The 55,863-nt window shown below is 70.5% G+C and carries 55 protein-coding genes and 3 pseudogenes (1 of these 58 only partly in view); 29 read left to right on the top strand and 29 right to left on the bottom strand.

All coding sequences use genetic code 11. The features are described from left to right. The 5 genes from ACBJ32_RS55195 to ACBJ32_RS55175 all read right to left on the bottom strand — a co-directional run. On the bottom strand, nt 1-931 hold the 5' portion of the coding sequence (locus ACBJ32_RS55195; RefSeq protein WP_357875255.1) for an NAD-dependent epimerase/dehydratase family protein. 65 nt of this gene lie to the left of the window's left edge; the window shows 931 of its 996 coding nt (coding positions 1-931); the start codon lies at nt 929-931; the stop codon falls past the left edge of the window. A 22-nt stretch (nt 932-953) separates the two neighbouring features. Next, nucleotides 954-1,052 (bottom strand): 30S ribosomal protein bS22, encoded by a 99-nt coding sequence (locus ACBJ32_RS55190; protein ID WP_018654693.1) that lies wholly within the window; start codon nt 1,050-1,052, stop codon nt 954-956. Nucleotides 1,053-1,226: 174 nt separating this feature from the next. Further along, complete coding sequence (locus ACBJ32_RS55185; protein WP_026214222.1) at nt 1,227-1,430, bottom strand: helix-turn-helix domain-containing protein; 204 nt, start codon at nt 1,428-1,430, stop codon at nt 1,227-1,229. Between the two features lie 312 nt (nt 1,431-1,742). Then, entirely contained in the window at nt 1,743-2,525 is a 783-nt protein-coding gene (locus ACBJ32_RS55180; protein ID WP_375133661.1) for a phosphatase, read from the bottom strand. 45 nt (nt 2,526-2,570) lie between these two features. Continuing rightward, on the bottom strand, nt 2,571-3,734 hold the full coding sequence (locus ACBJ32_RS55175; protein ID WP_375133660.1) for an acetoin utilization protein AcuC: 1,164 nt from the start codon (nt 3,732-3,734) through the stop codon (nt 2,571-2,573). Between the two features lie 148 nt (nt 3,735-3,882). On the opposite strand from ACBJ32_RS55175, the gene ACBJ32_RS55170 reads away from it, so the two are divergent. The 4 genes from ACBJ32_RS55170 (at nt 3,883) to ACBJ32_RS55155 (ending at nt 7,347) form a co-directional block, all read left to right on the top strand. Then, on the top strand, nt 3,883-4,989 hold the full coding sequence (locus ACBJ32_RS55170; RefSeq protein ID WP_375133659.1) for a sensor histidine kinase: 1,107 nt from the start codon (nt 3,883-3,885) through the stop codon (nt 4,987-4,989). Next, a complete protein-coding gene (locus ACBJ32_RS55165) occupies nt 4,986-5,639 on the top strand; it encodes a response regulator (RefSeq protein WP_375133658.1) in 654 nt (217 codons plus the stop codon). Before ACBJ32_RS55170 ends, ACBJ32_RS55165 begins: the two co-directional genes overlap by 4 nt. An 80-nt stretch (nt 5,640-5,719) precedes the next feature. After that, nucleotides 5,720-6,610 carry an ABC transporter ATP-binding protein gene (locus tag ACBJ32_RS55160; RefSeq protein WP_357875245.1) on the top strand — a complete coding sequence of 297 codons (891 nt, stop codon included), beginning with the start codon at nt 5,720-5,722 and terminating at the stop codon, nt 6,608-6,610. Beyond that, nucleotides 6,607-7,347 carry an ABC transporter permease gene (locus tag ACBJ32_RS55155; protein WP_375133657.1) on the top strand — a complete coding sequence of 247 codons (741 nt, stop codon included), beginning with the start codon at nt 6,607-6,609 and terminating at the stop codon, nt 7,345-7,347. Before ACBJ32_RS55160 ends, ACBJ32_RS55155 begins: the two co-directional genes overlap by 4 nt. 48 nt (nt 7,348-7,395) lie before the next feature. On the opposite strand, the gene ACBJ32_RS55150 is transcribed toward ACBJ32_RS55155, so the two are convergent. The 5 genes and pseudogenes from ACBJ32_RS55150 to ACBJ32_RS55130 all read right to left on the bottom strand — a co-directional run bounded on the left by ACBJ32_RS55150 (nt 7,396) and on the right by ACBJ32_RS55130 (nt 12,723). Continuing rightward, nucleotides 7,396-8,580 (bottom strand): ABC transporter permease, encoded by a 1,185-nt coding sequence (locus tag ACBJ32_RS55150; protein ID WP_357875241.1) that lies wholly within the window; start codon nt 8,578-8,580, stop codon nt 7,396-7,398. A gap of 186 nt (nt 8,581-8,766) precedes the next feature. After that, nucleotides 8,767-9,354, bottom strand: a pseudogene (locus ACBJ32_RS55145) (ABC transporter ATP-binding protein); the annotation flags it as partial. Beyond that, nucleotides 9,351-10,703: an efflux RND transporter periplasmic adaptor subunit gene (locus tag ACBJ32_RS55140; RefSeq protein WP_375133656.1), complete on the bottom strand. Its 1,353-nt coding sequence runs from the start codon at nt 10,701-10,703 to the stop codon at nt 9,351-9,353. The gene ACBJ32_RS55140 and the pseudogene ACBJ32_RS55145, both read right to left, overlap by 4 nt. 243 nt (nt 10,704-10,946) lie before the next feature. Then, complete coding sequence (gene proC, locus ACBJ32_RS55135; protein ID WP_225270901.1) at nt 10,947-11,741, bottom strand: pyrroline-5-carboxylate reductase; 795 nt, start codon at nt 11,739-11,741, stop codon at nt 10,947-10,949. 100 nt (nt 11,742-11,841) lie between these two features. Further along, a complete protein-coding gene (locus ACBJ32_RS55130) occupies nt 11,842-12,723 on the bottom strand; it encodes a proline dehydrogenase family protein (protein ID WP_375133655.1) in 882 nt (293 codons plus the stop codon). Nucleotides 12,724-12,785: 62 nt separating this feature from the next. Between ACBJ32_RS55130 and ACBJ32_RS55125 the strand changes: the two genes are divergently transcribed. After that, the gene (locus ACBJ32_RS55125; protein ID WP_375133654.1) at nt 12,786-13,250 is read left to right on the top strand and encodes a hypothetical protein; all 465 of its coding nucleotides are present in this window, start codon (nt 12,786-12,788) and stop codon (nt 13,248-13,250) included. A gap of 481 nt (nt 13,251-13,731) precedes the next feature. On the opposite strand, the pseudogene ACBJ32_RS55120 reads toward ACBJ32_RS55125, so the two are convergent. Next, nucleotides 13,732-14,040, bottom strand: a pseudogene (locus ACBJ32_RS55120) (hypothetical protein); the annotation flags it as partial. 48 nt (nt 14,041-14,088) lie between these two features. Here ACBJ32_RS55120 and dnaK point away from each other — a divergent pair. The 6 genes and pseudogenes from dnaK to ACBJ32_RS55090 all read left to right on the top strand — a co-directional run bounded on the left by dnaK (nt 14,089) and on the right by ACBJ32_RS55090 (nt 21,591). After that, nucleotides 14,089-15,963: a molecular chaperone DnaK gene (gene dnaK / locus ACBJ32_RS55115; protein WP_357875228.1), complete on the top strand. Its 1,875-nt coding sequence runs from the start codon at nt 14,089-14,091 to the stop codon at nt 15,961-15,963. Further along, nucleotides 15,963-16,559 carry a nucleotide exchange factor GrpE gene (gene grpE / locus ACBJ32_RS55110; protein ID WP_357875226.1) on the top strand — a complete coding sequence of 199 codons (597 nt, stop codon included), beginning with the start codon at nt 15,963-15,965 and terminating at the stop codon, nt 16,557-16,559. Before dnaK ends, grpE begins: the two co-directional genes overlap by 1 nt. A 23-nt stretch (nt 16,560-16,582) precedes the next feature. Beyond that, complete coding sequence (dnaJ, locus tag ACBJ32_RS55105) at nt 16,583-17,764, top strand: molecular chaperone DnaJ (protein ID WP_375133653.1); 1,182 nt, start codon at nt 16,583-16,585, stop codon at nt 17,762-17,764. Nucleotides 17,765-17,768: 4 nt separating this feature from the next. Continuing rightward, a pseudogene (locus tag ACBJ32_RS55100) lies at nt 17,769-18,092 on the top strand (heat shock protein transcriptional repressor HspR); the annotation flags it as partial. Nucleotides 18,093-18,125: 33 nt separating this feature from the next. Beyond that, on the top strand, nt 18,126-20,699 hold the full coding sequence (gene clpB, locus ACBJ32_RS55095; RefSeq protein WP_375133652.1) for an ATP-dependent chaperone ClpB: 2,574 nt from the start codon (nt 18,126-18,128) through the stop codon (nt 20,697-20,699). Between the two features lie 184 nt (nt 20,700-20,883). Next, nucleotides 20,884-21,591, top strand: coding sequence for a hypothetical protein (locus tag ACBJ32_RS55090; RefSeq protein WP_375133651.1), 708 nt, complete (start codon nt 20,884-20,886; stop codon nt 21,589-21,591). A 207-nt stretch (nt 21,592-21,798) separates the two neighbouring features. Here ACBJ32_RS55090 and ACBJ32_RS55085 read toward each other — a convergent pair whose 3' ends face one another. Further along, entirely contained in the window at nt 21,799-22,329 is a 531-nt protein-coding gene (locus ACBJ32_RS55085) for a tetratricopeptide repeat protein (protein WP_253753840.1), read from the bottom strand. A gap of 173 nt (nt 22,330-22,502) precedes the next feature. Between ACBJ32_RS55085 and ACBJ32_RS55080 the strand changes: the two genes are divergently transcribed. The 3 genes from ACBJ32_RS55080 (at nt 22,503) to ACBJ32_RS55070 (ending at nt 24,434) form a co-directional block, all read left to right on the top strand. Beyond that, nucleotides 22,503-22,814 (top strand): hypothetical protein, encoded by a 312-nt coding sequence (locus ACBJ32_RS55080; RefSeq protein ID WP_375133650.1) that lies wholly within the window; start codon nt 22,503-22,505, stop codon nt 22,812-22,814. A gap of 68 nt (nt 22,815-22,882) precedes the next feature. After that, on the top strand, nt 22,883-23,386 hold the full coding sequence (locus ACBJ32_RS55075; protein WP_375133649.1) for a SigE family RNA polymerase sigma factor: 504 nt from the start codon (nt 22,883-22,885) through the stop codon (nt 23,384-23,386). Nucleotides 23,387-23,390: 4 nt separating this feature from the next. Further along, nucleotides 23,391-24,434, top strand: a complete 1,044-nt coding sequence (locus ACBJ32_RS55070; protein ID WP_375133648.1) for a hypothetical protein — start codon at nt 23,391-23,393, stop codon at nt 24,432-24,434. On the opposite strand, the gene ACBJ32_RS55065 is transcribed toward ACBJ32_RS55070, so the two are convergent. From ACBJ32_RS55065 to ACBJ32_RS55050, 4 genes are read right to left on the bottom strand one after another with little or no spacing between them, the layout of a single operon-like run. After that, nucleotides 24,431-25,072, bottom strand: a complete 642-nt coding sequence (locus ACBJ32_RS55065; protein WP_357875329.1) for a TetR family transcriptional regulator — start codon at nt 25,070-25,072, stop codon at nt 24,431-24,433. The genes ACBJ32_RS55070 and ACBJ32_RS55065 overlap by 4 nt on opposite strands. Nucleotides 25,073-25,091: 19 nt before the next feature. Further along, complete coding sequence (locus ACBJ32_RS55060; RefSeq protein WP_375133647.1) at nt 25,092-26,801, bottom strand: SDR family oxidoreductase; 1,710 nt, start codon at nt 26,799-26,801, stop codon at nt 25,092-25,094. Nucleotides 26,802-26,843: 42 nt separating this feature from the next. Continuing rightward, nucleotides 26,844-27,923, bottom strand: coding sequence for a CapA family protein (locus ACBJ32_RS55055; protein WP_375133646.1), 1,080 nt, complete (start codon nt 27,921-27,923; stop codon nt 26,844-26,846). Nucleotides 27,924-27,983: 60 nt separating this feature from the next. Then, nucleotides 27,984-28,820 (bottom strand): helix-turn-helix transcriptional regulator, encoded by an 837-nt coding sequence (locus ACBJ32_RS55050; protein WP_357875208.1) that lies wholly within the window; start codon nt 28,818-28,820, stop codon nt 27,984-27,986. Between the two features lie 102 nt (nt 28,821-28,922). Here ACBJ32_RS55050 and ACBJ32_RS55045 point away from each other — a divergent pair, with 102 nt between their 5' ends. The 3 genes from ACBJ32_RS55045 to ACBJ32_RS55035 are packed head-to-tail and all read left to right on the top strand — an operon-like array spanning nt 28,923 to nt 32,266. Beyond that, nucleotides 28,923-30,344, top strand: coding sequence for an MFS transporter (locus ACBJ32_RS55045; protein ID WP_375133645.1), 1,422 nt, complete (start codon nt 28,923-28,925; stop codon nt 30,342-30,344). Between the two features lie 55 nt (nt 30,345-30,399). After that, nucleotides 30,400-30,807: a Fur family transcriptional regulator gene (locus tag ACBJ32_RS55040; protein ID WP_357875204.1), complete on the top strand. Its 408-nt coding sequence runs from the start codon at nt 30,400-30,402 to the stop codon at nt 30,805-30,807. 19 nt (nt 30,808-30,826) lie between these two features. Further along, on the top strand, nt 30,827-32,266 hold the full coding sequence (locus ACBJ32_RS55035; protein WP_375133644.1) for a catalase: 1,440 nt from the start codon (nt 30,827-30,829) through the stop codon (nt 32,264-32,266). Between the two features lie 10 nt (nt 32,267-32,276). On the opposite strand, the gene ACBJ32_RS55030 is transcribed toward ACBJ32_RS55035, so the two are convergent. From ACBJ32_RS55030 to ACBJ32_RS55020, 3 genes are all read right to left on the bottom strand, one after another. After that, nucleotides 32,277-32,642, bottom strand: coding sequence for a hypothetical protein (locus tag ACBJ32_RS55030; protein ID WP_375133643.1), 366 nt, complete (start codon nt 32,640-32,642; stop codon nt 32,277-32,279). A 308-nt stretch (nt 32,643-32,950) separates the two neighbouring features. Then, a complete protein-coding gene (locus ACBJ32_RS55025; protein WP_357875198.1) occupies nt 32,951-33,175 on the bottom strand; it encodes a DUF397 domain-containing protein in 225 nt (74 codons plus the stop codon). A gap of 46 nt (nt 33,176-33,221) precedes the next feature. Beyond that, entirely contained in the window at nt 33,222-34,085 is an 864-nt protein-coding gene (locus tag ACBJ32_RS55020) for a helix-turn-helix domain-containing protein (protein ID WP_375133642.1), read from the bottom strand. A gap of 648 nt (nt 34,086-34,733) precedes the next feature. Between ACBJ32_RS55020 and ACBJ32_RS55015 the strand changes: the two genes are divergently transcribed. From ACBJ32_RS55015 to ACBJ32_RS54990, 6 genes are all read left to right on the top strand, one after another. Continuing rightward, the gene (locus ACBJ32_RS55015) at nt 34,734-34,949 is read left to right on the top strand and encodes a hypothetical protein (protein ID WP_375133641.1); all 216 of its coding nucleotides are present in this window, start codon (nt 34,734-34,736) and stop codon (nt 34,947-34,949) included. Nucleotide 34,950: 1 nt separating this feature from the next. Continuing rightward, on the top strand, nt 34,951-35,589 hold the full coding sequence (locus ACBJ32_RS55010) for a hypothetical protein (RefSeq protein WP_375133640.1): 639 nt from the start codon (nt 34,951-34,953) through the stop codon (nt 35,587-35,589). Between the two features lie 121 nt (nt 35,590-35,710). Further along, on the top strand, nt 35,711-37,891 hold the full coding sequence (locus tag ACBJ32_RS55005) for a molybdopterin-dependent oxidoreductase (RefSeq protein ID WP_375133639.1): 2,181 nt from the start codon (nt 35,711-35,713) through the stop codon (nt 37,889-37,891). 1 nt (nt 37,892) lies between these two features. After that, nucleotides 37,893-38,504, top strand: coding sequence for an HD domain-containing protein (locus tag ACBJ32_RS55000; protein ID WP_357875189.1), 612 nt, complete (start codon nt 37,893-37,895; stop codon nt 38,502-38,504). A gap of 120 nt (nt 38,505-38,624) precedes the next feature. Continuing rightward, nucleotides 38,625-39,446, top strand: coding sequence for a Rieske 2Fe-2S domain-containing protein (locus ACBJ32_RS54995; RefSeq protein WP_357875187.1), 822 nt, complete (start codon nt 38,625-38,627; stop codon nt 39,444-39,446). 28 nt (nt 39,447-39,474) lie between these two features. Beyond that, the gene (locus ACBJ32_RS54990; RefSeq protein WP_375133638.1) at nt 39,475-40,299 is read left to right on the top strand and encodes an NAD(P)H-binding protein; all 825 of its coding nucleotides are present in this window, start codon (nt 39,475-39,477) and stop codon (nt 40,297-40,299) included. Between the two features lie 34 nt (nt 40,300-40,333). Here ACBJ32_RS54990 and ACBJ32_RS54985 read toward each other — a convergent pair whose 3' ends face one another. The 4 genes from ACBJ32_RS54985 to ACBJ32_RS54970 all read right to left on the bottom strand — a co-directional run bounded on the left by ACBJ32_RS54985 (nt 40,334) and on the right by ACBJ32_RS54970 (nt 43,218). Next, nucleotides 40,334-40,585, bottom strand: coding sequence for a hypothetical protein (locus ACBJ32_RS54985; RefSeq protein ID WP_357875183.1), 252 nt, complete (start codon nt 40,583-40,585; stop codon nt 40,334-40,336). Nucleotides 40,586-40,608: 23 nt separating this feature from the next. Next, complete coding sequence (locus ACBJ32_RS54980) at nt 40,609-41,364, bottom strand: sulfite exporter TauE/SafE family protein (protein WP_357875181.1); 756 nt, start codon at nt 41,362-41,364, stop codon at nt 40,609-40,611. A gap of 56 nt (nt 41,365-41,420) precedes the next feature. After that, entirely contained in the window at nt 41,421-42,344 is a 924-nt protein-coding gene (locus ACBJ32_RS54975) for an SPFH domain-containing protein (protein WP_357875179.1), read from the bottom strand. Nucleotides 42,345-42,429: 85 nt separating this feature from the next. Continuing rightward, the gene (locus ACBJ32_RS54970; protein ID WP_357875177.1) at nt 42,430-43,218 is read right to left on the bottom strand and encodes an ABC transporter ATP-binding protein; all 789 of its coding nucleotides are present in this window, start codon (nt 43,216-43,218) and stop codon (nt 42,430-42,432) included. 68 nt (nt 43,219-43,286) lie between these two features. Between ACBJ32_RS54970 and ACBJ32_RS54965 the strand changes: the two genes are divergently transcribed. Next, nucleotides 43,287-44,003, top strand: coding sequence for a hypothetical protein (locus ACBJ32_RS54965; RefSeq protein WP_375133637.1), 717 nt, complete (start codon nt 43,287-43,289; stop codon nt 44,001-44,003). A 105-nt stretch (nt 44,004-44,108) separates the two neighbouring features. Here ACBJ32_RS54965 and ACBJ32_RS54960 read toward each other — a convergent pair whose 3' ends face one another. After that, on the bottom strand, nt 44,109-44,729 hold the full coding sequence (locus ACBJ32_RS54960) for a response regulator (RefSeq protein WP_375133636.1): 621 nt from the start codon (nt 44,727-44,729) through the stop codon (nt 44,109-44,111). Beyond that, nucleotides 44,726-45,841 carry a GAF domain-containing sensor histidine kinase gene (locus tag ACBJ32_RS54955; protein WP_357875169.1) on the bottom strand — a complete coding sequence of 372 codons (1,116 nt, stop codon included), beginning with the start codon at nt 45,839-45,841 and terminating at the stop codon, nt 44,726-44,728. The genes ACBJ32_RS54960 and ACBJ32_RS54955 overlap by 4 nt, the downstream gene beginning before the upstream one ends. A gap of 94 nt (nt 45,842-45,935) precedes the next feature. On the opposite strand from ACBJ32_RS54955, the gene ACBJ32_RS54950 reads away from it, so the two are divergent. From ACBJ32_RS54950 to serB, 4 genes are all read left to right on the top strand, one after another. Beyond that, on the top strand, nt 45,936-46,592 hold the full coding sequence (locus tag ACBJ32_RS54950; RefSeq protein ID WP_375133635.1) for an SDR family oxidoreductase: 657 nt from the start codon (nt 45,936-45,938) through the stop codon (nt 46,590-46,592). Further along, the gene (locus ACBJ32_RS54945) at nt 46,589-47,596 is read left to right on the top strand and encodes an S-adenosylmethionine:tRNA ribosyltransferase-isomerase (RefSeq protein ID WP_375133634.1); all 1,008 of its coding nucleotides are present in this window, start codon (nt 46,589-46,591) and stop codon (nt 47,594-47,596) included. Before ACBJ32_RS54950 ends, ACBJ32_RS54945 begins: the two co-directional genes overlap by 4 nt. A gap of 99 nt (nt 47,597-47,695) precedes the next feature. Continuing rightward, nucleotides 47,696-48,247 (top strand): hypothetical protein, encoded by a 552-nt coding sequence (locus ACBJ32_RS54940; protein ID WP_375133633.1) that lies wholly within the window; start codon nt 47,696-47,698, stop codon nt 48,245-48,247. A gap of 79 nt (nt 48,248-48,326) precedes the next feature. Beyond that, on the top strand, nt 48,327-49,547 hold the full coding sequence (gene serB, locus ACBJ32_RS54935; RefSeq protein ID WP_357875161.1) for a phosphoserine phosphatase SerB: 1,221 nt from the start codon (nt 48,327-48,329) through the stop codon (nt 49,545-49,547). Between the two features lie 25 nt (nt 49,548-49,572). On the opposite strand, the gene ACBJ32_RS54930 is transcribed toward serB, so the two are convergent. The 4 genes from ACBJ32_RS54930 to ACBJ32_RS54915 all read right to left on the bottom strand — a co-directional run bounded on the left by ACBJ32_RS54930 (nt 49,573) and on the right by ACBJ32_RS54915 (nt 54,587). Further along, nucleotides 49,573-50,043 carry a histidine phosphatase family protein gene (locus ACBJ32_RS54930; RefSeq protein ID WP_357875159.1) on the bottom strand — a complete coding sequence of 157 codons (471 nt, stop codon included), beginning with the start codon at nt 50,041-50,043 and terminating at the stop codon, nt 49,573-49,575. Nucleotides 50,044-50,352: 309 nt separating this feature from the next. Continuing rightward, nucleotides 50,353-52,692 (bottom strand): sodium-translocating pyrophosphatase, encoded by a 2,340-nt coding sequence (locus ACBJ32_RS54925; protein WP_375133632.1) that lies wholly within the window; start codon nt 52,690-52,692, stop codon nt 50,353-50,355. A 1,123-nt stretch (nt 52,693-53,815) separates the two neighbouring features. After that, entirely contained in the window at nt 53,816-54,235 is a 420-nt protein-coding gene (locus tag ACBJ32_RS54920) for an ATP-binding protein (protein ID WP_103956794.1), read from the bottom strand. Nucleotide 54,236: 1 nt separating this feature from the next. After that, nucleotides 54,237-54,587 (bottom strand): STAS domain-containing protein, encoded by a 351-nt coding sequence (locus ACBJ32_RS54915; RefSeq protein ID WP_043629845.1) that lies wholly within the window; start codon nt 54,585-54,587, stop codon nt 54,237-54,239. Between the two features lie 409 nt (nt 54,588-54,996). Here ACBJ32_RS54915 and ACBJ32_RS54910 point away from each other — a divergent pair. Then, on the top strand, nt 54,997-55,863 hold an 867-nt coding region (locus ACBJ32_RS54910), incomplete at its 3' end, for a DEAD/DEAH box helicase (protein ID WP_375133631.1).

Below are 55,863 nucleotides of genomic sequence, written 5' to 3'. Positions count from 1 at the left end.
CGGTGGTGAACTTGGGCCTCCAGCCCAGCTCGGCCTCCAGCCGAGAGATGTCGACCGCGCGGCCGTGGCACATCAGGCGGACCTGCTCGGGCGAGTACTCGACCAGCCCGATCTGGCGCACGGCGCCGCCCAGCACCTTGAACGCGGGCGAGAACAGCGGCAGCTTCGGCCGCCCCGCCCGCCTGGCGCACTGGGACAGGAGCAACACGCCCGCCCCGGCCACGTTGAACGTGCCGGGGTGATCTTCGGTCGCCATCCGGCGCAGCACCTCGACCGCGTCGTCCTCGTGGACGAACTGCAGCCGCGGGTCGAAGCCGAACACGGTCGGCAGCACCGGCTGGGTGAAGTAACGAGTCAGCGGCGAGTCGACGCCAGGACCCATGAAGTTGGCGAAGCGCAGCAGCGAGACGACCACGTCGGGGCGGCGCCGGGCGAAGCCCCGCACGTAACCCTCGACCTCGGCCGCGTCCTTGGCGTATCCGTGGATCGGGCCGTCGTGCGGCTCCAGATCCTCGGTGAACACCGCCGGATCCCGGGGCGACGAGCCGTAGACGGCGGTGGTGGAGCGCACCACCACACGTCGCACGGTCGCCGACCGCTGGCAGGCACCGAGCAACTGCATGGTGCCGATGACGTTGTGCTCCTTCATGGCCGCCCTGCCGCCGTTTCGCGACGGAGCGCTGACCAGGCTCATGTGCACAACGGTGTCGATGTCCGCGGCCGCGATCACCTGAGCGATGTCAGGGCTGCGCAGATCGACCCGGACGAACTCCGTCCGGCCGAGAGAGATGCCGCCGTCTCGCGTCAGCGAGGGGGGCGGCACGGTGTCCACTCCTATGACGCGGCTGATGTCCGGGTCCGCCGCCAGAGCACTCGCCACCCGGGCGCCGATGTGGCGCGAGACCCCGGTGACAAGCACGGTGTGGGTCATCAGCGCCTCGCAGCTGCGTCGGTTACTTCTTGTTACGCCGCTGGATGCGCGTCTTCTTGAGCAGCTTGCGGTGCTTCTTCTTAGCCATCCGCTTGCGGCGCTTCTTGATCACAGAGCCCACGGGACCCCCAGGTACTGATAGCACGTCTGAACCGGAGTGCGAGCGCACACCGGCTCACAGACTACCGGCGATCCACGGTAGATCGCCCCTCGGGGGGTGAGAGCCCGGCCGCACCAGCGGCGGCCGGGCCTCTCCCGCGAGAGCACTCACGACACGACTCGGCGTGTCGCTACGTCAACCTGCCTCGATGTAGGCCTCCCGCAGATAGTCGTGTACCGCCTGCTCAGGCACCCTGAACGATCGGCCGACTCTGATGGCCGGCAGCTCGCCCGAGTGAACGAGCCGGTACACCGTCATCTTGGACACCCTCATGACCGTCGCCACTTCTGCGACGGTCAGGAACTTCACCTCGCTGAGAGGTCTTTCGCCTGCACCCATCGGACGCCTCTTCCGCACGTGTTTCCGGGTTATCCCCACTGGTGCCATTGCTCACGCACGTGTACTGCCGTCAGCGTAAGTCGGGACTCCGGGTGCGCAAACCCCCTAGTTTCTCAACTGCCGGAGTCGTCTGTCAGCCGAACCAGCGAAATCGCTGGCCAGCAGCCTGCCCGAGCACCACTTTTGGACGTTGGAACTGTCCAAGTTGCCACACATAAGAGTCGCCGGAGCCCCGTCAAAAGTTGGCAAAGGGACAGCGAGCCTCTTGGAATGCAGGCGCGAAAAGACGGTATGCGGATGACCGAATTAGACTCAAAGGGCGCGTGAGACTCCTGTGACCAACCTCTCGGTCAACGGAGCGTAGTAGCGGGGTAGCACGTTGTCGTCGAGTGGCACGACCACGTCAAGCTTGCCTTCCGCCTCACCGACGAAGAGCCCGGGGTCGTTGCAGTCGGCGAACGCCACTGTGGGCACACCCGCCTCCCCTGCCGCTCCGGCCCAGCCGTGGTCGGCGATCACCAGGTCGGGGTGGTCGCCGTCCAGCTCGTCCAGCATGTGCCGCATCGGGGCCGCGTCGTGGGTGTGCACCAGCGCGCCGCGGTCGTCGAGCATGGCGATGTCCTGGAGATAACGGATCCTTCTGGGACGACCGAAACCCGACCCCGCGTACGTCCAGCCCTCGGCCGGCGACAGCAGCCGCGCGCCCTTCGCCGCGCAGAAGGCGGCCAGAGTCAGGTGGATGGCCAGGATGCCGGTGGGGTGCCCGGTGGCGAACAGGATGCGCGGCTCCGGCCGCGACAGCACCGAGGCGATGCGCTCGGCCATGGCGTCGATCGCGTCGATCGTCAGGTCGGGGTCGATGGTGTCCTGGCCCCAGCGGTGGTCGGGGTCGGAGACCACGCCCGCGGACTTGGCCATCAGGGCGAGGATGTCGCGGTACGACCACGGCTGGTCGAAGGTCAGGCCCAGCGCGTAGTAGGGGTCGCCGTTGGCCAGCGAGCTGTAGTGGTCCAGGTTGTTCTCGCGGGGGGTCGCGACATCGCCGGCTATGCGGCTGTATACAAGATGATCTCTGAGTTCGTCGCGGCTCAGCACTGGTTCTTCCTCGTCAGGGCTACGGAGCGAGGCCGTGCGCCTCGGTCAGGGCATCGGATCGAGGCCGTGCAGGGGGAACACCGCGTTTCGGGTCGCCATGACCGCACGGTCAATGGGGTCCGCTGGATCATAACCACCGGACAAGTCGCGAAATTCCGGGTTTCGGCCGTCCGTCATGGTCAGCGGCGGTGTCTCGCCCGTACGCTCCCGTACGAACTGCCGCCAGCCCTGACCCGTCGGCGTGGCCGGATCGACCGGATGCCCCGACAACTCGGCGATGAGGTGCGTCCAGGCCCGCGGCACCACCTGCACCAGCTCGTAGCCGCCCCCGCCGGTGGCGATCCACCGGCCGCCCGCCGTCTCGTGGGCCAGGCGGTGCAGCGCCGCGTACGCGGCCCGCTGGCCGTCGACGCTGAGCATGAGGTTGGCCAGGGGGTCGAGCGCGTGGCTGTCGCAGCCGTGCTGGGTCACCAGGATCTCGGGCCGGAACTCGTGCAGCAGCGGCGGCACCACCGCGTGGAAGGCCCGCAACCAGCCGGAGTCGCCCGTGCCGGCCGGGAGCGCGACGTTGACGGCCGTGCCCGCGGCCCCGGTCTCCTCCGGGAAGCCCGTGCCGGGGAACAGCGTGCGCGGGCTCTCGTGCAGGCTGATCGTCAGCACCCTGGGGTCGTCGTAGAACACCGCCTGCACGCCGTCGCCGTGGTGCACGTCCACGTCCACGTACGCGACGCGGCTCGCGCCCTGCCGCAGCAGCCACGCGATGGCCAGCGCCGGATCGTTGTAGACGCAGAACCCGCTCGCCGCGGCGGGCATCGCGTGGTGCAGCCCGCCCGCGACGTTGACCGCGTGCTCGGCCGTGCCCTCCCACACCGAGCGGGCGGCGGCCAGCGAGGCCCCGGCGATCAGCGCGGACGCCTCGTGCACGCCCGCGAACGCCGGATTGTCGCTCGTGCCGAGCCCCACGCTCAGATCGGGCCTGCCGGTGGCGGACACGCGCTTGACGGCCTCGATGTAGGCGCGGTCGTGCACCATGGCCAGCTCGTCGTCGCTCGCGGGGCCGCAACCGGCCATCTCGACCTTGTCGAGCACGCCGAGCTCGCGGGCGAGCGCCATGGTGAGCTCCACCCGCACGGGGGCGAGTGGATGGCTCGGGCCGAAGTTGTAGGAGGTGAGAGCGTCGTCCCAGATCACCCGTGCCGACCGGCTCATGCCAACCCCTCCGCGTGTCCCTCGCCTTGCGCCGACGTTACCGCAGGGCAGACGCCCGGTTGTAGCCCGGGCTCGGCGCGGTAGAACGTCCCGGCAACGCCGACATGTCCTGAACTAGGGTTTGATCGTGCGCGCGGTGCGGACCCTCATGAAGATCGTGCGATTCTTCCAGCGTCCCAAGGTCTCCGACCGGACGCTGGTGATCGTGCTCACCATCCCGTCGATCCTGGGCGCCGCCGCCGTGCTGGCCCTGGGCGACACCCGGCTCGCCCTCGGCAACGTGCACTACCTGCTGACCGTGCTGCCCCTGCTCATGCGCCGCAACCGGCCGATCACGACCGTGGCCCTGGTGGCTGCCGTGGACGCGGTGAGCATCCTGACAGGTCTCGTCGACTCCCCCAACGTCGCCACGACCGTCGCCCTCTACAGCATGAGCCGCTTCACCACCGGCCGCACCACCGCCATCGTCTCGGCGGTGACCTGGCTGTTCTACACCGTCGTGATGGAGCTGGGCACCCCGGTCCAGGCCGCCTGGGCGACGGCCCTGTTCATGGTCGCCATCCCCGCGGGCCTCGGCCAGCTCGTCCGGCTCAGGACCGAGCTCAACGAGCGCGGCAGGCGCGAGGCCGCCGACGCGGCGGTGCGCGCCGAGCGGCGGCGCATCGCCAGGGAGCTGCACGACGTGGTCGCGCACCACATCACCGTGATCAACGCGCTGGTCGGCGGCGCGCGTGCCACGCTGCCGCCCGAGCAGGAGGTCACCAGGGAAGCCCTGGAGAGCGCCGAGCAGACCGCCCGCCAGGCGATGTCGGAGATGCGCCGCCTGCTCGACGTGCTGCGGGCCGACGGCAACGAGGGGCCGGACGCCGCCACCGGGGTGGGCGCCGACCGCCTGCCCGCGCTGATCAAGGAGGCCAGGTCCGCGGGGCTGCCGGCCCACCTGGCCGTGACGGGAGAGCCCGTCGAGCTGCCCGCCGCCGTGGACCACGCCGTCTACCGGATCGTGCAGGAGGCGCTGACCAACACCCGCAAGCACGCGGCCGGCGCCAGGGCCAGCGTGCGCCTGGCCTACGGGGCCTCGGCCGTGGAGGTCGAGGTGCTCGACGACGGCCTGCCGAAGGACGACGGCACGCCGGGCTTCGGGCTCGGCGGCATGGCCGAGCGGGTCGCCCTGTGCGGCGGCCAGCTGTCCACCGGCCCCAGACCCGAAGGCGGCTTCCGCGTGCACGCCCGCTTACCCCTGGAGAAGGCATGATCAGTGTCCTGCTGGCCGACGATTACGCGCTCGTGCGTACGGGCTTCAAGCTCATGCTCGACGCGCAGCCCGACCTGAGCGTGGTCGGCGAGGCGGCGGACGGCGAGCAGGCCGTGGAGCTGAGCAGGCGGCTGCGCCCCGACGTGGTGCTGATGGACCTGCACATGCCCGGCATGGGCGGGGTGCGCGCCACCGAGCTGATCACCACGGAGCTGCCCGGCGTGCGGGTGCTCGCGCTGAGCACGTTCGACCTGGACGAGAACGTGGTGGCGGCGCTGCGGGCGGGCGCCGACGGGTTCCTGCCCAAGGACGTCTCCCCCGAGGAGCTGATCGAGGGCGTCCGCGTCGTGCACCGGGGCGAGTCGGCCGTCGCGCCGCGCCTGCTGACCCGGCTCATCGGCACGTTCGTCCGCACCTCGCCCCCGCGCACGGCACCCGCCGAGCTGTCGGGGCTCACGGACCGCGAGCGGGAGATCCTCGTGCTGATCGCCCGCGGCCGGTCGAACGCGGAGATCGCCGCCGGCCTGGCCGTCTCCCCCTCGACCGTGAAGAACCACGTGACGAGCCTGTTCGCGAAGCTCGGCGTCAGGGACCGCGCGCAGGCCGTGATCATCGCCTACGAGGCGGCGCTGGTCCACCCTGGAGAGTAGGACCACGGTCCTAGCCCGCCGCCCGGCGAACGGTTCCCTGGCAGGAAGAAAACCGGCGGGCGCGACGGCACGCTTGCACCATGACCGCGATTCGAGCAACGAACCTGAGCAAGCGCTACGGCTCAACCATGGCCGTCGCGGACCTGTCGTTCGACGTCGAGCCGGGTCAGGTGACCGGCTTCCTCGGCCCCAACGGCGCCGGCAAGTCGACCACCATGCGCATGATCCTCGGCCTCGACCGCCCGTCCGGCGGGTCCGTGCTCGTGGCCGGGCGCCCCTACGCCGAGCTACGGCATCCCCTGCGCAAGGTGGGCGCGCTGCTCGACGCCAAGGCCGTGCACGGCGGGCGCAGCGCCCGCAACCACCTGCTCGCCATCGCACAGAGCAACGGCCTGCCGGCCTCCCGCGTGGAGGAGGTGCTGGAGACCGTCGGGCTGCGCGAGGTGGCCAAGCGGCGGGTCGGCGGCTTCTCGCTGGGCATGTCGCAGCGGCTCGGCATCGCCGCGGCGCTGCTCGGCGACCCCGAGATCCTGCTGTTCGACGAGCCCGTCAACGGGCTCGACCCCGACGGCATCCTGTGGATCCGCACGTTCATGCGCGAGCTGGCGGCCCAGGGGCGGGCGGTGTTCGTCTCCAGCCATCTGATGAGCGAGATGGCGCAGACCGCCGACCATCTGATCGTCATCGGCAGGGGCCGGCTGATCGCCGACACGAGCGTGCAGGAGTTCATCGGCCGCAGCTCCCAGGGTTACGTACGGGTCCGCTCGCCCCGGCTGGCCGAGGTGGCCGAGCTGGTCAAGGTCGGCGAGCTGCACCACGACCACCTGCGGGTGACCGCGATGAGCACGCTGGAGATCGGCACCCTGACGGCCAGGGCCGGCATCCCGCTGGAGGAGCTGACGTTCGTGCAGCCCTCGCTGGAGGCGGCCTACATGGAGCTGACCAAGGACAGTCTGGAGTTCTCGGCATGATCGACATCCTCAGGTCCGAATGGACGAAGATCCGCTCGGTGCGCTCGACGGTGTGGACGCTGGCGGCCGCCTTCGGGCTGATGGTGGGCCTGTCGGCGCTGCTCAGCGCCTCCATCAAGAACGACGCCGAGGGGCCGATCCCCGCCGGCCAGGCCGTCGCCGCGAGCCTGCTCGGGATCATGTTCGCCCAGCTCGCCATCGCCGCGCTGGGCGTGCTGGTGATCTCCAGCGAGTACCGCACCGGCGGCATCCGCACCTCGCTGATGAGCGTGCCCAAGCGGATGAAGCTGCTGACCGGCAAGCTCGTGGTGTTCGGGGCGACCTCGCTGGTCGTCTCCACGCTCGCCTCCGCCGCCGCGCTCGGCGTCGGGCTGGCCTTCACCCAGCCGCCGGAGCTCGCGACAGGCGAGGTCGTCCGCGCGCTGATCGGGTCCTCGCTCTACCTGACCGCCTGCGGGATCTTCGGGCTGGGGCTCGGGACGCTCGTCCGGCACACGCCCGGGGCGCTCGTGGCGGCCATCGGGCTCATGCTGGTGCTGCCCCAGGTGGCCAACCAGCTTCCCGGGCAGTGGGGCAGGACCGTGGCCGAGTACTTCACCACCAACGCCGGCCAGTTGCTCGTCGCCGGGCAGAGCAGCGAGTCGCTGACACCGTGGGGCGGGTTCGGCGTCTACCTGGCGTGGATCGCCGTCGCCACGATCGCGGGGGCGGTCCTCATGCAGCGGCGCGACGCCTGAGCTCGGCGCAGGCGGCGATCACGAGCCCCGGCCGCGACGGCTGGGATCTCACTCGGCGCGAAGGGCGATCACCGGGTCCAACCGGCCCGCCCTTCGCGCCGGCGCCACGCCGAAGAACACCCCGACCGCCGCCGACACCCCGAACGCCAGCGCGATCGACCACCACGTGATCGACGCCGGCACCTCGGTGAGCGCCGCGATGGCCAGCGAGCCGCCCACCCCGAGCAGGATCCCGATGAGCCCGCCGATCGTCGTCAGCAGCACCGCCTCGATCAGGAACTGCGCCAGGATGTCACGCTGCCTGGCGCCCAGCGCCTTGCGCAGCCCGATCTCCCTGGTCCGCTCGCGCACGCTGACCAGCATGATGTTCGACACGCCGACGCCGCCGACCAGCAGCGAGATGCCCGCGATGGCCGCCAGCACGCCGGTGAGCATGCCCAGCACGCTGCCGACCGTGCCGAGCAGCGCGGTCTGCGTGACCGCCGAGAACTGCTCGCCCGGATACCTGTCCCGCAGCGCCGCCGTCACCCGGTCCGACAGCGGATCGATCTCGTCCGGCCCGGACGCGCCCACCGCCATCCCGTTGATCCGCTCGATCCCCAGCAGCCGCTGCGCGGTCGTCACCGGGATGTGGATCTCCTGGTCGCGGGAGAGCCCGAACGTCTGCCCCACCGTGGCGTACACCCCGACCACCCGGAACCTCGCCCCCGCCACCGTCACCTGCCGCCCGATCGGGTCCAGCTCGCCGAACAGCCGGTCGGCCACCTCCGAGCCGAGCACCGCCACCCTGCGCCGGGTGTCCACGTCGGTCTCGCTCAGCGGGCGGCCCTTGTCCACGGGCCGCTCGAAGATGTTGACCAGGTTCTGATCGGTGCCGATCACCGTGACGAACGCCTCGGTCCTGCCCACGCGCACGGTCTCGCCCGACTGCAGCGACACCGTCACCTTCGACGGGTCGCCCACCACCCGCCGCACGTAGGCCACGTCGGCCAGGCCGAGCTTGCTCTGCGTGGGCGCGGCGCCGAGGCTGATGCGGCCGGGGACGACGAGGATGATGTTCGTGCCGAGGCCGGAGATCTGCTTCTCGATCTCGTCCTTCGCGCCGGTGCCGATGGCCACGAGGATCACCACGGCCAGCACGCCGATGATCACACCCAGCATGGTGAGCACGCTGCGCAGCCGGTTCACGCGCAGCGCCTCCATCGCCATGGCCAGCGCCTCACCGTTCCTCACGACCCGCCACCCCTCACGAACTGCCCCTCATGGGCCGTCGTCCCGCTCGATCAGGCCGTCCCGCACGTGGATCTGCCGTCTGGCGTGGGCGGCCACCTCTGCCTCGTGCGTGACCAGCACCACCGCCATGCCGCCTTCGGCGTTGAGCCGGTCGAGGATGGCCATCACCTCGGTCCCGCTGGCGGTGTCGAGGTTCCCGGTGGGCTCGTCGGCCAGCAGCACCTCGGGCTCGCCCACCAGCGCCCTGGCGATGGCCACGCGCTGCTGCTCGCCGCCGGACATCTGCGAGGGCCGGTGCTGCAGGCGGTGCCCGAGCCCCACCGACTCCAGCGCCGCACGGGCCCTGGCCCGCCGCTCGGCCCTGCCCAGCCCCCGGTAGACCAGCGGCAGCGCCACGTTGTCCAGCGCCGTCGTCCTGGCCAGCAGGTGGAAGGACTGGAAGACGAACCCGATCGTCCTGTTCCGCAGCTCGGCCAGCTCCCCGTCGGACAGCCGCGAGATGTCCACCCCGCCCACGCGCAGCACGCCCGAGGACGGGCGGTCGAGGCAGCCGAGCAGGTGCATGAGCGTGGACTTGCCGGACCCCGACGGGCCGACGACCGCCGCGAACTCGCCCTGGCCGATCCGCAGCGAGACGCCCCGCAGCGCCTCCACGGCCACGCCGTCGAGCTGGTAGCGGCGGGTCAGCTCGACCGCCTCGATCGCGGGCCCGCCGGCCGCCTCTCCCCGCCGGGCCCCGCCGGCCGGATCACCCTTCCCGGGCCCGCCGGTCATGGGAGGGTCTGCCCTGCCCGTACGGAGTCCGCTCCCCTGACCACGATCCGCTCGCCCACGGACAGCCCGCTCAGCACCTCCACCACCGCGTCCCCCTGGGCGCCGAGCTTGACCACGCGCCGCTGGGCCACGCCGTTCCCGACCACCCACACCACGCTCTCGCGCCCGCTGGAGACGATGGCCGAGGCGGGCGCGGCGACGGCCGACGGCGATTCGCGCACGGTCAGCCGCGCCACCGCGCTCATGCCGGGCTTGGGCGTCGGCGCCTCGGAGCCGTCGTCGAACGCGCCGGCGCCGAGCCTGAGTCGTACGGGGTAGCTGACGCCGCCGGTGGTGCCCTCCATGGGGGCGACGCCGATGCCGGTCACCGCGGCCTCGTACGTGGCGCCGGGCACCGCGTCCAGTTCGACCTCCGCCTCGACGCCCTCGCGCACGAGCAGCACGTCCGTCTCGTCCACGTCGGCGTCCAGGGTGAGCTCGGACACGTCGGTCACGGTGACGATCGGGTCGCCCGCCGAGACCGGCACCCCGGCCGCCACCGGCGTCCCCTGAGCGGACCCGCCGGCGGGCACCGGGGGCAGCTGCTGCCCGCTCCCGCCGGGGAGCCGGCCGAGCAGGCTCTCGACGCCGGGCATGCCGCCACCGCCCGACGCCCGGCCGAGCGTGACGACCCCGGCGAACGGCGCCTTGACGGTCAGCGACCGCACCGTCCGCTCGGCCACCTTGACCGCAGCCTTGGCCTGGGACCTGGAGGCGGCCTGCAACGAGGCCATGGAGCCGGACAGCCCGCTGGTGACGCCGGTCATGAGGCCGCTGATGGAGCGGTTGAGCTGGGCGGTGATCGAGGCCAGCGCCCTGGTCTGGGCCTGGTGCTGGGTCCTGGCCAGGTCGATGGCGTTCAGGAGCTGCTTGCGGGCCCGCTTGTCCTCGACCTTCGCGGCCTCCTGGCGGGCCCTGGCGAAGTGCCGCGCCACCTTGCGGTCGAAGGCGCGGGTGTCGAACGACGGCAGGCGCACGCTCGGGGCGCTGAAGCGGGCCGGAGTGGCCATCTCGGACGCCTGCCGGGCCTGGCGGAGCTGGTCCTCGGCCTGGGGCGAGCGGATCCTGGCCACGATCTGCCCCTTGCGGACGCGGTCGCCGTCGCGGACGTGGAGCCTGGCGATCGTGCCCTGGGCGGGCGAGCGCAGTGTCGCGGAGGCCCGCGCCCCGATGGTGGCGGGCGCCTCGACGACCTCGGTGACCGGCGCCCGGCGAACGTCGGCGACCTGGACGGTCGCCGGTTCCTCAGCGGTGCAACCGGTCAGCGCTAACAGGACGAGCAACGGGGCGGCCCCGTAACGAATCGTCACCCGACCCATCGTGGATCCCCGCCACCTGCCCGCACAAGCGCCCGCTCGGGCGTCCGCGTGACGGATCGCGGCCCCGGCTTCGGGAAACCACCCAGACGGTCAAGAAGACGCACGTAACGGCGGCCGGCCACGTGCGGGTTCAGCGGGCGTTCTCCTGGAGGCCCTCAGCCACGTGCGGCGGGGGGCGGTGACGCCGGCTTGCCGTAACGGATGGGTGGGTTTCGGAACACGAGGCGGGCGGCATCACCCCGACGCGAGCTGACGCCCCCGGTCGCGGGCGGCCTCGATGGCGGCCAGGAAGGCGGCGCGCACGCTGTGGCGCTCCAGCTCCGCGATGGCGGCGATCGTCGTCCCGCCCGGTGAGGTGACGGCCTCGCGCAGGATCACCGGATGCTCCCCCGAGTCGCGCAGCATCACCGCCGCCCCCACGATCGACTGGGTGACCATGTCGAGCGCGGCGGCCCGCGGCATGCCGAGCAGGATCCCCGCGTCCACCATGGCCTCGACCAGGTAGAAGAAGTAGGCGGGCCCGCTCCCGGACAGCGCCGTCGCGGCGTCCTGCTGCGACTCGGGGATCCGCAGCACCTTGCCGACCGGCTTCAGCAGCCCCTCGGCCAGCTTCAGGTGCTCCTCCCCCGCGTACGCCCCCGCCGAGATGACGCTCATCGCCTCGTCGAACCGGATCGGCGTGTTCGACATCACGCGCACCACCGGCACCTCCACCCCCAGCCGCTGCTCGACGAACGACGTGGTGATGCCGGCCGCCGCGGAGATCACCAGCCGCTCGGCGGGCACGTGGGGGGCGATCTCGGCCAGCAGCGTCCCCATGTCCTGCGGCTTGACCGCCAGGATGAGAGTGTCGGCGGCCTTGGCGGCCTCGGCGTTGGACACGGTGCGCACGCCGTACGTCTCGCGCAGCGCCTCCGCGCGCTCGGCCCTGCGCGTGGTCGCCATGATGTCGCCCGGCTTGAACCCGGCGCGCAGCAGCCCGGACAGCAGAGCCTCGCCCATCTTGCCCGTGCCCAGAATCGCGATCATTTCGGCCCCTCGGCGGAAGTATCGGAGGAAGTAGACGCTGACCTGGAGCTTATCGGCTGCCGCCGGCCACGGCGGCCGGGAGAGCGGGGGCCGGGGCCGGTCAGCCGCGCGACAGCAGCGAGCGGAGGAAGAAGGCCAGGTTGCGCGGGCGTTCGGCCAGCCTGCGCATGAGGTAGGCGTACCAGTCGGAGCCGTAGGGAACGTACACGCGCACCCGCGCCCCCAGCCCGGCCAGGCGCACCTGCTCGTCGGGCCGCACCCCGTACAACATCTGGTACTCGAACCCGCTCAGGTCACGCCCGTCGAGCACCGCCAGCGCGGAGGCGATCCGCAGCAGCCGCGGGTCGTGGGTGGCGACCATCGGGTAGCCGGTGCCGGCCATCAGCACCTTCAGGCACCGCACGAAGGAGCGGTCGATGTCGGCGGACCTGGCGTACGCGCCTGGGGCCGTGTACGCCCCCTTGCACAGCCGCACCCGCGCCCCGCCCAGCTTCTCGCAGCGGTCGAGCGAGTCCGGCAGGTACGCCTGCACGACCACCCCCACGTCGGGATGGTCCCTGCGCAGCGCGGCGTGCACGGCGTGCAGCCCGGGGATCGTGTCGTGCTCCTCGGCGTCGAGCGTGACCGTGACGCCCTTGCCCGCCGCGGCCGCGCAGATGGTGGCGGCGTTGGCGAGCGCGAGCCGCTGCGACTGCCGCAGCCCCAGCGCGGTGAGCTTGACCGACACGTCGGAGCCCGCGGGCAGCAGGTCGAGCAGCGCGACGTAGGTGGCGACGGCCGCCTCGGCCTGGGCCGGGTCGTTCACCTCCTCGCCGAGGTGGTCGGCGCTGACCAGCAGCCCGTCGCGGGTCAGCGCGCCGACCACGGCCCCGATGTCGTCGGCGACGTATCGCCTGACCACGTCCGCGGTCAGCGGGGAGGTGGTGACGAGCCGCTCGGCGCGCCGGCTCTTCGAAAGGGCGAGCATGGCCTGTCGGAGCACGCGACCCACACTAGTCACCTGAACCGGCGGGCGCTGTGATCCGTCGTAAGGGTATGCGGACAATGACAGCGACTCTCCTGGCCGGATGTCTGGCGCTCGCCACCGGCTGCGGCACGGCGGCCCCGCCGGCCGAGCGGGCCTCCACCTCGGCCGCGCAGAAGCCTCCGGCCGTGTCGAACCCGGTGGTCTCGAACCCGGTGACCACCACCCCCGCGGCGAAGGACCCCCAGCCGGTCAAGCCGACCGGCAACGCCATCAACGTCCACAAGATCCGCTGGACCAAGGCCAAGGCGGTCTCGAAGGGCAAGAAGGTGCAGCTCACCTGGTGGTCGGGGGTGGAGCCGTGCACGGTGCTCGACCGGGTCAAGGTGAAGGAGACCGCCAAGAAGGTCACGATCACCCTGTACGAGGGCACGTCGCCCAAGGCGAAGAACATGTCGTGCATCATGATCGCGGTCGAGAAGACGACGACCGTCAAGCTCAAGGGGTTCCTGGGCAAGCGCAAGATCGTGGACGGCGCCAAGTAGCGGGATGTCCACTTATGGACAACCCCAGTGACAAATGATCGATTACTTGCGATACATCGATCAGAGCACCATGGCGTGGGGGCGCCGGGGACGAGGTCACGCTCCCATGGGGGAACCCGTGAGACGGCTCTTACGCTGCCTGATTTCCGCTGCCCGGCCTCGTCGCGCCGGCGCCCGACACGAGCACTCCCCTCCGAGCCATCCCCCGAAAGCGGACCCCCGGCGACGCGCCCACCGTTCCGGGGGTCCGCCATTTCACCGGCGCACCGAGCAGTTCCCTGGACGGTCGGGCCGCTCGCGGCTCAGCCCGCCCAGCGCCCCCGCCAGCGGGCCGGTGAAGCGGGCCGCGGCGACCCTGTCGACCACCTCGTCCTCGTGGCTGCCGCCATCGCGCTCGGCCGAACCGGCTGATCGCCTTCCACCGCCTGGTCTCGGTACGGCGGTGCCGCGCGACCAGGTTGGTGGCGATCCCGTACAGCCACGGCCGCACGGCGCCCGCCGAGGCGTCGTAGCCCCCGCTGACCGCGATGAGGAACACGTCGGCCACGAGGTCGTCCGCCACGTCCTCCGACAGCCGCCGCGCGATGTAGCGGCGGATCTCGGCAAAGTGCGTGCCGAACAGATCGGGAGGCAGATCAGGAGGCAGATCGGGAGGAACCCCTAACCGCTCAGGCCCGTTACGCGTGTTGTGCACTGTCACGCCCGTTCTTGCCCTTTCGGCGGGAATGCTTTCACACTCATCGAGGTTGAGTCGGGTAGGCTCAAGTCGTTTGACAAAGACGACACGCATCCATAGGTTGAGTCCAACCGACTCAACTTTGATCACAAGGACGTACTCATGGCACGTGCGGTAGGTATCGACCTTGGGACGACCAACTCCGTCGTCTCGATCCTCGAGGGCGGTGAGCCCACCGTCATCGCCAACGCGCAGGGCTCGCGGACCACGCCGTCCGTGGTCGCCTTCGCGAAGAACGGCGAGGTCCTCGTCGGCGAGGTCGCCAAGCGGCAGGCCGTCACCAACGTGGACCGCACGATCCGCTCGGTCAAGCGCGAGATGGGCACCAACTGGTCCCAGGAGATCGACGGGAAGAAGTTCTCGCCCCAGCAGATCAGCGCCTTCGTCCTGCAGAAGCTCAAGCAGGACGCCGAGGCCTACCTGGGCGAGAAGATCACCGACGCGGTGATCACCGTCCCGGCCTACTTCAACGACGCCCAGCGCCAGGCCACCAAGGAAGCCGGCACGATCGCGGGCCTCAACGTGCTCCGCATCATCAACGAGCCGACCGCGGCGGCCCTCGCCTACGGGCTCGACAAGGAGCAGGACCAGACGATCCTCGTCTTCGACCTCGGTGGTGGCACCTTCGACGTGTCGCTGCTCGACGTCGGCCAGGAGGACGGCCACGGCTTCGTCGAGGTCAAGGCGACCTCCGGTGACAACCACCTCGGCGGCGACGACTGGGACCAGCGCGTCGTCGACGAGCTCGTCAAGCGCTTCCAGAACGCGCACGGCGTCGACCTGGCCAAGGACAAGATGGCGCTCCAGCGCCTGCGCGAGGCGGCCGAGAAGGCCAAGATCGAGCTGTCCAGCCAGTCCGAGACCAACATCAACCTCCCCTACATCACGGCTTCCTCCGAGGGCCCCCTGCACCTCGACGAGAAGCTGACGCGCTCGGAGTTCCAGCGCCTGACGGCCGACCTGCTCGAGCGCACCAAGGGCCCGTTCCACCAGGTCATCAAGGACGCCGGCATCAAGGTCTCCGACATCGCGCACGTCGTGCTCGTCGGCGGCTCGACCCGCATGCCCGCCGTCTCCGAGCTCGTCAAGGAGCTGACCGGCGGCAAGGAGCCCAACAAGGGCGTCAACCCCGACGAGGTCGTGGCCATCGGCGCCGCGCTCCAGGCCGGCGTGCTCAAGGGCGAGGTCAAGGACGTCCTGCTGCTCGACGTGACCCCGCTGTCGCTGGGCATCGAGACCAAGGGCGGCATCTTCACCAAGATCATCGAGCGCAACACGACGATCCCGACCAAGCGCTCCGAGGTCTTCACCACGGCCGAGGACAACCAGCCGTCGGTGCAGATCCAGGTCTACCAGGGCGAGCGCGAGATCGCCTCCTACAACAAGAAGCTGGCGACCTTCGAGCTGACCGGCATCGCGCCGGCGCCGCGCGGCATCCCGCAGATCGAGGTCACCTTCGACATCGACGCCAACGGCATCGTCAACGTCTCCGCCAAGGACCTGGGCACGGGCAAGGAGCAGACGATGACGATCACCGGCGGCTCGGCGCTGCCGAAGGACGACATCGAGCGCATGATGCGCGAGGCCGAGTCGTACGCCGAGGAGGACAAGAAGCGCCGCGAGGAGGCCGAGGTCCGCAACAACGCGGACGGTCTGGCCTACCAGACGGAGAAGTTCCTCCGCGAGAACGACGACAAGGTCCCCGGCGAGATCAAGACCGAGGTCAACGACGCCCTGGCCGAGCTGAAGAAGGCTCTGGAGGGCACCGACACCGACCTCATCCGCACCTCGGCGGAGAAGCTCGCCACGGTCAGCCAGAAGATGGGCTCGGCGATCTACGCCGCGAGCCAGGGCCAGCAGGCCGGCGGCGAGGGCGCCCCGCAGGACGCCACGGCCGGTCAGGACCAGCAGAAGGCCGACGACGACGTGGTCGAGGCCGAGATCGTCGACGACGACCAGCCGAAGAAGGACCAGTGATGCCGCCGCGTGACAACGGGCACGAGGAGCCGGTGATCCGCGACAACCGCAAGATCGACCCGGAGACGGGTCAGGTCAGGGAGTCCGTCCCCGCCGACGTCCAGGAGGGCGCCGAGCAGGCGCCCGCCCCGGCCGGCAACGGCGAGCTGGAGGCCCAGCTCGCCGAGCGGACCGCGGACCTGCAGCGCCTCCAGGCCGAGTACGTCAACTACCGCAGGCGGGTCGAGCGCGACCGCGCCGCGGTGCGCGAGCAAGCGGTCGCCGGAGCGCTGACGGACCTCCTGCCCGTGCTCGACGACATCGGCAGGGCCCGCGACCACGGTGAGCTGACCGGCGGCTTCGCGAAGGTGGCGGAGTCGCTGGAGTCGGCGCTCACCAAGCTGGGCCTCAGCGCCTTCGGGCAGAAGGGCGAGCCGTTCGACCCGACCGTCCACGAGGCGCTGATGCACAGCTATTCGCCGGACGTGAGCGAGCCAACGGCCGTCGAAGTGTTGCAGCCTGGATACCGGATGGGTGACAGGGTGCTGCGCCCGGCGCGGGTGGCCGTCGCCGAGCCCGAGGACGCCCCTGCCGCGTCCGATGACGACGAAAACTAAGGCATTAGGACGAAGGGCCGTAGATGAGCACCAAGGACTACCTGGAAAAGGACTACTACGCCGTCCTTGGTGTGCCCAAGACCGCCACCGCCGACGAGATCAAGAAGGCCTACCGGAAGCTGGCCAGGCAGTACCACCCCGACACCAACCAGGGTGACGCGACCAAGGAGACCAAGTTCAAGGAGGTCTCCGAGGCGTACGACGTCCTGTCCGACAGCAAGCGCCGCAAGGAGTACGACGAGGCGCGCACGCTGTTCGGGTCCGGGGTGGGCGGTCAGCGTCCAGGCGGTGGCGGTTTCCCGTTCGACTTCGGTGACCTGTTCGGCGGCACCGCCCAGCAGACCGGTCACGGCGGGAGCGCGGGCGAGCGGCTCGGCGACCTGTTCGGCGGGCTGTTCAACCGCGGGGGCGGCACCGGCCGCACCACCGGCACGACCCGCCCCCGGCGTGGCCAGGACGTCGAGTCCGAGGTGACGCTGACGTTCACCGAAGCCGTCGAGGGCACCACCGTGTCACTCAGGCTGACCAGCTCCGCCGCCTGCACCGCGTGCAGCGGCACCGGCGCCAAGGCGGGCACGACCCCCAGGGTCTGCCCCACCTGCGAGGGCACCGGCGCGGCCAGCCGCAACCTCGGCAACTTCGCCTTCTCCGAGCCCTGCCGCGACTGCAAGGGCCGCGGGCTGCTCGTGGACGACCCCTGCCCCGTGTGCGAGGGCAGCGGCCGCGCCAAGAGCACCCGCACCATCCAGGCGCGCATTCCCGCGGGGGTGGCCGACGGCCAGCGGGTCAAGCTCAAGGGCAAGGGGGCGCCGGGCGAGAACGGCGGCCCGGCGGGCGACCTCTACATCCAGACGAACGTCAAGCCGCACGCCGTGTTCGGCCGGGCGGGCGACAACCTGACGATCACGGTCCCCGTGACGTTCACGGAGGCCGCGCTGGGTGCCGAGATCAAGGTGCCGATCCTCAAGGGCATGCCGGTCACGCTGCGCATTCCCGCGGGCACCCCCAACGGGCGCACGTTCCGCGTCCGGGGCAGGGGTGTCACCAGGAAGGACGGCACCAAGGGCGACCTGCTCGCCAGCGTCGAGGTGGTCGTGCCGAAGACGCTCGACGACAAGTCGCGTGAGCTGCTCAACGAGTTCAACACCGCGCACGCGAGTGACGACCCGCGCGCAGAGCTCATTCAGCGAGCCAGAAGCGAGTAAGCCGATGGACGCCAACTACTTCGATCTGTCAGACGACACCCCTGTCTATGTGATCTCGGTGGCCGCGCAGCTCTCCGGGCTCCACCCGCAGACGCTGCGGCAGTACGACCGGCTCGGCCTGGTCAGTCCTGGGCGTACGGCGGGGCGCGGCCGCCTCTACTCCACGAGAGACATCATCCAGCTCCGCGAGGTGCAGCGGCTCTCCCAGGAAGAGGGCATCAACCTCGCGGGGATCAAGCGGATTCTCGAGCTCGAGAACGAAGCCCTGCGGCTGCGCGAGGAGGTTCACCGCCTGCGTGCCGAGATGCGCATGGTCAGAGCCTTGATCCGCTACGAGCTGCCACCGGGGGCCTAGAAGGACATGGACTACAAGCTCACCCAGAAGAGCCAGGAAGCGCTCTCGGGTGCCATGCGGCGTGCCGCCGCCGAGGGCAACCCGGAGATCTCCCCGGCCCACCTGCTGACCACGCTGCTCTCCCAGACGGGCGGCACCGCCGTGCCGCTGCTCGAGGCCGTCGGCGCCGACTGGCGCACGCTGCGGGCCCGCACGGAGGAGCAGCTCGCGGCGCTGCCGAAGGCGCAGGGCTCGACGGTGGGGGCGCCGTCCAGCTCCCGCCAGCTCCTGACGGTGCTGAACACCGCCGCCCAGCACGCCAACCGCCTGGAGGACCTCTACGTCTCGACCGAGCACCTCCTGGTCGGCCTGGCCGCCGACGGGGGCCAGTCGGCCGAGCTGCTCAAGTCGCAGGGCGCGACGCCGCAGGCGCTGCTCGACGCGTTCGAGAAGGTACGCGGCAACGCCCGCGTCACCAGCGAGACCCCTGAGGACACCTACCAGGCGCTGGAGAAGTACGGCGTCGACCTGACCGAGCGGGCCCGCGGCGGCAAGCTCGACCCGGTGATCGGCCGTGACACGGAGATCCGTCGCGTGGTCCAGGTGCTCAGCCGCCGCACCAAGAACAACCCGGTGCTCATCGGCGAGCCCGGCGTCGGCAAGACGGCGGTCGTCGAGGGCCTGGCCCAGCGCATCGTGGCCGGCGACGTGCCGGAGTCGCTGCGCAACAAGCGGCTCATCTCGCTCGACCTGGGCGCGATGGTGGCCGGCGCGAAGTACCGCGGCGAGTTCGAGGAGCGGCTCAAGGCCGTGCTCTCCGAGATCAAGGAGAGCAACGGGCAGATCGTGACGTTCATCGACGAGCTGCACACCGTCGTCGGCGCGGGGGCCGCCGAGGGCGCGATGGACGCCGGCAACATGCTCAAGCCCATGCTGGCCCGCGGCGAGCTGCGCATGATCGGTGCGACCACGCTCGACGAGTACCGCGAGCGCATCGAGAAGGACCCGGCGCTGGAGCGCCGCTTCCAGCAGGTCTACGTGGGCGAGCCCACGGTCGAGGACACGATCGCGATCCTGCGCGGGCTCAAGGGCCGCTACGAGGCCCACCACCAGGTGCAGATCGCCGACAGCGCGCTGGTGGCCGCCGCCGCGCTGTCCGACCGCTACATCACCAACCGCTTCCTCCCCGACAAGGCCATCGACCTGGTCGACGAGGCCGCCTCGCGGCTGCGCATGGAGATCGACTCCCGTCCCGTGGAGATCGACCAGCTCCAGCGCAACGTGGACCGGATGAAGATGGAGGAGCTGGCCCTGTCGAAGGAGACCGACGAGGCCTCCGTCCAGCGGCTCGAACGGCTCCGCCAGGAGCTGGCCGACCGCCAGGAGGAGCTCAACGCCCTCGTCGGCCGCTGGGAGCACGAGAAGGCCGGCCTCAACAAGGTCGGTGAGCTGAAGAAGCAGCTCGACGAGGCGCGCGGCTCGGCCGAGCGGGCCCAGCGCGACGGCGACTTCGAGGCGGCCTCCCGGCTGATGTACGCCGAGGTGCCCCGGCTGGAGCAGGCGCTGAAGGCCGCCTCCGAGGCCGCGCCGCCCGAGAACGCCATGGTCAAGGAGGAGGTCGGCGCCGACGACATCGCCGAGGTGATCTCGTCGTGGACCGGCATCCCCGCCGGGCGCCTGCTGGAGGCCGAGACGGCCAAGCTGCTGCGCATGGAGGAGGAGCTGGGCAGGCGCCTCATCGGCCAGCAGCAGGCCGTACAGGCCGTCTCCGACGCCGTACGCCGCAGCCGGGCCGGCATCGCCGACCCCGACAGGCCGACGGGCTCGTTCCTGTTCCTCGGCCCCACCGGCGTGGGCAAGACCGAGCTGGCCAAGGCGCTGGCGGAGTTCCTGTTCGACGACGAGCGGGCGATGACCCGCATCGACATGAGCGAGTACTCCGAGAAGCACAGCGTGGCCAGGCTGGTCGGCGCGCCTCCCGGTTACGTCGGCTACGAGGAGGGCGGCCAGCTCACCGAGGCCGTCAGGCGGCGCCCGTACACCGTGGTGCTGCTCGACGAGGTCGAGAAGGCCCATCCCGAGGTGTTCGACATCCTGCTGCAGGTGCTCGACGACGGGCGGCTGACCGACGGCCAGGGCCGCACGGTCGACTTCCGCAACACGATCCTGATCCTGACCTCCAACATCGGCTCGCAGTTCCTCGTCGATCCGGCGCTGGAGAACGGCGCGAAGCGCGAGGCGGTGATGGGGGCGGTGCGCAGCTCGTTCAAGCCGGAGTTCCTCAACCGGCTCGACGACGTGATCCTCTTCGACGCGCTCGGCTCGGAGGAGCTGGCGCAGATCGTCGACCTGCAGGTCGAGCGCCTGGCCAGGCGCCTGGCCGACCGCAGGCTGACGCTGGAGGTCACGCCGGCGGCCCGCGAGTGGCTGGCGCTGACGGGCTACGACCCGCTGTACGGCGCCCGCCCGCTGCGCCGCCTGGTCCAGTCCGCCATCGGCGACAAGCTGGCCAAGGCGGTGCTGTCCGGCGAGGTCGCCGACGGCGACAAGGTCATGGTGGAGCTGGGCGACGACGAGCTGCTCGTCCAGCGAGCGGCCTAGAGCCCGGTTCCGGAGCCCGGGGATCCTGGCGATCCCCGGGCTCCGGCGTGTCATGGCACGGTCATCGGGCCACCCGCTCGGTAAGGTTCGCCCCACTCTTCGGACAAGCCGTGCTCCCCCGGCCCGGCGGGTGACTACGTTCAGCGTTCGTCAGATCACCGACATCGACTCAGGGGGACGTGCGGTGTCATTCCAGAAGTTCCGGAGCATGGTCGCGGTGGCCGCTCTGACCGCCGGCGTCAGCTGGCTGTTCGCCGGCGCCGCCACGGCCGGCAACTGTGCCGAGACCGCGGTGCTGTCGCCCAGCTCGGTCGTCTCGACGTGCGACGGCCCAGCCGCGCTGCACATCGAGCAGAGCGGCACCGCGGGCAGCCGCATGATCACCAGCGAGAGCAACAAGGTGGCCATGGCGGCCGGCGAGATGGCCAGGCACATCGGCTACACCGGCGTGGCGACGGGCAAGGAGGTGCTGCGCATGGCGGACGTGAGCGGCGCGGGGGCCACCTGGGGCCTGTCCTCGCTGTTCTCGGCCTCTCCCGCGCTGTTCCCCATGGTGCCGGGTCCGGCCGGGGTGGCGGATCTGGCGACCAGGGCGAACCTGCCGCCGTTCCCGCCGCTCCCGGTGCTGCCCGAGGTGCCGGGGACGCCGCTGGACAGCAGGCTGCCGCACGAGATGACCATGGGCCAGGGCCCCTTCCACAACCGCGTCGTCGGCACCGGGCTCGACTCGCCGCTGGCCCTGCAGAAGCCGGTCAGCGAGGTCAGCTCCGAGCTCATCGGCCAGGTGCTGCCGAAGGCGGTGGACGGCCTCCAAGGCATCTCGATCCTGCCGGGCGGCGGGTCCGGGGCGTCCGGGCTCACCGACGCCGTGGGCGATCTCGGGCTGAACTGAGCCACCCTGTCCGGGCGTGGACCGTGCCTGCCACGCCCGGCTTCCCCTGGCCGAGGGGTCGCGGTCCCTCCGAACGGACCGTGCGGGGATCGCGGCCCCTCCGGCGAGCACGACCCGGCGCAGCCCCGCCTCATCCGCCGGAGCGTACGCGGGCACGGCTGTACGAGCCCTGCCCCAGCGGGCGGGCCCAGCAGCCGCGCGGCCGCCTCAGGAGACGAGCTCGTCCAGCTCGTCCTCGGGAAGCCCGAGATCGACCCTGATGCGGTAGCGGGTGCGCAGCAGCGCCACCTGCTCCGGATCGTTCTCGTCACACCGCAGGGCGGCCTGGGTGGCCCAGTCGAGGCCCCCCTGGAGATCGCCATAGGCGACCAGCGTCTCGGCGATCGTGTGAGCCGTCGCCGTGGAGACGTTTCCCTCCGCGCGTATCGTCTCGATGACCTCCCTCGCCTCGTCGGGCCTGTCGAGCTCGAAGAGCGTGTCGGCGATGCCGGCACGCGGGTCGAAACCCGCCTCGCCACCGTCCTCGACCGCGCGCTGGAAACACTCCATCGCGCGCGCCGGCTGTCCCGCCGCTCGCCACTCCTCGGCGGCGAGAACCAGGATCGAAGCCCTGGAAACGTCGCCGGACGAGTAGTCGAGAGCGACGTCGTACAGCCGGCTGGCCAGGGAGTCGTGGTCGTCGGCCAACAGCGCCTGCTCAAGCAGACGATCAAGGTGCTCACGGGTCACATGCGCCACACCGCGAGACTACCGAGCCACCCGGGCCTTTGCCCGGTCAATCCGCATCGCCGGTCACGTGCAAATTCGGTAACGTCCCGCCCAAGCCTGCTCACCATGTGCGTGTTCGCGCAGGTCACCGGGCATATACCAGTCCACTTTGCCGCCACGCGAGCGGAGGGACTGTGATGGGTATGTCCAAGCAGATGACCTTCACGCTGGCCTGTGCTGTCGTGCTGTCGGCCGTCGTGCCCGGAGTCGCCGGCTATCTGTCGGCCCGTTTGGAGGCCGTCGAGACCGCCGAACGCAACCTGCGGGCGCTGGAGGCCCGCCTCAGCGTGCGCGAGGCCAGGGACACGCGCGCGGTCTCGCTTCCCGCCCCGTGCCTGCGCACGCCGGTCACGCCGCGCCTGCACCAGGTGCCCGCCACCGCGCTCGGGGACCACGGCAAGCGCTGGCTCCGCGACGTGCCGGCCTGGCTGGCCGAGCCGCCGGCCGCGCAGTAATCCGCGGGCAACCTTCCCGCCGGTCACCGGCGTCGTACGGGTGACCGACGGTGGAGAGAGGCTCGCGCATGGCGGATCGATCGGAGTACGACGCGTTCGTCGCGGCGGCGTGGCATCGGTTGCTCCGCACGGCCTACCTGCTCACCAGGGACTGGGCGGTGGCCGAGGACCTGGTGCAGACGGCGCTGATGAAGGCGTGGCTGGCCTGGGGGCGGATCAGGGACGAGCACGAGGCGTACGTCCGCAAGATCATTGTGAACGTGCACGTGTCGTGGTGGCGGCGGCGCTGGCGGCAGGTGGAGCTGACCACCGGGGCGCCGCCCGACCATCCCGAGATCGCCGACCGCATGGGGCAGGCGGACGAGCGAGAGCTGGTCTGGCAGGCCCTGGGCCGGCTGCCCGCCCGCCAGCGGGCCGTGATCGTGCTGCGCTTCTTCGAGGACATGACCGAGGCCCAGGCCGCCGCGACGCTGGGCTGCAGCGTCGGCACGGTCAAGAGCCAGACCAGCAAGGCGCTGGCCAAGCTGCGGATCGACGAGTCGGTCACGACCGCGTACGCGAGAGAGGGGTAGGGACGTGCCCGTCAGCCGTCAGGACCTGCATGACCTGCTGGAGGAGCGCAGCCGCCCCGCCCTGGAGCGGCCGGTCCCGTGGGACCGCCTGCGCACCCGTACGCGGGCCGCCAGGCGCCGCCGTCTGGTCGCGGTCGCGGTCGCCGGGGCCGCCGCCGCGTCGGTCGTGGTGGCGGGCATGCTCGTCGCGCCGTGGTCACCCGCCCAGGTGGCCCAGCTCCGCGAAGCGGACCCTCCGATCACCGCCGTCTCGCCCCACCTGCTCCCGGCGAGTTTCGAGGAGCCGGACGGCACGGTCTACCACCGGATCGCCACGGCGACGCTGGACGCGCCGAAGAGGTCCGAGGTGACGTTCGAGGTGAAGGTGAGCGGGAAGCCGCTGGCCATCATGGCGAGCTGCCCGTCGAGAGCGCCCGGCGCGGTGCCGCACGTGACCGTCGAGAAGCCGGTCGAGCGGTGGGCCGCCCTGACGCCGGTGCCCGGCTTGAGCGCGGCGTGCACCTCCAACCGGCCCGTGGACGTGATCCCGCTGCCCGCGGGCACGCGGCAGGCCACGTTCTCCATCACCATGCCGAAGTCGCGGGAGCAGCCCAAGGCGTGGCGGTTCGGCGTCTACGAATGGACTCCTCCCAGCACCATGAAGACCCCCGCACCCCCCGTCGCGCCGCCGAAGGCGTTCGGCGGCCCGTCGGGGGACGAGTACCGGCTGGTCGCCACGCGGAGCGTCACCTGGCCGGCGAGCCGCGAGGTGACCCTCACCGTCCCCGCCACCGGGCGGGCGCCGGTCCTGATGGTCTACTGCGGCGACGGGATCGCGCGCCGGCTGAGCGAGGAGATCTTCGTCAACGGCCGGCTGGAGAAGGAACTGCGCGGCGATTGCGCGGCCCCGCCCACCACCCACAGCCAGGGCTACACCGTCCTGGGCCGCAAGAACCTGCCCGGCCCCGGCGGCACGACGACCATCAAGGTCAGGGTTTCGTCCCCGATCCCCGAGTACGAGCGCCGCCCCGGCACCCTGACCGTCGCCGTCTACGACTCCCCGCGCTAGCGCGGCGACCAGGATCTGAGCTGGCGGGTCAGGAACCCCCTGATCAGCTGCTTGGCCGCGTCGATCATCTCGGGCCGGCCCTCGGGATCTCGGCGGAAGGCCAGCTTCAGCACGGCGTCGCCCGCCTCGACGGCCACGAGCACGGCCAGGTCGAGCTCGGGGCTGTCGGCCAGCCCGAACTCCTTCAGGAACAGGCCGCGCAGCCGCCCCGCGATCACCGTGTTGTTGTCGGAGTCGGAGTCGAGCAGGTTGAGGTCGACGACGTCGCCGAAGTGCAGGCTCTTGAAGCCGGAGACCGTCCTGTGCATGTCCACGTAGATGTCGATGATCGCGTCGACGGCCTCCCACCAGCCGCGATAGTCCTCCTCGAGGAACCTGCGATCGACTCTGCGGACGAACTCCTCGACGTTGCGCCGGGTGAGCTCCTGGGTGATGGCCCGTTTGTCGGGGAAGAACTGGTAGACGGACCCGATGGCCACGCCCGCCCGCTCGGCTATGCGGGTGGTGGACAGGGCCTCGTAACCGGTCTCGTCGAGAAGCTCGGCACACGCGTCGAGCATGCGCTCGACGCGCCGGGCGCTGCGGCGCTGTGCTGGCTGCCGCCTGAGGGCGTTGGGGTGGACGCACTCGTCGTCCATTTGCGGCGAAGACACGGATTCATCTTCTCCTGTATGGGCGATCGTTACCCGCCAATTTGCTCAACCGGGCCAGCCCGCGCATCGCCCGCGGCGAAATCCGGGACAGCGCATAGCCGATTTTCCCCTCGGCGTTCACGGGGACGATCGCCTGGTTTCTGTGCACGGCCCGCAGAATGTGCGCGGCCACGCGTTCCGGCGGGTATCCGCGCCGCGCCAGCCCCCGTACGGCCTCCGCGCGCAGGCTCTCCTTCGTGTACGTGGCGTGGCTCGCGATGCCGGTGGAGACGAATCCGGGGCAGATGGTGCTGACGCCGATGCCGTGACCCGCCAGCTCGGCCCTGAGGCAGTCGCTGAGCATCTTCACGGCCGCCTTGGAGGTCGAGTACGCCGGCAGCACCTGGGAGGGCGCGAACGCGGCCAGGGAGGCGACGTTGACGATGTGCCCGCCCTGCCCCCGCTCGGCCATGGCGGCGCCGAAGAGCCGGCAGCCGTGGACGACGCCCCACAGATTGACGTCGATGGTCCTGCGCCAGTCGTCGAGAGTATGGTCGAGGAACGCCCCCGCGACGGCGATCCCCGCATTGTTCACCACAATATCCGGCACGCCATATTCAGTGATGATATTTCGCGAAAAATCCTCCATCGCAGCGGCATTCGCCACATCGACCTGCACGCCGTAAGCCGTAATCCGAAGGTCTCTCGCAATACCGTCCGCCACCCGCTTCGCGGCATCGATATCGATATCCGCACAGACCACTTCCGCCCCGTGCGCCGCGAACGCCCGAGCCGTCGCCCGCCCGATCCCGGACCCCGCGCCGGTGACCACCACCAGCCGCCCGCCGAACGCCCCGGCCGCCCGCGCGCGCCGCAACTCCCCGCTCGCGGGCCCGCCCTCGACGTGCTCCACGAACTCCGCGATCATCCCGGCCACGGCCTCGGGCCTGCTCCGGTGCGCCCAGTGCCCGGCCACGATCCTCCGGTGCCACAGCCTGGGCGCCCACCGCCCCACAGCGGCCAGCAGCGCCGGGGTGACGTACGCGTCGCGCGTGGCCTCGACGATCTGCACCGGCACGCCGGGCACGCGCGGATCGAGCCCGGAGCCCGGCATGTTGCACCGGTAGAGCGCGAGCCCGTTGACCCCGTCCCTGACCAGGGTCGCCGCCGGATGGCCCGCCCGCGGCGCGATGCCGTCGCCGCGCAGGGCGCGCGTGACCAGCCACGGCAGCACGGACCGCCACGCCAGCTCGGGCAGCACCGGGAGCCGGAACGCCCCGATGTACCAGGACCTGGCCCGCTGCGCCGCCACGTCGCGCCGCCGCCCGTGCCGGGTGAAGTCCGCCGCCTGCCGCAGCCCTGGCCCGCCCAGGCTGGTGAACGAGGCCAGCCGATCCCTGACGCCCGGCCGACCCAGCGCCTCCCAGCCCTGGAGCGAGCCCCAGTCGTGCCCCACGAGGTGCACCTGGGCCCGTCCCACGGCGTCGAGCACGGCCTCCAGGTCGCCGATCAGCCGGTCGAACCCGTAGTCGCGCCGGTCCGCCGGCCCGGTCGACGCCCCGGCGCCGCGCACGTCGTAACGCACCACGTGGAAGCGGTCGCGCAGCAGCCCGGCCACCTCGTCCCAGACGCGATGCGTGTCGGGGTAGCCGTGCAGGAGCAGCACGGCGGGCCTGCCGGGATCGCCCTCCTCGAACACCGCCAGCCGCACGTCACCGGACTCGACCATCCGCATCGCGACCTCCTATTGGACGAATTGTCCAGTAGAATAGATCGATCAGGGCCGGGCGGCCAGGCCCGTGCAGGAACGCAGTGCCTTCCAGTCGGCCACGGCACTGGTGCGGGCCGGCCCCGTCATCGGGATCGGGATACCCCCCTGGATCGTGGCCGGAGTCCACGAATCCTTCAAGATCTTGCGACCGTTGATGGTCAGCGTCAGCACGCCCGTCCTGCCGGTGGTGGCCGGGTTGGAGTTGTAGAAGACGAAGTTGCCCATGCCGTAGTTGACGTAGGCGTCGCCGAGGTAGCCGGAGCCGAGCAGGATGTGCGCGTGCCCGCCGACCACCACGTCGGCGCCGGCCTTGACCAGCTTGGGAGCCAGCGAGAGCTGCGCCGCGTTGGGACACTTCTGCATCTCGGTGCCCCAGTGCAGGTGGACGATCACGGTGTCGGAGTTCTTGCGGGCCTGGCGTACCGCGCGCAGCAGGGCCGGCTCGTTCTTCGCCGAGGCCAGCCCGCCCTGGTCCGCCGTGGCGGTCCACGACTGGATGAACTCCGCGTCCAGCACCTGCGTGGCCCCGATGATCGCCACCCGGTTGCCGTTCACGGTCTTGCGGAACGGCCGGTACGCCTGCGCCGCGTCCGCCCCGATCCCCACCACGGGGAACCTGCTGCGCTTGACCGCCGCCAGCGAGTCGGCCAGCCCGGTCTCCATGTAGTCCATGCCGTGGTTGTTGGCCATGGAGGCGACGTCCACCCCGGCGGCCTTCAGCGCGGTCAGCGCGCTCGACGGCGCCCTGAACGTGTACTGCTTGCCGGGCGCCGGCGTCCCTCCCGTGGTGATGGCCGTCTCCAGGTTCACCATCGCCAAGTCGGCCTTGCGCAGCACGCTCGCGATCGGCCCGAGCGCCGTGCGCGGATTGTTGAGCCGTGGCCGCAGGATGCCCTCGAAATGCACGTCCCCGCCGAAGGCGATGGTGAACGGCTCGCGCTCGGGGGTCGGCTTGGCCGTCCTCTCCTCCGTCTGCTCCGGGGTGGCGGCCACCTCCTTGCTCTGGAGCTGGCGTTCGGGCGCCGCCGAGCACGCGGCCAGTAATCCGACGACAGCGATCACCGGGAGGGCTTGGGGGAGTCTCATCTGCCGCCACTTCCGCTCGAAACCTGTCTTACAGGGATCGAGCATGCCATGTGGGGCGGATTACCGCGCAGGCTCCCTAATGCTCATCAACCTGGACATAGCCAGTCGAGTCTTGTCATCCATGGGGGTGTAGACGATCAGCCGGATCTCCGGCATCGCCGTCAGGCTGGTCGTGCTGAAGCGCAGCCTGCCGTGCTCCCGGTGCTTGTAGCCCTTCACCCTGGGCCCCGGATCGGCCACGTCCTGCCGCGCCCACAACCGGGCGAACTCGGCGCTCTCCGCGCTGAGCCGGCGGACGAAGTCCTGCCAGCACGGGGAGTCGGCATGCCGGCTGTAGGCGCCCCTGAAGACGGCCACCGCCCGGGCCAGCTCGTGGTCGCGGTCGAGCAGCCGCGTCATGGGCGCGGGGTACACGCAGGCCTGCCAGAGGGAGTTGCGCTCCCCCTCCGGCGCCCCGACCAGTTCGGGGAACAGGGCGGCGTACGCGTCGTTCCAGGCCAGCACGTCGCACCGGCTGTTGGACACGCAGGCCGGCATGTCGCCGAGCCGGTCGAGTATCCCCTGCATCTCGGGCGTCACCTGGCCGGAGTTCACGGGGATCGGATCGGCCGCCTGCCCGGCCAGCCGGTAGAGGTGGTGGCGCTCGGCGCTGTCGAGCCTGAGCGTGCGGGAGATCGCGTCGAGCACCTGCGGGCTGGCGTTGATCGGCCGCCCCTGCTCCAGCCACGTGTACCAGGTGACCCCCACCCCGGCGAGCTGGGCGACCTCCTCGCGGCGCAGCCCGGGCGTCCGCCTGCGCGGGCCGGGGGCGAGATCGACCATCTCCGGCGTGATCCGCTCCCGCCGCGAGCGCAGGAACGCCGACAGGTCGGTACGTCTTGCCTCTACCACGGTCATTTCTCCACTATGGGGGCACAAGGGGAGCTTATCCAGTTAGCACCAGTACCAGTATAAATAGGCTCTCGTTACTGGTACCAGGATGGCGGCAAACTGAACATCATGTCGAGATCTGCCGCTTTCTCCCCTCCTGTGAACACCCAGACACAGGAAGCCGTTCCCAAGGCCAGCGGCCTGCTCCTGGCGATCATCCTCGTGGGGCAGTTCCTGGCGATCCTGAACGTCAACATCGTGAACGTCGCCACCCCCACCATCGAGAGCGACCTGCACGCCTCGGGGGCCGGGCTGCAGATGATCGTCGCCGGGTACACCATCGTCTACGCCGTCTTGCTGATCACCGGAGCCAGGGTCGGTGACCTGTTCGGCTACCGCAAGGCGTTCCTGGGCGGGCTGGCGGTCTTCACCATCACCACGCTCGCCGCGGGCCTGGCACCCTCGACGGCCTGGCTGGTGGCCTCGCGGCTGCTGCAGGGCGCCGGGGCCGCGATGATGATGCCGCAGGTGCTGACGTTGATCCAGCGCAACTATCACGGCGCCGCCAGGGGCCGGGCGATCGGCCTGTGGTCGCTGGTGATCAGCGGTGGCATCGTGGTGGGCCAGGCGCTCGGCGGGATCCTGCTGGGGCTCGGCCTGGGCTGGCGGGTCGTGTTCCTGACGCTGGTCCCGATCGGGGCGCTGCTGCTGGTGGCGGGGCTCCGGGTGCTGCCGGCCGACGAGGGCGGCGGCCGTACCGGGCTCGACCCGTTCGGCCTGGCGACCCTGTCGGCCGCCGTGCTGCTGTTCGTGGTGCCGCTGGTGCTCGGCCGCGACCTCGGCTGGCCGGTGTGGGGCTGGGTCTCGATGGGGTTGAGCGTGGTGACGTTCGCCGCGTTCGTGCGCATCGAGCGGTGGGTGACCGCGCGGGGCGGGCGGCCGCTGGTGGACGCGCGAGTGCTGCGCGCGCCCGGCATGCGTCCCGGGCTGGCGATCCTGCTGCTGGGGCCGGCCACGTGGGGTGCGTTCCTGTTCACCTCCGCCCTGCACCTGCAGGGTGACCTGCACCTGTCGCCGCTGGCCTCCGGCATGATGCTGGTGCCCTGCGCCCTCGCCTTCGGCCTGGTCGGGCTCGCCTGGCCGCGCCTGCCCGTACGGCTGCAGCGCCCGCTGGTGCCGGTCGGCTACGTGGTGGCCGCCCCCGCCTACGTCGGGCTCGGCCTGGCCTCCGGCGGCGGTCTCGGGTACGCGCTCATGAGCGCCCTCATCGGCGCCGGCCTCGGCGTGCAGGTCGCGGTGACGAACATGGCCACCGAGCAGGTGGACGACGCGTACGCGGCGGACGCCAGCGGCGCGCTGCTCACCGTGATGCAACTCGGCCAGGTCATCGGCGTCTCCACCGTGGGCACGCTGTTCATCTCCCTCGACCAGGACGCCGCAGCCTCGGCCTCCGCCTCGCTGGCCACGTCCCTCGCCATGGCGGCCCTTGCCGTGCTCGCCGGGCTGAGCTCGCTGTTCCTCGTCCGGCGCCGCGTTCCGGCCGCCGCCTAGAGTTGGATAATTCCTTTACTTGAATCATTCAGGTTTAGCGCATAGGTTGTCCGGCATGGGGGACGACGACCTGATCCGTCAGGCCGGGCTGCGGGTGACCGCCGCCCGGCTGGCGATCATGCAGACCGTTCGCGCCGGCGACCACCTCGACGTGGACGACGTGCATCGGGGCGTGCGTGATCGCGTCGGGCAGGTCTCCCTCCAGGCTGTCTACGACTCGCTGCACGCGCTGCACGGGGCCGGTCTCGTCCGCAAGATCGAGCCCATGGGCAGCCCGGCGCGCTACGAGGCCAGGGTGGGCGACAACCACCACCACCTCGTGTGCCGGGCGTGCGGCACCGTGACCGACGTCGACTGCGCGGTGGGGCGGCCACCCTGCCTCGACCCCGTCGACACGGCCGGGTTCGTCGTGGACGAAGCCGACGTCACGTTCTGGGGCGTCTGCCCGAGCTGCCAAGAATGATCACCCGGAGGAACGCGCCATGACTTTCACGACCGACGACGCGGGCATCCCCGCACCGAGCGACGACCACTCGCTCTCCGTCGGCCCGAACGGCCCCCTGCTGCTCCAGGACCACTACCTGATCCAGAAGATGGCCCACTTCAACAGGGAGCGCGTCCCCGAGCGGGTGGTGCACGCCAAGGGCGGCGGCGCCCACGGATTCCTGCACATCACCGAGGACGTCAGCCAGTTCACCAAGGCCAAGCTCTTCCAGAAGGGCACCCGGACCCCGCTGTTCCTGCGCTTCTCCACCGTCGCCGGCGAGAACGGCAGCGCCGACACCGCCCGCGACCCCCGCGGCTTCGCCCTCAAGTTCTACACCGAGGACGGCAACTACGACATCGTCGGCAACAACACCCCGATCTTCTTCATCCGCGACCCGCAGAAGTTCTCCGACTTCATCCACAGCCAGAAGCGCCGCGCCGACAACCACCTGCACGACCACAACATGCAGTGGGACTTCTGGACCCTGCACCCCGAATCCGCCCACCAGGTCACCTTCCTGATGACCGACCGCGGCACCCCCGCCTCCTGGCGGCACATGCACGGCTTCGGCTCCCACACCTTCCTGTGGTACAACGCCGCCGGCGAGAAGTACTGGGTCAAGTACCACTTCAAGACCGACCAGGGCATCCGCAACCTCACCGCGGCCGAGGCCCAGGCCCTGGCGGCCACCGACCCGGACTACCACACCCGCGATCTGTTCGAGGCGATCGAGCGCGGCGACCACCCGTCCTGGACCGTCAACGTGCAGATCATGCCGTTCGAGGACGCCGCCGGCTACCGCTTCAACCCCTTCGACCTGACCAAGGTCTGGCCGCACAGCGACTACCCCGAGATCACCATCGGGAAGTTCACCCTCGACCGCAACCCCGCCAATTACTTCGCCGAGGTCGAGCAGTCCGGCTTCGAACCGTCGAACCTGGTGCCCGGCATCGCCGCCTCCCCCGACAAGATGCTCCAGGGCCGCCTGTTCTCCTACCCCGACGCGCACCGCTACCGCATCGGCCCCAACTACCTGCACCTGCCGATCAACCAGCCGCGCGTCCTGGTGCATTCGTACAACTTCGACGGCCCGATGGCCTACCGCAACCCCAAGGACCCGGTCTACGCGCCGAACACCGCAGGCGGCCCCGCCGCCGACCCGTCCCTGTACCAGGGCGAGCACTACCACGTCACCGGCGAGATCATCCGCTCCGCCTACCTCAAGCACGCCGAGGACGACGACTTCGGCCAGCCCCGCGCCCTGTGGGAGAACGTGCTCTCCGACACCGACCGCGCCCACCTGGTCGGCAACATCGTCGGCCACGCCTCGGCCCCCGAGGTCACCCCCGAGATGAAGCAGCGGGTCGTGCAGTACTGGAACAACGTGCACAAGGACCTCGGCCAAGGCGTCGCCCAGGGCCTGGGCCTGGCCTAGCGCGCTGCGGTCAGATGAGGTCGGTCAGGCCGGCGACGGCCGCCATCACCGAGAGCGCCAGGACTACGGTGCCGCCCAGCACCTGCGCCAGGGTCTGCGGCCAGACCTTGGCCCGGAACCAGCCCCAGGTTCGTCGCGGCCATCCGGGTCCGCCGCCGTTCGGCTTCCTTCCCTGGCAGTGGGGCCGGATCTCGCCGATCACCTCCTCCACCAGGTCCTGCGGCACCCTGCCGGATTCGACGACTTCGATGGCCGGCTGCCGGACGTCGAGCAGCACGCGCACGCGCAGCTCGTAGCCGGTGTCGGCCACGATCATCTCCACGCGGAACGACTGGTGGGAGGTGGCGTCGAGCACCCGCCCGACCTTGGGGAGCACTTGGCTCAGCCTCTTGCGATCACTGAGCCGGTATCGCCGAGGGGGCCTTTTCGGCTCGAATAACGGCATGGCGTGTCTCTCCTGGAACTGACGGCTACGAGGCGCAGGCCAGGAACGCGCGGGGTGTGCCAGGGCAAGCTCGCGCCGCGTCCGTGCGGGAGAGCGCGTAGTTGCGTGATCTGGACGGGCGATGCCACAATGTAAATGATCTATGCCCACCGAAGGGTCGGGTCATTGTGACAGGGCGCATTCACAGCCTCTGTTGAAACGGCTCTGGGAGTTGTTGCAGCAACACCCAGAGCCGTTTTTCATGAGCTGGCGGCGAGGGTGGCCAGGTCGAACTGGTGGTCTTGGACGCCCGCCACAAAGGCAGCCCACTCCGACGGCGTGAATACCAGGACCGGCCCGTCCTGCTGCTTGCTGTCACGCAGCGCGACGTTGCCATCCGCCAGAGGTGCAACCTCGACGCATGCCGTTGCGCCGTTGCAGTAGCTGGCCTTACGCCAGGCCGCCTTCGTGATGTCGTTGTGCATTTTCTTCCCTAGGCTCCGTTGCCTGTGTATTGAGGTGACGGCGTCGTCAACGCCGCCAGAGCATGGCCTTGCGCTGGATGAGTACCCGTGACTCGTCCTCGTCCAGAGCCTCCGACCGCATGTGGTCGAAGGCCGTCTCGTAACCAGCCACTCGCTCGAGGTCCTCCACGAAGTGGGCGGAGTAGAGCTGCTCCAGGTACACCACATCGTCGAATTCCGCGAACTTGAGATGAATGAACGCACCGGTGTTGACCGGGTGAAGCGAGTCCAATGGTAGGACCTGAACGCTGACGTGTGACAGTAGGGACACCTCCAACAGATGTTCCATCTGCTCACGCATGACCGAGGGCTCCCCGAAGCGGCGCATAAGTGCCGCTTCGTCCAGAATTACGCTCATTCGGCAGGGATCGGCTCTGTGCAGGACTCGTTGCTGCCGGTCGAGACGGGCCTCGACCCTGCTACGGACACCGCTGTGCGTGATGCGCGCGATGCCCCGCGTGGCGAGGATGACCTCCCGGGCGTAGTCCTCGGTCTGCAGGAGACCTGGCACAGCCTGGGGTTCCCAGTTGCGCTGGTGGATGGCCTCCGCCTCCAGGCCGAGGAATCTTGTGTACTCCTCGGGGAGGGTGTCCTCGTAATCTTCCCACCACCCGCGCTGCTCCGCATCACGCAACAGGCCGACGAGCTCGTCAAGTTTGTCACCATCGACGCGGTACAACTTCGCCATGGACTTGATGTCCTCGGCCGATGGCATGGTCTTGGCGGCCTCGATGCGGCTCACCTTGCTCGCCGACCAGCCGAGCTCGCTGGCGGCCTTGGCCCCGGTGAGCTTCCGCCGCTCACGCAGGAGGCGTAGCTCCTGCCCCAGCCGGAGCCGCCGTACTGTGGGACTGCCCTGCTGCGATGGCACCGTCCACGCTCCTTCTCAGGAATGAAGGTGTAGCCGGATGGGACCGTTTGGGGCCCGGCTTTTTGGGCCGTTCGCCCAATCTTACACTGCAAGTTGCATGTGTTGTGCCGCACAGCCTTGCCAGAAGGCTTTCATGGGTAGAGCGTAGGAGCAAGAACAAGCTCCACGAACAGGCCGAAGACGGAGTAGATATTCCGCCTTCCACCGGACTCGTGACGCTTGTCGTGCAAGTTGCACCGCAAGTAGCGAAGAAAAGTAAATCTTCCCTTGCTGGAAGTCTTGCAGCATCGACGGCCGCAGGGGACGATCAGAGCCAGGAGGGTTCTCGAGTCGCAGAGGAGGCCGGCATGATGACACGGCCCAGCGCACGAGGCTTTCCGTCCAACGTCGCGCGCCCGTACGAGGGCCGCATCTCCGGCAACGTCGCCGTCCCCGAAACGAACATCCGCCACAGGGAGGCCACTTGCCGGAAGGATTCCTCCATCGCCTGAAAGACACAGCGCGACTTGCTCATTCGAGCACGAAAAAAGCCGGGCCGAGGCTGATCACCGAGTCACCGCATATGGGCTGCCACCCTGCGGCGAAACTCGGTCACCAGCCGTCGGACCGGCAAGAAGCCACCTCTAAATGCCGCGAAAGGGGTCTTCTATGTACTCACAAGGTACCAAGGCGGTCAGCCGAATCAAGGCCTGGATCCAGGATCTCATCGCGTCCGCCGACTACGAAATCTGCGTGGAGCCCGACGAGTTCGCCTTCCGGGTGGGCTGGACCGTCACCAGGACGGGGTTCGGCTCCCGCAGGTACCGCGACCCACGGTTCGACCAGCTCCGCCAGCCCAGCAAGGTGATCGAGGAGGTGTCCTGACATGCCGAGGAACCCGCGCAAGCAGATGTACCCGGCCGGCGAGGACCTCCCCGCCGCGCGCGGCGGCTCGCCGCCCACCAGGCTCTGGCGGGCGCGCACCGAGCTGCTGCTGCTCGGCGGGCTGGCGCTGCTCGTCGCGGCCCTGCTGAACGCCGCGCACGAGGGCCGGTGGGCGCCCTTCGTCCTGCTGGCCGGCGCCGTCTCGGTGCCCGCCGCCACCAGGTTCGGCCGCAACTGGATCGTGGCCCACTTCTGGTGCGTGGTCTCCAGGCACCGCCTGCAGCGGACCTGCCTGGAGACCACCATGCACACCAGGGCAGGCCGCATCCCGCTGGTGCTCTGGATCACGCCGACGACCACGGGCGAGAAGGCGCTGATCCTGGTACGGGCCGGCGTCAGCGCCGAGGCGTTCGAGGCGTACAGCGAGGAGATCGCGGCGGCCTGCTGGGCCCGCAGCGTGAACGTCTACCGGCACCGCACGCGCGCCCAGCTCCTCATCGTGGAGACCGTCAGGCGGGACGAGGCGCCGGGAGCCGCCTCTCCCGGGCTGGACCGCCTGTACGGCCGCAGATCGTGGATCCCGCTGAGATCCGAGCTCGAGGAGCCGCCTGATCTGGCGACACTGCCGCAGGCGGCGTGAGGACCTAGGGAACGGGGCCGTCCCTAGGGGTGCAAGCCCCGGAGACCGCGGGGGCTCCGGGGCTTCCCCATGTGCCCGGTCCGCGCGAAGATGAGTTCATCTGACGAACTCAGGAGTCGTGATGACGTCGACCGTCCACCGGACCTGTCCCCTGTGCGAGGCCGTCTGCGGCCTGACTCTCACCCTCGACGACGGCGGGCACGTGACCGGTGTCCGAGGTGACAGGGACGACCCGTTCAGCAAGGGGTTCATCTGCCCGAAGGGCGCCAGCCTCGGCCGGCTCGACGAGGACCCCGACCGGCTGCGCAAACCGCTGATCAGGGAGGGCGAGCTCTGGCGGGAGGCCGGCTGGGACGAGGCGTTCGCCGCCGTGAAGGCCGGGCTCGACCGCCTCGCGGACCGCCGCTCCGTCGCCGTCTACCTGGGCAACCCCAACGCCCACACCATGGCTGGCGCTCTGTACGCCGCCCCGCTGATCAAGGCCCTCGGCACCCGCAACGTCTTCTCCGCCAGCACCGCCGACCAGATGCCCAAGCACGTGGCCAGCGGGCTCATGTTCGGCCATCCGCTGGCCATCCCGGTGCCCGACCTGGACAGGACCGACTACCTGCTGATGCTGGGCGCCAACCCGCTGGAGTCCAACGGCTCGTTGTGCACCGCGCCCGACTTCCCCGGCAGGCTCAAGGCCCTGCGCGGGCGCGGCGGCCGGCTCGTCGTGGTCGATCCGCGGCGCACGCGCACCGCCGCCCTGGGCGACGAGCACGTCTTCATCCGCCCCGGCACGGACGCGTACCTGCTGTTCGGCCTCGTCCACACGCTGTTCGCCGAGGACCTGGCCAGGCCGCGGCACGAGGTCAACGGGCTGGACGAGGTGCGCGAGGCGGCCAAGCACTTCCCGCCCGAGTCCGTGGCCCGGCGCACCGGGGTGCCCGCCGAGACGATCACGCGGCTGGCCAGGGAGCTGGCCGCGGCGCCGACGGCCGCCGTCTACGCCAGGATCGGCACGTGCACGGCCGAGTTCGGCACGCTGGCCCAGTGGCTGGTGGACGTGTTGAACGTGCTCACCGGCAACCTCGACAGGCCCGGTGGCGCCATGTTCCCCAAGCCCGCGACCGAGTTCGCCGGGCGCCGCAGGCCGTACGCGGTGGGGCGGTGGAAGAGCCGCGTCAGGGGCCTGCCCGAGGCGAACGGAGAGCTGCCCGTGGCCACGCTGGCCGACGAGATCGAGACGCCGGGCGAGGGGCAGGTCAGATTCGTGCTGACGATCGCGGGCAACCCCGTGCTGTCGGCGCCGCACGGCGACCGGCTGGACACGGCCTTCCAGGGGCTCGACTTCATGGTGAGCGTGGACCCGTACCTGAACGAGACCACCAAGCACGCGAACGTCATCCTGCCCCCGCCGCGGGTCCTGCAGTCGGGGCACTACGACTTCGCGCTGCTCGGGTTCGCCGTGCGCAACTACGCGCGCTACTCGCCGCCGCTGCTGCCGCTGGACGAGCGGCCGTCGGAGGCGCAGATCCTCGCCAGGCTGGCCATGATCGCCTCGGGGCTGGAGGGCGACCTCGACGCGTTCGTCATCGACGAGACGTTGCGCAAGGCCGCGCAGACGCCCGGCTCGGGGATCGAGGGGCGGGACGTGGCGGAGCTGCGCGACCTGCTGGAGGGCGAGACGGGCAGCGAGCGGCGGCTCGACCTCATGCTCAGGCTCGGCCCGTACGGCGAGTGGTCCGGCAAGGGCGACCTGTCGCTGCGCAAGCTGCTCGACAACCCGCACGGCCTCGACCTGGGCGCGCTGGAGCCCCGGCTGGGCGAGGTGCTCAAGACGGCCTCCGGGCTGGTCGAGCTGGCGCCGCCGCAGCTCATGGAGGACGTGGAGCGGCTGCGCGGCAAGCTGGAGGAGGAGCCCCCGGAGATCGTCCTCATCGGGCGGCGGCACCTGCGCTCCAACAACAGCTGGATGCACAACGTGGGCCCGCTGGTCGGCGGCAGCAACAGGTGCACGCTGCAGATCCACCCCTCGGACGCGGCCAGGCTGGGCCTGGACGGCGAGGCCGTGGTGCGCTCGGCGAAGGGCCAGGTCACCGTGCCCGTCGAGCCGACCGACACGATCATGCCGGGCGTCGTCAGCCTGCCTCACGGATGGGGGCACGCGGGCAGCGCCCAGAACGTGGCGGCCGCGCACGCCGGTGTCAACGTCAACACGCTCACCGACGAGACGACCATAGACGTTCCGAGTGGTAACGCAGTGTTCAACGGAGTTCCGGTCACGATTTCACCAACCGGGGTGATCATCGCACATTAGGGTGTCGCGCGTGACTATCGCGCCAGAAGAGGACCGCCTGAACGCCCAGATCGCCTTCGCCATCGAGATCGACAAGTTGAAGCGGATCATCCGCCGCAACCATCTCATCGACGGCTCGCGGCGGGAGAACTCCGCCGAGCACTCCTGGTACGTGGGCACGCTGGCGATGGTCCTCGGCGAGCATGCCCCACCCGGAACGGACCTGCAACGGGTGGTGGCCCTGCTGTTGGTGCACGACCTGGTGGAGATCGACGCCGGTGACACGTTCATCTACGACACGGTGGCGGTCGAGGCGCAGGCCGAGGCCGAGCGGGCCGCCGCCGACCGCATCTTCGGCCTGCTGCCGGACGAGCAGGGGGTGTGGCTGCGGGAGCTGTGGGACGAGTTCGAGGCCAGGAAGACGCCGGAGGCGAGGTTCGCCAAGGCACTCGACCGTTTCGCCCCGATCCTGGCCAACCACCACACCGAGGGCGGCACGTGGCCGCTGTTCAAGGTGACGGCCGCGGAGGTCAGGGAGAAGGTGCGGATCATCGAGGAGGGCTCGCCCTCGCTCGGCGCGTACGCCTTGGAGCTGGTCGAACTCTCCGTGGCCCGCGGACACCTGTCCGAGTGATCCCCACATGCCCGGGGTAGGGGACTTGTCGTGAAAGAGACAGTACGAGCGAGACGTCGGCAGTTTCGGGGTTTCGCCGGGCCGGTCGCCATCGCCGATCGGCTCGAGAAGTCGAAGGCCATGGACAAGCCGATCAGGGGGCTGGCCAAGTTCGTGCGGCAGCGGCTGCCCCAGGGCCGCCTGCGCGACCTGCTGCACGGCGTCCCCATCGGAGAGCCGGTGCATCCACCGCTGGCCACGGTCAGCCTGGGCTGCTGGCTCTCCACGGCCGTGCTGGACCTGGCACGCGCCGATCCGCGGGCCTCGCGGCTGCTGCTCGCCACGGGCCTGGTCAACGCCCTGCCCACGGCGGCGGCGGGGCTGACCGACTGGTCCTCGCTCCACCGCGAGCAGCAGCGGGTGGGCTTCGTGCACATGGCGGCGAACATGACCGCGCTCGGCCTCATGACCGCCTCGCTGATTACCCGCGTGCGCGGGCACGAACGGCCCGGCCGGATGCTCTCCTTCGCCGGGCTGGCCGTGGGCGGGCTCGGCGCCTACCTCGGCGGGCACCTGGCGTACCGGCAGGCCGCCGGGGCCAACCACGCGCCGCAGGTGACCCACCTGGTGCCGCTGGGCTGGCATGACCTGTGCCCGCTCAAGGACCTGCCCGAAGGCCGTCCGGTGGCCAGGCGGCTGGGGTACATCCAGCTCTTCGTGCTGCGCCAGGGTGACGGCGTGACCGTGCTGGCCGACCGGTGCCCGCACCTGGCGGGGCCGCTGCACCAGGGCAGGCTCGTCATGGAGGACGGGGAGGCGTGCGTGGTGTGCCCGTGGCACAGCAGCACGTTCCGGCTGGCCGACGGGTCGGTCAAGCACGGGCCCGCGACCGCGCCGGCGCCCGTGTTCGAGACGCGGATCAGGCGTGACGGCACCATCCAGGTGCGGCCGGGGTTGACCTGAAGTTTGGTTGAGGTCCTACGGTCGTGGCATGGGCAAGATTCTTGTGACCGGCGCGACCGGAAATGTTGGCAGGCATGTGGTGGCGCAGCTCGCCGCGGCGGGCATCGACGTGCGGGCGTTCGCCAGGCGCCCCGAGCGGGTGCAGGCGGGCGTGGAGGCCGTTCAGGGCGACCTGACCGTCCCCGAGACGCTCGAACCCGCGCTGAAGGACGTGGAGAGCGTGTTCCTGCTCTGGCCCGGCCTCTCCACGGGCAACGCGGCGGAGGTGGTCTCGGCGATCGCCGGGCACGCGCGGCGGGTGGTGTACCTGTCGGCGTTCGTGCCGGGCGGCGACGGCTCCGCCGGGCACTACGGGGAGATCGAGGGGCTCATCCGGCGCTCGGGGCTCGGCTGGACGTTCCTGCAGCCCGGCGGTTTCGCGGCGAACACGCTGGGGTGGGCGGACCAGGTGAGACAGGGGGTGGTGCGCTGGCCGTACGGGGAGGCGTCCCGGGCGCTGATCCACGAGAAGGACATCGCGGCGGTGGCCGTGCACGTGCTCACCTCCGCGGGGCACAACGGGGCCTCGTACGCCATCACCGGGCCCGACGAGCTGACGCAGGCCGAGCAGGTGCGGGTGATCGGCGAGGTGGTCGGGCGTGAGGTGCGCTGGGAGGAGCAGCCGCCGGAGGAGGCCCGCGAGCGGCTCTTGGCGGCCTGGGGGGACGAGGCGTTCGTGCGGAGCGCGCTGCAGGCGTGGGCGAGCTTCGTCACCGCCCCCGAGCGGGCCACCGACACCGTGCAGCGGCTGCTCGGCCGGCCCGCGCTGAGCTTCCGCCAGTGGGCCGAGGACCACGCCGCCGACTTCCGCTGACCTGGCCCCCGAGCGCGATTCGGGCGAGCGGGATTCAGGCCCCGCCGGCCGTGGCCCCGTCAGCCGTGGCCTCGTCGGCGGGGTGCTCGACGAGGGCGAGGATGCGGCTGGACATGAAGCGGGCCGTACGCACCGGGGTGCCGCTGCGGGTGACCTCGCTCACCTCCACGAGCCCTCGCCGAGTGGCCACCTCGACCCGGCGGCCGGCGCGGGTGGCCCTGATCTCGTAGGTGCGCGGCGACGACTCTCCGGCGTCGATGACGATCTCCACCCGGTCACCTTTCATACCGGGTTCCTACCCACGGACGATTATCCGTACACCAGTACGACAATCGCCCCGATGCCCACACACACGATGACCGCGCGCAGCACCGGGGCGGGGATGCGGCGCCCCAGCCGGGCACCCAGGAAGCCGCCCACGATCGCGCCCAGCGCCACGCCCGCCGCGGCCTGCCAGTCCACGTCCGCGGCCACGATGAAGAAGGCCGCCGCCACCGCGTTGACGATCAGCGCCAGCACGTTCTTGGCGGCGTTCACCCGCTGCAGGCCGTCGTCGAGGAAGATGCCGAGCAGCCCGATCAGCAGCACCCCCTGGGCGGCCCCGAAGTACCCGCCGTAGACGCCCGCGCCCAGCACGCCCAGCCACAGGGCCGTGCCGCCGTGCGGGTGCGCCTGCTCGCGCCGCGCGGCCACCCACGCGTTGAGCCTGGGCTGCGTCATGACGAGCACGCAGGCCAGCGCGATCAGGACCACGACGACGATCTCGAACACGTCCGGATCGAGGAACAGCAGCAGGATCCCGCCGATCAGCGCCCCGAGCGCCGACGCCGCGCCCAGCCGCAGCAGCCGGTCGCGCTGGCCCTGGAGCTCGGTGCGGTACCCGTAGGCGGCGCTGAAGGAGCCCGGCACGAGGCCGACGGTGTTGGAGACGTTCGCGGTGACAGGGTCCACTCCCAGCGCCACCAGCGTGGGGAACGTGATCAGCGACCCCGAACCGACCACCGCGTTGATGGCCCCTGCGACCACACCGGCGGCGCACACCGCCGCCAGCTCCCAGCCCGTCACGAAACCCTCCCGATGCCGCCGCGTGATGCCCGGTCGAGGCCGCGGCGGCGGGTTTCCTACCGGCTGTCCTGTCCCTTGGGGGGTGTGAACAGGCCGCCCAGGTTCTCCAAGACTTTGCCCATTTCAGAGGGGACGATCCAAATCTTATTGGCGTCGCCCTTGGCGATCTCGGGCAGGGTCTGGAGGTACTGGTAGGCGAGCAGGTGCTGGTCCGGCTTGCCCTCGTGGATGGCCCTGAAGACCATGCCGATCGCGTCCGCCTGCCCCTTGGCCCGCATGGCCTGGGCCTCGGCCTCCGCCTGCGCGCGCAGCACGGCGGCCTCCGCCTCGCCGCGCGCCCGCAGCACCGACGCCTGCTTCTCGCCCTCGGCGGCCAGGATCGCCGCCTGGCGCTGCCCTTCGGCGGTCAGCACGGCGGCGCGCTTGTCGCGGTCGGCGCGCATCTGCTTCTCCATCGAGTCCTGGATGGAGGCGGGCGGGTCGATGGCCTTGAGCTCGACCCGGTTGACCCGGATGCCCCACTTGCCGGTGGCCTCGTCCAGCACGCCGCGCAGCGCGGTGTTGATGTCCTCGCGGGAGGTCAGCGTGCGTTCGAGGTCCATGCCGCCGACCACGTTGCGCAGCGTGGTGACCGTGAGCTGCTCGACGCCGATCAGGAAGTTCGCGATCTCGTACGTGGCCGCCTTCGGGTTGGTGACCTGGAAGTAGATGACGGTGTCGATGGAGACCACGAGGTTGTCGGAGGTGATCACGGGCTGCGGCGGGAACGACACCACCTGCTCCCGCAGGTCGATCATGTCCTTGATGCGGTCGATGAAGGGCACCACCAGGTTCAGCCCGGGCGTGAGCGTGCGATGGTAGCGCCCCAGGCGCTCGACGATGGCGGCCGTGGCCTGCGGGATGATGCGGATCGTGCGGGCCACCCCGAAGCCCACCGCCGCGACCACGACCAGGGCGACGATGAGCTGCTCGACGGACATGGCGACGCTCCGGAGTCGAGGGAACCGACTACGTAGATCCTATTTGGTTTTGAGGATCGGCGTCTTTATCACCATAAAAGGTGATCTAGTGAGCGCGCGCGTACCAGCGGCCCTCCGCGCTCCGGTCCAGCGACAGCGGCACCCCGAACGTCTGCGAGAGGTTTTCCGCGGTCATGACGTGCTCCAGCGGCCCCTGGGCCACCACCGAGCCGTGCCGCAGCAGCAGCGCGTGCGTGAAGCCGGCCGGCACCTCCTCCACGTGGTGCGTCACCAGCACCAGCGTCGGCGAGCGGTAATCGCCCGCCAGCACCGACAGGCGGCGCACCAGATCCTCCCTGCCGCCCAGGTCGAGCCCGGCCGCCGGCTCGTCGAGCAGGAGCATCTCGGGGTCGGGCATCAGCGCACGGGCGATCTGCACGCGCTTGCGCTCGCCCTCCGACAGGGTGCCGAAGCGCCGCCTGATGAGATGGGCGGCGCCCATCATGTCGATCAGCTCGACGGCCCTGGTGACGTCGTTGGAGTCGTACTCCTCCGTCCAGCGGCCCATGATCCCGTACGAGGCGGTCAGGACGAGGTCGATGACCTTCTCCTCCGGAGGGATGCGCTCGGCCAGCGCGGCGCTCGCCAGCCCGATCCTGGGTCGCAGGTCGAACACGTCCGCCTGCCCCAGCCGCTCCCCCAGCACCTCGACGACACCCTCGCTCGGGTACAACAACGTGCCCGCGACCTGCAGCAACGTCGTCTTGCCCGCGCCGTTGGGACCGATGACGGCCCACCGCTCGTCCCCGTTGACCGTCCAGTCGATGCCGCGCAGCAGGGCCGCTCCGTCGCGCCTGACGGCGACGTCCTGGAGCCGCAGCACCTGACCACCCATCCCCGATACCTCCTTAGGAGTCACCCTCGGGACAAACCTATTGCAGGGCGAGCGCTTATCGTGGATCGGTGCGCCCTGAATCGCCTGTCTGTCCATCCCTGGTCGCCTGGGGCAACGCGTGGCTGTCCGGCCACGTGGGGCTCGACGAGGCGGCTGACCACGTGGAAGCCGTCGGCGGGCCCGCCGTCGCGGGCGACGTGCCCCTGCGTAAATACCTCGCAAACCTGCGCGCCGAAGGCCTGCGGGAGCTGCGGCTGGCCCTGCCCGCGCCCGGAGACCCGCTCGGGCTGTCCGGGCCGCCGTCGTTCAACTCGGCCGCCGTGGACGCGGGGCAGGCGGCCGTCGCCGTGCTCAGCGACCGCAACCTCGGTTTCGTGCCCCACCCCGACCGACGGGGGTCCTCCTACCGCGGGGTACGGCTGGAGGTGCACGACGCCGGGCCCGTCCGCCACGACCTGCCGTCGCTGGCCGAGGCCGAGCGGGAGCTGTCCGACGCGATGCGCGCCGCCATCGAGGCCCTGACGTCGGTGGACGGGCCCGCGCAGGACCGTCCGGAGGGGCCGGGGCGCGGCGGGGAGCTCGCGCCCGGCTACCCGGGACGGGCCCACCGGGTCTCCGCCCTGGCCACGAGGCTGGCGGTGGTGCTGCGCGTGGCCGACGAGCGGGGGCTCACCTCGGGGCAGGTTGCCGTGCGCGGGGCCGCGCTGCGCGACCTCGACCGTGCGGTACGCCGCGCGCTCGTGGCGGCGCACCACGCGATCTTCGAGCCCGTCAGGAACCCATAGCGTCGTCCTCGGACTTCCAGAGCCTGACCAGCTCGTCCTTGCCGCCCGAGACGACGGCCACGCCCTCGTCCAGGGGGACGATGCCGACGGCGCACGTAGGCGCCTTCAGCCCAGGCCGTGCCGTACCGCGTACAGCGCGGCCTGGGTGCGGTCCTGCACGCCCAGCTTCATCAGCACGTTGGAGACGTGCGTCTTGACCGTCTTCTCCGCCACGGCCAGGCTCCGCGCGATCTCCCGGTTGGAGCGGCCCGCCGCGATCAGCGCGAGCACCTCGCGCTCGCGCTCCGTCAGCGGCACCGGCGCGGGGACGGCCGCGTCCGCCGCGGGGGCCAGCATCGCCTCCGCCGCCTCCGGGGCCAGCAGCACCTGCCCGCCGTGCACGGCGCGTACGGCCTGGACGAGCGCGGTCGGATCGACGTCCTTGTAGAGGAACCCGGCGGCTCCCGCCCGCATCGCGGGGCCCACGTCGGACGGGTCGCTCACCGAGGTCAGCACCACGATCCTGGTCGCACCGCCCGACAGCCGCTCCAGCGCGCCGAGCCCGTCCATCACCGGCATCTTCAGGTCGAGGAGCAGCACGTCGGGCGACAGCTCCCCGACCAGCTCGACGGCCTGCGCCCCGTCGCCCGCCTCGCCGACGACCGTGATGTCGTCCTGCAGGTCGAGGAACGTCCGCAGCCCCTGCCGCACCACCGGATGATCGTCGGCGATCAGCACCCGGATCACACGCTCACCTCCACGCGTACGGTGGTCCCGGCGCCGGGCGCCGACTCCACCGACATCTCGCCTCCGACGGCCTCGGCCCTGTCGCGCATCGACACCAGGCCCAGCCCGCGCGAGTCCGCCTGCTCGAACCCGCTCCCGTCGTCGCGCACGACCAGCTCCAGCCTGCCGCCGGCGTACGCCAGCCGCACCGACACCGTCTCGGCCCCCGAGTGCCGCAGCGCGTTGTGCAGCGCCTCCTGCGCCACCCGCAGTACCGCCACCTCGACCGCCGAGTCGAGCGGCGGCAGCTCGGCGCACTCGAACGTGACCACGGCCGGATGCAGCCGGTCGAGCAGGCGCACGTGCTTGCGCAGCGTCTCAGGCAGCCCGTGCCGGTCGAGCTCGGCGGGGCGCAGCTCGACGATCACCGCGCGCAGCTCGGACAGGGCCTCGCCGGCCAGCCGCTGGACGCGTTCGAGCTCGGCGGCGGCCTTGCCGGGGGCCTTGTCCAGCATGGCGCCCGCGGCCTGCGCGGACAGGCGCAGCGAGAACAGCTTCTGGGTGACCGCGTCGTGCAGCTCCCTGGCCACCCGGTTGCGCTCCTCCAGCATCGCCAGCTCGCGCCCGCGCTCGTACAGCCTGGCGTTGATCAGCGCGATCGCGGCGTGCGCGGCGAACAGCGTGAGCAGCTCCTGGTCCTCCTGGGTGAAGCCGCCGCCCGCGCGCTTGTTCGCCAGGAAGATGATGCCGAGCACCTGCTCGCCGTCGCGGATCGGCACCCCGAGGAAGTCCTTCATCACCGGGTGCGCCTTCGGCCACCACTCGAACCTCGGGTCCTTGCGCAGGTCGGGCAGCCTGACGGGGGTGCCGTCGCGGAGCATGGCGCCGAGCATGCCGTGCTGCCTGGGCAGCGGCCCGATCGCGTCCCACTGCTTGTCGGTCAGGCCCTCGGCGACGAACTCGGCGAACGACCCGTCCTCGTCGGGCACGCCGAGCGCGGCGTAGCGGGCGTCGAGCAGCCGTTGCGCGGAGCGTACGATGACCTGCAGCACCTCGCGCACCGACAGGTGGCGGGTGACCGCGAGCACCGCGGAGCTCACCGCCTGCAGGATCTCGTCCCGGTCTGAGGTCACGGCGCCCACTCTATGGTCCTAGGACGATGTGCCGAGGCCCGCACCGGTCCTGCGCCCGATGCCCGGCGCGCGCCGCGTTCCTACCGTCGGTTGTATGACGAACACCGCGATTATCACCGGCGCCTCCCGCGGACTGGGTCTCGCCCTGGCCAGAGTGCTGGCCGGCGCGGGCTGGAACCTCGTGCTCACCGCCCGCGGGTCGCACGACCTGGAGCGGGCCGCCGACGAGCTCGGCGCGACCGCGATCCCCGGCGACGTGACGGATCCCGCGCACGTCCGGCGGCTGGCCGAGGCGGCGCCCGAGCTGGACCTGCTGGTCAACAACGCCGGCGACCTCGGCGTGACGCCGCTGCCGCCGCTGGCCATCTACCCGCTGGAGGCGTTCAGGGCGCTGCTGGAGACGAACGTGACGGCTCCGCTCGCCCTCGTCCAGGCCACGCTGCCGGCGCTGCGCGCCTCCCGCGGCGCGATCGTGAACATCACCTCCGACGCCGCGACCGGCGCGTACGAGGGCTGGGGCGGCTACGGCGCCACCAAGGCCGCACTCGAGCAGCTCTCCAACGTGCTGTCCGCCGAGGAGCCCGAGCTGCGCGTCTGGTGGGCCGACCCGGGCGAGATGAACACCCGCATGCTCGCCGACGCCGTGGGCGCCGAGGAGGCCGCGTCCGCCGCGGACCCCGCCAAGGTGGCGGCGGCGCTGCACGACCTGGTCGCCTCCCGCCCTGCGAGCGGAAAGGTGAGCCTGCAATGACCGCCGCGCTGGACTTCTCGCTGCCGCCCGGCCTGTCGGCCAACGAACCGCCCGAGGCGAGGGGCATGTCCAGGGACGCGGTCCGGCTGATGGTCTCGCGGGGGGAGGCGGAGCCGTCCCATCACCACTTCAGCGACCTGCCCGGCCTGCTGGAGCCCGGCGACCTGATCGTGGTGAACAACTCGGCGACCCTGCCCGCGGCCGTCCGGCTGGACCGCCTGGCCGTGCACTTCTCGACCGCCAGGCCGGACGGCACGTGGCTGGTGGAGCTGCGCCGCCGTACCGGCAAGGGGTCGGAGCCGTACGGCGGGGGCGAGCCCGGCGAGTGGCTGCCGATGCCGGGGCGGGCCACGTTGCGGCTGGTCGGGCGGGAGACGCCGCGGCTGTGGCGGGCGGTGCTCGATCGGGACGTGGAGGCGTACCTGCGGGTGCACGGGGTGCCGATCCGCTACTCGTACGTGGAGCGGGACTGGCCGATCGAGGCGTACCAGACCGTGTTCGCGACCGTGCCGGGCAGCGCGGAGATGCCGAGCGCGGCGCGGCCGTTCACCGTCGAGCTGGTGACGGCGCTGGTGGCGCGGGGGATCGGGATCGCGCCGATCACGCTGCACACGGGGGTGGCCTCGGCGGAGAAGGACGAGCCGCCCTACGCCGAGCGGTACGAGGTGCCGGCCACCACGGCGCGGCTGGTCAACCTGACCAGGGAGAACGGCGGGCGCGTGATCGCGGCGGGCACCACGGTCGTGCGGGCGCTGGAGACGGCCGCGGGCGCCGGCGGGCGGGTCACCGCGTCGGAGGGCTGGACCGGGCACATCGTCACGCCGGAGATCGGGGTGCGGGCCGTCACGGGGTTGATCACGGGCCTGCACGAGCCGCGCTCCAGCCACCTGCTCATGCTGACGGCGATCGCGGGGGAGGCTGCGCTGGGCCGGGCGTACCACGAAGCGTTGCGAAAGGGATATCTGTGGCACGAGTTCGGCGACACGCACCTGATTCTGAAGTAATACACTTTACGAAGATTTTGCGTTTGTGATAGGAAAAGCCGACATTTACGGGGGCCTGGTTGTGTGACGTCCCCGTGTCCCTTCGTAACGGAGACGTGAATGCGAAACCCCCTGATCAAGGGTGCTGCGCTGGCAATCGCGGCAGGCGCCCTGCTCCTCCCGGCCGTTCCGGCCTCGGCCACCACGGCTGTCGCGGCCACCGCCACCGCAGCCGTTGAGCCGTTCTCCACCTTCGACGTCAAGGTGAAGGCGTCCAAGACGGTCAAGGCCGGCGGAAAGATCACCTACACGATTAACGCCGTCAACAAGGGCCCGCACTACGCGGACTCCTGGTTCATCGGCGGCGAGTTCCCCAAGGGTGTCGACCTGCGTCGGATCAACTACTGGGCGGAAAAGGGCACCGAGTGCTTCCTCGACGGGCGCGCCTTCTACTGCTTCGTGCCCAGGGTCGTTGAGAAGGACGAGGCCGTCAGCATGCGCTTCGTCGCGAAGACCACGAAGAAGGCCAAGGGCACCCAGACGGCGACGCTCGGCGTGGTCACCTACAACGTCGACCAGGGCATGGAGAACATGTCCAAGGAGGAGCTGGACCGGCTCGGCGTCCCCGAGTTCGCCTTCGCCAAGACGGTGAAGACCAAGGTCGTCCGCTAGGCGCTCACCCCCTGCGCCCGGGCCCGAATGCTCGCCCTGCTTCGCGAGCATCGGACCGGGCGCAGTACCGTGGCTGGATGTGGACCAGCGCACCCTCCTGATCACACTGACCGGCCCTGACCGCCCGGGCGTCACTTCACGTCTTTTCTCCGTTCTGTCGCATTTTCCGGTAACGGTCGCCGACATCGAGCAGGTCGTCATCCGAGGCCGGCTCACGCTCGGCGTGCTCGTCGCGTACGCGGGCGGCCCCTCGACCGGCACGGGCACCACCCTCGGCGCCATGTGGACCGCCGTCGAACGCGTGGCCGAGGACCTCGGCATGGAGGTGGAGCTCTCCACCGGATCGCAGGCCAAGGAGCAGCGCCGCCGCGGGCGTCTGTCGGTCAGCGTGCTCGGCGCCACCCTCCAGCCCGCCGCCATCGCGGGCATCGCCGGCCGCATCGCCGCCGCCGGCGCGAACATCGACCGCATCGAACGCCTCGCCCAGTGGCCCGTCACCTGCATCGAGCTGTCCGTCTCCGGCGCAAACCCCGACGCGCTGCGCGTCGAGCTGGCCGCCGAGGCCGCCGCGCAGGAGGTGGACGTGGCCGTGCAGCGCACCGGCCTGTCACGCCGCGCCAAGCGCCTGATCGTCATGGACGTCGACTCCACCCTCATCCAGGGCGAGGTCATCGAGCTGCTCGCGGCGCACGCCGGCTGCCTGGAGGAGGTCGCCAGGGTCACCGAGGAGGCCATGCGCGGCGAGCTCGACTTCGCCGAGTCGCTGCGCCGCCGGGTGGCCCTGCTCGAAGGGCTGCCTGCCGAGGTGTTCGAGCAGGTGCGCAAGGAGGTCGTGCTCACGCCCGGCGCCCGTACGCTGGTGCGCACGCTCAAGCGGCTCGACTACCGCTTCGCCATCGTCAGCGGCGGCTTCACCCAGATCACCGACGGGCTGGTCGAGGAGCTCGGCATCGACTACTCCGCCGCGAACGTGCTCGAAGTCGCCGACGGCCGCCTGACCGGGCGCGTCGTCGGCGAGATCGTCGACCGGCCGGGCAAGGCGCGGGCGCTGGAGCGCTTCGCGCGCGAGGCCAAGCTGCCGATCTCCCAGACGGTCGCCATCGGCGACGGCGCCAACGACCTCGACATGATCGCCGCCGCCGGGCTCGGGATCGCGTTCAACGCCAAGCCCGTGGTGCGGCAGGCGGCCGACACCGCGGTCAACACGCCGTACCTCGACTCGATCCTCTACCTGCTGGGGATCTCGCGGGACGAGGTGGAGGCCGCGGACGCCGAGGACGGCGTGCTCACGGCACTGTAGGCGTCGACGTGCTCACGCACGGCCCTCAGCCGTCCTCCTTCGGGTCCCACCTGGTGATGAGGCGCCCCTGGCCCGGCCAGAGGTCCTCCCAGGGGGGCTCCACCTCGATGACCGCGAACGCTCCCGGCCTGAACACGTACTCGCCGCCGGCCAGCCCCAGCGCGAGCTCGTGCACGCCCGGGTTGTGGCCGCACAGCACGACGGTGCTCAGGTCGGGGTCGGTGCGGCGGAGCAGCTCCAGCAGCTCCTCGGGGTAGGCCTCGTAGATGTCGCGCTCGTAGCTGATCTCCACCTCGGGGAAGGCGAGCTCGGCGGTGCGCCTGGTCCTGACCGCCGGGGAGCAGAGCACCGCGTCGGGCTCCAGGCCGGCCGCTCTGAGCTCGTCGCCCACCCGCTTGGCGTCCCGCTCACCCCGGTCCGTCAGGGGTCGCTCTCGGTCGGCCAGGCCCGGCACCTGGGCGGCTTTCGCGTGGCGGAGCACGATCAACGTACGCACGGAGTCATCCCGTCCTCGAGGCCCAGACGGACAGCGCGATGATCAGTGCGAGGATCCCGATCATCGCCAGGAGAATCAGGCCCAGGGTCTTCCCGCCGCTGGGCCGGTTGTCATCGTTCACGCGCCCAGTTTCCCACTGGGGTGCGCGAGGTCCCGTTCCGGCTTCGGGGTTTCGGGGGACTCACGTGGAGACGCGCCCGTCCCCCTTCGCCGGGGAGCGGGCGCGCTCGTCCTTCTGCTGCTGACCGAGTGCGCCTTGCGGGGCGCGCTCGGTCCGTATGGGTGCGCCTCGCGGGCGCGCCCGTCCGGCTACGACGCGACGGGCTCGGGATCGCGGTCGTTGTCGTTGTTGTTGTTGTTGTTGTTGCTGGTCGGCTCGCTGGCCACCGAGCGCCGCTTGGAGACGATGATCGCGCCGACCACCACGGCCACCGCCACCACCGTGATGCCGATGCGCACGGCCGGGTTGCCCGCGTACAGCACCACGGCGGGCGCCACCAGCAGCGCCACCAGGTTCATCACCTTGATCAGCGGGTTGATGGCCGGACCGGCCGTGTCCTTGAACGGGTCGCCGACCGTGTCGCCGATGACCGTGGCGGCGTGCGCCTCGGAGCCCTTGCCGCCGTGGTGACCGTCCTCGACGAGCTTCTTGGCGTTGTCCCAGGCGCCGCCCGAGTTGGCCAGGAAGACGGCCATCAGGGTGCCGCAGGCGATGGCCCCGGCCAGGAACGCGCCCAGCGGGGCGTACCCCAGCGCGAACCCGACCGCGATCGGCGTCATGACCGCCAGCAGGCCCGGCGTGGCCAGCTCGCGGAGCGAGTCGCGGGTGCAGATGTCCACGACCCGGCCGTACTCGGGCTTCTGGGTGCCGTCCATGATGCCGGGGTTGTTGCGGAACTGGTCGCGTACCTCGAAGACCACCCGCATCGCGGCCCGTCCGACCGCCATGATCGCCAGGCCGGAGAACAGGAACACGACCGATGCGCCGATGATCAGGCCGACCAGGACGTTCGGCTGGTCGATGCTGAGCGAGAAGGTCGAGAAGCTGCCCAGGGCGCTCTTGACCGCCTGCGTGGCCGTGGCCAGCTCGCCCTCCACCGCCGTGCGGAAGGCGCCGAACAGCGCCGTGGCCGCCAGCACGGCGGTGGCGATGGCGATGCCCTTGGTGATGGCCTTCGTGGTGTTGCCCACGGCGTCGAGGCTGGTCAGCACGCGCGCGCCCTCACCCTCGACGTCGCCGGACATCTCCGCGATGCCCTGGGCGTTGTCGGAGACCGGGCCGAAGGTGTCCATGGAGACGATGACGCCGACCGTGGTCAGCAGGCCGGTGCCCGCCAGGGCCACCGCGAACAGCGCGACCGTCACGTTCCCGAAGCCGAGCAGGAACGCGCCGTAGACGGCGCCGCCGATGAGCAGCGCCGAGTAGACCGCCGACTCCAGGCCGACGCTGATGCCGGCCAGGATGACGGTGGCGGGGCCGGTGGCCGAGCTCTCGCCGATCTCCCTGACCGGGCGGCGGGTGGTCTCGGTGAAGTACCCGGTGAGCAGCTGGATGGCGCTGGCCAGCACCAGGCCGATCAGGACCGCGCCGATGGCGATCAGCCGCGGGTCGGCGTCGAAGCCGGTGATGGTGGAGCCGCTCAGGCCGCTGAAGCTGCTCGGCAGGTACCAGAACGCCGCCGCCGTCACCAGCACCGCCGAGATGGCGGCCGAGATGAAGAAGCTGCGGTTGATCGCGGCCATGCCGCTGCGGTCGCGGTCGCGCAGCCTGGTGACGAAGATGCCGATGATCGCCGTGATCACGCCGATCATCGGGACGATGAGGGGGAAGACCAGCCCCTCCTGGCCGAAGGCCACCCGGCCCAGGATGAGGCTCGCGACGAGCATGACCGCATACGACTCGAACAGGTCGGCCGCCATGCCGGCGCAGTCGCCGACGTTGTCGCCCACGTTGTCGGCGATGGTGGCGGGGTTGCGCGGGTCGTCCTCGGGGATACCCTGCTCGACCTTGCCGACGAGGTCGGCGCCCACGTCGGCGGCCTTGGTGAAGATGCCGCCGCCGACTCGCATGAACATCGCCAGCAGCGCCGCGCCGAAGCCGAAGCCCTCGAGCACGCCGGGCGCGTTGCCCTGGTAGAAGAACACCACCACGGCCGCGCCGAACAGGCCGAGGCCCACGGTGAACATCCCGGCCACACCCCCGGTGCGGAACGCGATGCGCATGGCACGCTTCTCCCCGGCTTCCCTGGCCGCGGCGGCGACGCGGACATTTCCGCGCACGGCCAGCCACATGCCCATGAATCCGGTCAGCGCGGAGAACACCGCGCCGACGACGAAGAAGAGGGAGCGCCCGATGCGTACGTCGGTTTCTCCAGGTAGCAACAGCAAAAGGAAGGGAATCACGACGACGAAGATCGCCAACGTGCGGAACTGACGCGCGAGGTATGCGGCGGCGCCCTCTTGCACGGCGCGCGCGATGTTCTGCATTCGTTCGGTGCCCTGGCCGGCGGCCAGCACCTCGCGTACCAGGCCGCCTGCTACGGCCAGCGCGATGAGTGCGACCGCGGCGACCACGATCACGATGGTGAGATTGTTTCCGCTCAGGGCCAGATTGGACGCTGGCTCCGCTGCCAGCATGTGCCTGCTCATCGTTCTCCTCGGCAAGACCGGTCGTCCTGCCCGGGCGGTGCTGCAGTTTTCCTCGGCGGGTGTTGCGGCACCATCCGGGTTGTGGGTGCCGCTTCCGGTTGAATCCGCGTTCCTCTGGATCACCTTGGCCGGTGCCGGGAGTCTACGCAGGCACTCAGCGGATATGAAGGCTCTCGCGGTCGCTAATTGTGCGAGTGTCTAGTAATCCCCTGCCTGGGACCCGGTTTGGGATCTGACAAGTGGAATTTCCCTGAGTTACGGTCATAGCAAGAGTAGGAAACGGGCGGACCGTAATTCGCATTGGAGGTGGCATGGTTTGGAGGCTGGGGAGGGTTTTGGGGGTGGATGTGCGGGAAGGGAAGGAGAGGCTTGGGCGGGTGACGTGTGTCTTCTGCGCTCAAGTGCGCTCTGTGCGCGTTCTGGCCCGCACTCCGGGCGGACGTGCGCGGCCGTGCGTGCTTCTGACGCGCGTGTCGGACCTGCGTGCTTCGGACATGCCTACGTGCGTGCTTGCGCCCCGCCTGTGCGCTACTGCTTCCCGCTACGCCCGTACGCGTGGATCACCCGCTGTGCACCATTGGCACCCCTGCGCCGTTCAGCCGTGCGCTGCTCGGCCTGCGCTGCTCGGTCGGGCGCTGCTCGGTCCGGAGCTGTTGGTCACCCACGCTGCGCCCACGCTGCGGCGCCCCGGCTCGCCCCGCGCTTGCCCGCTCTGGCTGGACAACCGCCCTCTGCCCACCCACGACGACGCACTGCCGCGCGACCCACTCACGCGTGACCGCGTCTCCAGAGACCCGGCCCCCGTGACCGTACTCCCGCGCGACCCGCCCGCGCCACGACAGGCCTCTCCCACCGCCACATCCGTTGAGAGGCACAGCCGCAGCCTTCCCGACGCCGCGCCGGACACGCCGGGAAGCACGTACGACTGCAACCCCACACGACCGACGCCCAGGCACAGGGACCCCGGACGCCTGGACTTCTACATGGGCGCCTACCCAGAACACGCCTGGCATGCCCACAGGCGCACCAGGGGACAGGCCGGACCCCGGACCCGAACACGCCCGCCAGAACCCAGCCCCACAAGGCCCGGAGAGGGTCAGCCCGGCTCAGGTCAGGGTCAGGATCAGACGCCGACGGCCGCCGGCCAGCTCATGCGAATATTCGTCCCCTTAGGACTGGGAAAGACCTGTACGTCATCGGCCAAGCCCTCGATGACCGCGATGCCGAAGTTCGACATGAACGAGTCGGAGAGCATGCCCAGATCGAGGGGTTGTTCCTGCTTGATCTCGTCACTGGGGGCTTGGTCGCTGACCGTGACCTCGAAGCGCCCCGAGTCGTCACGCAGCTCGATGCGGATGGGCTCGCCCGGACAGTGAGCGCGATGTGCCTCCACTGCCCGGGAACACGCCTCACCCACGGCGAGCCTGACCTCGTCCAGCAGGGACTCCTCCACGCCGGTGCGGCGAGCGATCGCCGTCGCCACCAGCCGTGCGGTCCGCACATGCGCGGGGAGGGCGCTGAACGTCAGCTCGACGGTAGCCATGCTACTTGTCTTTGCCGTGAGCTTCCTTGGCCTCGTCGACCGAAGCGTAGATCCCGAAGACCTTGGTCAGACCGGTGATCCGGAAGATCTTGAGGATGCGCTCCTGCGTGCAGACGAGCTCGAGGGAGCCGTCATGCGCACGTACCCGCTTGAGCCCCCCGACCAGGACACCGAGGCCCGTGGAGTCGAGGAAGTCGACCTTCTCCATGTTGACAAGAAGGTGGAAGTTGCCCTTGTTGACCAGGTCGATGAGGAGCTCACGCAATCTCGGCGCCGTGTAGACATCGATCTCACCCTCGACCTCCACGATGGTGAGTCGGTCTTCGGTGCGGTGATCCAACTTCAGATCCACAGATCCTCCAGCGCCTCGCCTGCGAAAGTACTCTTGCGGGCCTGGCAATCTGGAGCGTGGCCCCAGACTGTCCGACCCTGACGCGCGGCATTCAACCACGCGCCTGGCTTGTGTCTATACGAAATCACGATTCCCGGCGACTTTGCCCCTCGATGCAAGACTGGAAACAGTGACTTCTACCGGATCCTCCCCACAACAGGCAGGTCCACTCCTCCACCACCTGCTTGGCGTTCCCGCACGTCATGAGCGTGTCACCCATGTGGAGCATGTTCCAGCACGTCAGGCGGGTCAAGTCCGTTGGCCTGAATGGACGCCTGAAGTACTTGTTACGCGCTTGGCGAACCGCGGGGTGACAGGACTCTGGCCTCACCAGTACGAAGCCGCCGACCTGGCACACCGTGGCCGAAACGTGATCATTTCCACGGGCACGGCCTCGGGGAAGTCCCTGGCGTACCTCACCCCGGCGGTCGCCTCGTGTCTCGACGGCGGCACGGTCCTGTACCTGACACCGACCAAGGCCCTGGCCGCCGACCAGCTCCACGGGCTGCGTGAGCTGCGCATCACCAAGCTGCGCGCGGCCTGCTTCGACGGCGACACGCCGTTCGAGGAGCGCACCTGGGTGCGCCAGCACGCCAACTACGTCCTGACGAACCCCGACATGCTGCACCGGAGCATCCTGCCCCGGCACGCGCAGTGGTCGACGTTCTTCCGGCGTCTGCGCCTGGTCGTCGTGGACGAGTGCCACGGCTACCGCGGCGTCTTCGGCTCGCACGTCGCCCAGATCCTGCGCCGCCTGCGCCGCGCCTGCGCCCGCTACAACGCCCGGCCCACGTTCGTGCTCGCCTCGGCGACGGCCAGCGAGCCTGGCGTGTTCGCGACGCGGCTGACGGGGCTTGAGATGGACGAGGTGACGGTGGACGCCTCACCCAAGGGCTCAACCACCATCGCGCTGTGGGAGCCGCCCCTGACGGAGCTCCGGGGCGAAGGAGGGGCTCCTGTACGGCGGACGGCCACGGCGGAGGCTGCGGACCTGCTGGCGGACCTCGTCCTGGCCGACGTACGCACGCTCGCCTTCGTGCGCTCCCGCCGCGGCGCCGAAACGGTCGCCCTGTCCGCACGTGCCAAGCTCGCCGACGTCGCCTTCTCCATCTCACCCCCCTTCCCCATCCCCACCACCACGACCAACCCGACGCCGCCCTCCACCACGCCCACCCCCGCCTCCTCACTCCAGGCCCCCGGCGCCACCACAAGCACCTCCCCCGCCCCCTCCCACGCC

The organism is Nonomuraea sp. GTA35, from assembly GCF_041950525.1.
Taxonomy (GTDB): domain Bacteria; phylum Actinomycetota; class Actinomycetes; order Streptosporangiales; family Streptosporangiaceae; genus Nonomuraea.
The sequence above is the reverse complement of the archived record's forward strand: the minus strand, read 5'-3'. Positions and strand labels throughout refer to the sequence as shown.

Excerpts from the sequence above, each read along its gene's own strand:
- ACBJ32_RS54975 (WP_357875179.1), bottom strand. The coding sequence starts at position 42,344 with ATGTCCGTCGAGCAGCTCATCGTCGCCCTGGTCGTGGTCGCGGCGGTG.
- ACBJ32_RS55055 (WP_375133646.1), bottom strand. The coding sequence starts at position 27,923 with ATGAGACTCCCCCAAGCCCTCCCGGTGATCGCTGTCGTCGGATTACTG.
- ACBJ32_RS55060 (WP_375133647.1), bottom strand. The coding sequence starts at position 26,801 with ATGCGGATGGTCGAGTCCGGTGACGTGCGGCTGGCGGTGTTCGAGGAG.
- dnaK (WP_357875228.1), top strand. The coding sequence starts at position 14,089 with ATGGCACGTGCGGTAGGTATCGACCTTGGGACGACCAACTCCGTCGTC.
- ACBJ32_RS55005 (WP_375133639.1), top strand. The coding sequence starts at position 35,711 with ATGACGTCGACCGTCCACCGGACCTGTCCCCTGTGCGAGGCCGTCTGC.
- ACBJ32_RS54945 (WP_375133634.1), top strand. The coding sequence starts at position 46,589 with ATGACCGCCGCGCTGGACTTCTCGCTGCCGCCCGGCCTGTCGGCCAAC.
- ACBJ32_RS55175 (WP_375133660.1), bottom strand. The coding sequence starts at position 3,734 with ATGAGCCGGTCGGCACGGGTGATCTGGGACGACGCTCTCACCTCCTAC.
- ACBJ32_RS54985 (WP_357875183.1), bottom strand. The coding sequence starts at position 40,585 with ATGAAAGGTGACCGGGTGGAGATCGTCATCGACGCCGGAGAGTCGTCG.
- ACBJ32_RS55045 (WP_375133645.1), top strand. The coding sequence starts at position 28,923 with ATGTCGAGATCTGCCGCTTTCTCCCCTCCTGTGAACACCCAGACACAG.
- ACBJ32_RS55050 (WP_357875208.1), bottom strand. The coding sequence starts at position 28,820 with ATGACCGTGGTAGAGGCAAGACGTACCGACCTGTCGGCGTTCCTGCGC.
- ACBJ32_RS55065 (WP_357875329.1), bottom strand. The coding sequence starts at position 25,072 with ATGGACGACGAGTGCGTCCACCCCAACGCCCTCAGGCGGCAGCCAGCA.
- ACBJ32_RS54990 (WP_375133638.1), top strand. The coding sequence starts at position 39,475 with ATGGGCAAGATTCTTGTGACCGGCGCGACCGGAAATGTTGGCAGGCAT.
- ACBJ32_RS55025 (WP_357875198.1), bottom strand. The coding sequence starts at position 33,175 with ATGCACAACGACATCACGAAGGCGGCCTGGCGTAAGGCCAGCTACTGC.
- ACBJ32_RS55170 (WP_375133659.1), top strand. The coding sequence starts at position 3,883 with ATGAAGATCGTGCGATTCTTCCAGCGTCCCAAGGTCTCCGACCGGACG.
- ACBJ32_RS54950 (WP_375133635.1), top strand. The coding sequence starts at position 45,936 with ATGACGAACACCGCGATTATCACCGGCGCCTCCCGCGGACTGGGTCTC.
- ACBJ32_RS55080 (WP_375133650.1), top strand. The coding sequence starts at position 22,503 with ATGTCCAAGCAGATGACCTTCACGCTGGCCTGTGCTGTCGTGCTGTCG.
- ACBJ32_RS55155 (WP_375133657.1), top strand. The coding sequence starts at position 6,607 with ATGATCGACATCCTCAGGTCCGAATGGACGAAGATCCGCTCGGTGCGC.
- ACBJ32_RS55015 (WP_375133641.1), top strand. The coding sequence starts at position 34,734 with ATGTACTCACAAGGTACCAAGGCGGTCAGCCGAATCAAGGCCTGGATC.
- proC (WP_225270901.1), bottom strand. The coding sequence starts at position 11,741 with ATGATCGCGATTCTGGGCACGGGCAAGATGGGCGAGGCTCTGCTGTCC.
- ACBJ32_RS55010 (WP_375133640.1), top strand. The coding sequence starts at position 34,951 with ATGCCGAGGAACCCGCGCAAGCAGATGTACCCGGCCGGCGAGGACCTC.
- ACBJ32_RS54940 (WP_375133633.1), top strand. The coding sequence starts at position 47,696 with ATGCGAAACCCCCTGATCAAGGGTGCTGCGCTGGCAATCGCGGCAGGC.
- ACBJ32_RS54920 (WP_103956794.1), bottom strand. The coding sequence starts at position 54,235 with ATGGCTACCGTCGAGCTGACGTTCAGCGCCCTCCCCGCGCATGTGCGG.
- ACBJ32_RS54925 (WP_375133632.1), bottom strand. The coding sequence starts at position 52,692 with ATGAGCAGGCACATGCTGGCAGCGGAGCCAGCGTCCAATCTGGCCCTG.
- ACBJ32_RS55185 (WP_026214222.1), bottom strand. The coding sequence starts at position 1,430 with ATGGGTGCAGGCGAAAGACCTCTCAGCGAGGTGAAGTTCCTGACCGTC.
- ACBJ32_RS54995 (WP_357875187.1), top strand. The coding sequence starts at position 38,625 with ATGGACAAGCCGATCAGGGGGCTGGCCAAGTTCGTGCGGCAGCGGCTG.
- ACBJ32_RS54970 (WP_357875177.1), bottom strand. The coding sequence starts at position 43,218 with ATGGGTGGTCAGGTGCTGCGGCTCCAGGACGTCGCCGTCAGGCGCGAC.
- clpB (WP_375133652.1), top strand. The coding sequence starts at position 18,126 with ATGGACTACAAGCTCACCCAGAAGAGCCAGGAAGCGCTCTCGGGTGCC.
- ACBJ32_RS55160 (WP_357875245.1), top strand. The coding sequence starts at position 5,720 with ATGACCGCGATTCGAGCAACGAACCTGAGCAAGCGCTACGGCTCAACC.
- dnaJ (WP_375133653.1), top strand. The coding sequence starts at position 16,583 with ATGAGCACCAAGGACTACCTGGAAAAGGACTACTACGCCGTCCTTGGT.
- ACBJ32_RS55125 (WP_375133654.1), top strand. The coding sequence starts at position 12,786 with ATGACAGCGACTCTCCTGGCCGGATGTCTGGCGCTCGCCACCGGCTGC.
- ACBJ32_RS55040 (WP_357875204.1), top strand. The coding sequence starts at position 30,400 with ATGGGGGACGACGACCTGATCCGTCAGGCCGGGCTGCGGGTGACCGCC.
- ACBJ32_RS55165 (WP_375133658.1), top strand. The coding sequence starts at position 4,986 with ATGATCAGTGTCCTGCTGGCCGACGATTACGCGCTCGTGCGTACGGGC.
- ACBJ32_RS55075 (WP_375133649.1), top strand. The coding sequence starts at position 22,883 with ATGGCGGATCGATCGGAGTACGACGCGTTCGTCGCGGCGGCGTGGCAT.
- ACBJ32_RS55035 (WP_375133644.1), top strand. The coding sequence starts at position 30,827 with ATGACTTTCACGACCGACGACGCGGGCATCCCCGCACCGAGCGACGAC.
- grpE (WP_357875226.1), top strand. The coding sequence starts at position 15,963 with ATGCCGCCGCGTGACAACGGGCACGAGGAGCCGGTGATCCGCGACAAC.